The sequence below is a fragment of the Pseudomonas guariconensis genome, assembly GCF_024127895.1.
Taxonomy (GTDB): domain Bacteria; phylum Pseudomonadota; class Gammaproteobacteria; order Pseudomonadales; family Pseudomonadaceae; genus Aquipseudomonas; species Aquipseudomonas guariconensis_B.
Genome location: NZ_JAMYBK010000027.1, coordinates 1 through 55,281 on the forward strand (window position 1 = coordinate 1; position 55,281 = coordinate 55,281).

The window sequence follows — 55,281 nt, forward strand, 5'->3', positions numbered from 1 at the left end:
AAGCACCCACACGAATTGCTTGATTCGATTGTTAAAGAGCGTTTGGTCAAGAGCGTTTCGTCTCAACCGAGGCGCGCATTCTACGCTTTCCTCAGAGTCTGTCAAGCGTTTGTTTTGAAGTCTTTTTTCGAAGCTGCTTTCTTATCGAAAGCGTTCAACTTCAACTGCCACCTGACTCGCAGCAAGTGCATCGCTGCGGGAGGCGAATAATACGCGCTTTGAATTCAGAGTCAACACTCCCGTCGAAAAAAGTTTCGCATGCCCGAGGCAACCGCACGAAACGCTCCTCTATTCATATGAACAGTTGAATTTCGCCCTGGGCGCGGCTTCCCCGCCCAGGCTGGCCTATCCTGACTGAACCCTCCCCGGTGCTTGCCTGGCAAGGGGGCGCTGTTCAAGAAGGAGTCGCCCGCGCATGGACAGGATCGTCGACCTCCCCGCTCCGCGCCTGCAGGTCCGCCGTCTGATCGGCGGCTTTTCCCTACTGTTCGCCCTTGCCGCGCTGGTCACCTTGGGCGCCCTGTTCAACATCGCCGCTACCCTCGACCGACAGGAACGCCAACGCAGCACCTTTCACGCCACCCAGGCGCTGGAACAGCGCCTGCTCGCCTCCCGCCAGTTTCTCTCCAGCTATGCCGTCTGGGATGCCGCCTACCAGCACCTGGCCAACGAGGTCGACTGGCATTGGGCCTATGACGAGAAGAATGTCGGCGAATCGCTGTACAGCGCCAGCGGGTTCGAAGGTGTCTTCGTGGTCGACGACCGGCATACCCGCTACGCCCTGTTAAGAGGCGAGCCAACCGACCTCCCCGCCGAGACCTTCATCGATGCCCCGCTGGCACCGATCATCGCCCAGGCCCGCCAGGTAGCCGTCGACCGCGAACAGGTCACTCACTTCGTGCTGTTCGATGGCTGGCCCGCGGTGCTCAGCGCCGCTGCCGTGCGCCCGGACATGGAGGTCCTGAAGATCGATGTCGGCAAGGCGCCGGTGATGCTGTTCGTCGACCAGTTGACCGAGGCCAAGCTGGCCCACCTGGGCGAAGGCGCGGGGCTGGCCGACATGCGCCTGGAAAAGAACACGACCACGCACCGGGCCACGCCACGCATCGTCCTGGGCGACACCGGCTACCACCTGACCTGGACCACCCCGCTGCCAGGCCGGCAACTGCTCTGGGCGGTCCTGCCGCCGCTGCTGGGCGCCCTGCTGGTGCTCGGCCTGGTGATGCTCTACCTGTTCCGCCATGCCCTGCGCAGTTCCCGCGCCATCGACCAGAGCCTGCAGCGCCTGCGACACAGCAACCAGGCGCTGGAGGCCAGCGAGCAGCGCTTTCGTGCCGTTGCCGAGGCCACCTCCGACTGGATCTGGGAAACCGATCGCCACCAGCGCCTGACCTACCTGTCGCAGCGCTTCGCCAGCGTCACGGGCTATCGGCTCGAAGACTGGCTGGGGCAACCGCTGAACCAACTGCTGGCCTGCGATACCACGCCCCTGGCCTCCTGGCTCGACGCCCAGGCCGAAGCCGACCCACAGCAGATGGCCAACCTACGCTGCGCCTACCACGACCCCAACGGGCAGCACCGCTACTGCCGCATGTCCGCACGGCCGATCCTGGTCGACGGCAAGCTCGCCGGCTTTCGCGGAACCGCCAGCGACATCACCCATGAAGTCGCCGCCCACGCGCACATCCAGCACCTGTCGCTGCACGATGCGCTGACCGGCCTGGCCAACCGCAACAAGCTCACGCGCCATCTGGAACAGGCCCTGCAACGCGGCAGCGATGCACCGCCGCTGACCTTGCTGCTGCTGGACCTGGACAATTTCAAGCCGATCAACGACGCCCTCGGCCATGCCATCGGCGATGCGGTACTGCAGGAAGTGGCGTCGCGCCTGCGCGAGGCCACCCGCGAAGACGACCTGGTGGCGCGCCTGGGCGGCGACGAGTTCGCCCTGGTCGTCGAGGCCATGGACGACCGCAACGAGATCGATCGCCTCTGCACACACCTGATCGCCCTGTTGCGCCAGCCTATCGTCGTCAACGGACAGCGACTGCATGTCGGCGCCAGCCTCGGCATCGCCCAGACCGGCCCCCAGGTCTGCGATGCCGGCGAGCTGGTACGCTGCGCCGATATCGCCCTGTACCAGGCCAAGGCCGACGGCAAGAACACCTGGCGTTACTTCTGCGCGCAGATGAACCAGCAGATCCAGTACCGCCGGCAACTGGAGAACGACCTGCGCCAGGCCCTCGAGCAGGAGGCGTTCGTGCTCCATTACCAGCCCCGCTACCGCCTGCAGGACCTGCGGATCGTCTCGGTCGAAGCGCTGCTGCGCTGGCAGCATCCCCAGCAGGGCCTGCTCGGCCCCGATACCTTCATTCCCCTGGCCGAGCAGAGCGACCTGATCGTCGCCCTCGGCCGCTGGGTATTGCGCCAAGCCTGCCGCACCGCCCGCCACTGGCAAGCAGAGTTGCTGGTCTCGGTGAACCTGTCGCCGGCGCAATGCTCCCGCAGCGACGTGGTCGCCGAGGTACGCGAGATTCTCCTGGAGACCGATTTCCCCGCCCAGCGCCTGGAACTCGAGATCACCGAAAACGTCATGCTCGCCGACATCGAAGGTGCCCTCGGCACCCTGCTCGCCCTGAAGGAGCTGGGTGTTCACCTGAACATGGATGACTTCGGCACGGGCTACTCCTCGCTGGGTTGCCTGCGCAGCTATCCGTTCGACAGCATCAAGATCGACAAGCGTTTCATCGCCGGCCTGACCAACCCGAACAGCAACGACCAGGCCGTGGTCCAGGCGATCATCGACCTGGGCAAAGCCATGGGCCTGACGGTGACCGCCGAAGGGGTGGAAACCGAGCAGCAGCTCAGGATGCTGGCCGACAAAGGCTGCCATGAAGTCCAGGGCTACTACCTGAGCCGGCCGCTGGACCAGGCGAGCTTCGAGGCGCTGCTGCGCGAGGGTGATGCAGGGCGACTGCACAGCCGCCCCTGACAACTACGCAGGAGAGATGCTGCGCTCGGCAACGATTTCCGCCAGGTCGGTGCGCCGCAGGTAGATCCGCAGGGGCTCGCCGATGTTCAGGCGATCGTCCACATGCTGCGCCAGCAGCAGTGCCAGGCGCTCACGGCACAGGACCATGCGCCGGCCCGCCTCTGGCCGCCAGACGAATTCGCTGCAGGGGATGATGCTGTCGCCGGCGACGTCCAGGCCGAACGAATCCTCGGAGAAGCGCACGATGTGGGTGCCGCGCTTGCCATGGAAGCCGACGAAACCCTTGAGTCGATCGGCGGCGTTGCAGATGTCCTGTGATGTAATGGCCATGACGTACCTCGCAAGATGTTTGGAAGTGACGCACGCCAGGCACGAGCGGTCGCCTCTGGTGGGCAACGCGCAGGTGCCAGCCTAGCGCAAGTCCCGGACCGTTCGCCAAGGTTTTTCATCCGACGTCGCCTGTACCGCTAGACTGTAAGGCTCCAGCCCCCGTTTCCCACCCTGACACTGGATTGTCATGACCAACGCCGTCAGCGCCGACATCGCCACCATTGGCCGCATCAATGTCGTACCGGCCATCCTCCAGGTGATCTGCGAGACCACCGGCATGCGCTTTGCTGCCGTGGCGCGGGTCACCGAGGACAGCTGGACCGCCTGCGCCGTGCTCGACAACCTGGGCTTCGGCCTCAAGGCCGGTGACGAGCTCGATGTGGCCAGCACCCTGTGCCACGAGATCCGCAGCAGCCAGCAGACCATCGTGATCGACAAGGCCAGCGAGGACGAGCAGTACTGCCGTCACCACACGCCGCGCATCTACCGCTTCGAGAGCTATATCTCGGTGCCGGTGCTACGTGCCGACGGCCGCTTCTTCGGCACCCTCTGCGCCCTCGACCCCGAGCCTGCGCAGCTCAAGGGCAGCGCCATCCAGCCGATGATGGAGTCGTTCGCCCGCCTGCTGTCGATCCAGATCGAAAGCGAGGAAAACGCCCAGCGCACCGAGCGCGCCCTGCAGAAGGAACGCGCCATGGCGGAGGTACGCGAACAGTTCATCGCCGTGCTCGGCCACGACCTGCGCAACCCCTTGTTCGCCATCACCGCCGGCGCAGAACTGCTGGCCCAGCGCCTGCAGGACGACAAGAGTCGCGCCATCGCCCGTCATATCCTCACCAGTGGCCGTCGTGCCTCACAGTTGGTGCGCGATGTGCTGGACTTCGCCCGAGGCCGTCTCGGTGCCGGCATCCCCCTCAACCAGCAGCCCTGCCCAGACCTGCGCGAAGCCCTTGGCCATGTCGCCTCGGAGCTGCAACGGGTGCATCCGCAGCGACGCATCCTGCTGGACATCGCCGACATCGGCGGCCTGCGCTGCGACCGCGAACGGGTGGCCCAGTTGCTTTCCAACCTGATCGCCAACGCGCTCACCCACGGCGCCCCCGACGGGCCAGTCACGGTCAGCGCGGCCATCCGCGATGGCACCTTCGTGCTCAGCGTCCACAACCTCGGCGAACCCATCCCCGCGCAGACACTGGCCCAGCTGTTCCAGCCTTTTTCCCGGCCATTGTCCGACGCCCCCCAACAAGGCCTGGGCCTGGGCCTGTACATCGCCAACCAGATCGCCCTGGCCCATGGCGGGTACATGGACGTGGCCTCCAGCGCACAGGCCGGGACCCTGTTCAGCTTCCGCCTGCCGGTGGATCGACCTGAGACGCCAGCAGCGCCGCCAGCCAGTCCATGAACACCTGGACCCGGCGCGGCACATGGCGCTGCCGGGCATACAACAGGGAAACCGGCATCGCCTGGGCCTGCCAGGCCTCGAGCACCGACACCAGCGCGCCGCTGCGCAGGTGTTCGGCCACCCCGACCGCCGGCACCTGGATCAGGCCAAGGCCAGCCAGGCAGGCGGCGGAATAGGCTTCGGTGTTGTTGACCGTGACCACGCCGCCCATGGCCTGGAAGCGCAGTTCGCCATTGTGCTCGTACTCGAACCCCGGGCTGCGTGAGCCCAGGTTGCGCACGTAGTGGACCAGCCGGTGCCCTGCCAGGTCTTCGAGGCTGCGGGGCTCGCCGTGGCGGGCCAGGTAGGCAGGGCTGAGGCAGTTGCGCATGCTCAAGCGGCCCACAGGCCGCGCCACCACATCCAGGTCACTCAGGGCGCCGATGCGTAGCACGCAGTCGAAACCTTCGCGCAACAGGTCGACCTGGCGGTCGGTGCAACTGATCTCCACCTCCAGGTGTGGGTAGCGCGCGAGGAACTCCGGTAATGCCGGGACGATGACCCGACGGGCCATCATGGTCGGCAGGTCGATGCGCAGGCATCCGGCCAGCGCGGCATCGTCGCCCCGGAACAGGTGCTCGATCTCGTCCATGCCCGAGAGCAGGTCCTTGCTGCGCTCGTACAACAACACGCCATCCTGGGTCGCCTGCACCCGGCGGGTGGTACGGTTGAACAGGCGCGTGCCCAGCAGGTTCTCCAGCGCCCTGACCTGCTCCGACACCGTCGAGCGTGGCAACCCCAGGTGTTCGCCAGCCTGGGTGAAACTGGCCAGTTCACTGACCCTGACGAAGGTTCGCAAGAGTTCCAGCTTGTTCATGCATGGCCCCTATTGTCCGGTGAATACGAACAGTATTTCCGGATTCACAGGATTTAACAGCCCTGCCTCGATCAATAACCTGTTGCCATCGTCACCACCATCAACGAGGTAACCGACATGACCCGCAAGCTCGCTCTGATCACCGGCGCCAGCCGCGGCCTGGGCAGGAACGCCGCCGAGCACCTGGCCGCACGCGGCATCGACATCATCGGCACCTACCACAGCAAGGCCGACGAGGCCCGCGCCGTAGCCGAACGCCTGGAACAGGCCGGGGTGAAGGCCGCCATGCTGCAGCTGGATGTCAGCGACAGCGGCAGCTTCGTCGCCTTCGCCGAACGCCTGGGCGAAACCCTCCAGCAGCGGTTCGACCGCCCCGATTTCGACTTCCTGGTGAACAATGCCGGCATCGGCGTGAACGTGCCCTTCGCCGAAACCAGCGAGGCCCAGTTCGACCAGTTGCTGAACATCCAGCTCAAAGGGCCGTTCTTCCTGACCCAGCGCCTGTTGCCGCTGCTGGCCGACGGTGGCCGCATCGTCAACATCTCCAGCGGCCTGACCCGTTTCGCCCTGCCCGGCTATGCCGCCTACGCCGCCATGAAGGGGGCGATGGAGGTACTGACCCGCTACCAGGCCAAGGAACTGGGCGCGCACGGTATTCGCGTGAACATCCTGGCACCAGGCGCCATCGAGACCGATTTCGGTGGCGGCGTCGTACGCGACAACCAGCAGGTCAATGCTTTCATCGCCAGCAATACCGCGCTGGGGCGTGTCGGCCTGCCCGACGACATCGGCGCCGCCATAGCCCTGTTGCTGGAAGAAGGCAATGGCTGGATCACCGGCCAGCGCCTGGAGGTTTCCGGCGGCATGTTCCTTTAAAGGCTGGCCGGGCCACTCAGGAACTGCTGCAGGCTGGCCAGCGCCGGCAGTACCAGGGCCTGGCTGGTCAGGCACAGGCCGACCCGACGGCGCAGCGCCAGCCCCGGGCTTGGCTGCCAGTAGATGCCCGGGTGGCGTTCGACCAGCGATTGCGGCAACCAGGCCGCGCCCAAGCCGGCAGCGACCATGGCCAGGGCCTGCTGCAACGAAGCGGCCTGGCCCACCTGCTCGCCCTCGCCATACAGGCTCATCAGCCGTTGGTGCGAGGGGTGGTGCGGGCAGGTGATCCAGCGCCCGTCGGGCTGGCTGCCGATAGCCATCGTCAGGACGAAAGCTTCCTCCCACAGCGGCAGGAACAGCTCATCCTCGCAACGCAGCGCCTCGTCGGCCAGCCGCGCATCACCATCGCAGCCCTCCAGCAAGGTCAACTGCAAGCCATCGACGGCCTGGCTGGCCAGGCGCACGCAGGCTTCGACCTGTGCCGGCGCGATATCCGCCTCGATACCCAATGCCAACGACACCCGCTCCTGCCCCTGGCGGAAACGCAGGCGCAGCGCCTCGGCTTCAGCGACCATGCGGCACGCCTGCGGATACAGCTGGCGCGCCTGTTCGCTGACCTCGACCCCACGGGCCTGACGCAGGAACAGTTCGACGCCCAGGTCGTCCTCCAACTGGCGAATGGTCACCGACAAGGTCGGCTGGGCCACGCACAAGCGCTGCGCGGCGACGGTGATGTTGCGTTCTTCGAACACAGCGATGAACGCTTTGAGGTGACGGATATCCATAGACAGAACCGATGTCATCCAGAGAAATAAGCCGTTTTTCAGGGCCGAAAGGGTTATCTAGAATCCCGGCCATCGAAAACGATTATGCCTGGGAGGCAGTCATGAACAAACCGCTGATCATCGTCACGGGCGCCAGCTCCGGTATCGGCGCCGCTACCGCTCGCCTGTTCTCCGCCGCCGGCCACCCGCTGCTGCTGGTCGCTCGACGGCTGGAGCGTCTCGAAGCGCTGGGCCTGCCCGATTGCCTGTGCCGCGCCGTGGACATCCGCGACCGTGCGACACTGGCCGCCGCCGTGCAGGAAGCCGAAGCGCTGTATGGGCCGGCCGATGCGCTGGTGAACAATGCCGGGGTGATGCTGCTGGGGCAGATGCACGAACAGGATCCGCAGCAGTGGGAGCGCATGTTCGACATCAACGTCAAAGGGCTGCTCAACGGCGTGCATGCCCTGCTCGGCGGCATGGTCGAGCGGCGCCGCGGCACGCTGATCAATGTCAGCTCCGTGGCTGGGCGCAAGACCTTCCCCAACCACGTGGCCTACGTGGGCAGCAAGTTCGCCGTGCATGGGTTGTCGGAGAACCTGCGCGAGGAGCTGGCACCGCATAACGTGCGGGTGGTGACCATTGCGCCGGGTGCGGTGGAGACCGAGTTGCTCGGGCATACCACCGACGAGGGCATCAAGCGCGACTACGAGGCCTGGAAGGCCAATGACATGGGAGGCGTGGTGCTGGCGGCGGAGGATGTGGCCGGGGCCATCGTCTGGGCTTACCAGCAGCCACAGCAGGTATGCATTCGAGAGATCGTGCTGGCGGCTACGGCGCAGCAGCCCTGAACAGCCGGGCTTCAGTTGCATTTAGGATCGCTTCGCGCCCCATCGTCGGCAATATTGGCGCCGTCGCCTGCCGTATCCATGAGGCTCAACGCTCGGCCTGGTCCTCTTGCACCTGCACGCTCGCCGTCATCCCGGCACTGAGGCTCACGCCCTCGGGTATCCGGTCCAGGCGTATCCGCACCGGTATGCGCTGCGCCAGGCGTACCCAGTTGAAGGTCGGCTCGACCTCGGGCAACAACTGGCTGTCGGGGTTGCTGTTACGGTCGGTGATGCCGCGGCTGATGCTTTCCACATGCCCCTGGATCGATTCGCCCGCGCCCATCAGCCAGACCTTGACCGGGTCACCCTCGCGAATGCGCGGCAGCTTGGTCTCCTCGAAGTAGGCCTGGATATAGAAGGTCGAGTCGTCCACCAGCGCCATCACCGGCTGCCCGGTGGTGACATAGTTACCCTCGGCCAGGCGCAGGTTGGTGATGTGCCCGCTACGCGGCGCGCGTACTTCGCTGCGGGCCAGGTTGATCTTGGCCACCTGCAACTGCGCCTCGGCCTCGTGCAGCTCGCCCCGGGCGATCGCGGCGTTGATCTGGGCGTTCTCCCGCAGTTCGGCGCTGATCGCCCCCGGCCCCAACGCGGTACGCCGCGCCGCCTCGCGCTCACGCAGGCGCAACTGCTGGGCGCGGGTCTCGGCCACCGCGCTGGCCTGGTCGAACGCGGCCTGGAAGCGCTCGCGGTCGATGCTCATGAGCACCTCGCCCGCCTTGACCTGCTGGTTGTCGTGCACCGCGAGCCGGCGCACCCAGCCGGAAACGTCCGGTGCGATCACCACCACATCGGCGCGCACCCGCGCATCGCGGGTCCAGGGGGTGAGCATGTAGTACTGCCACAGGCGATAGCCGGCGAACACCGCGACCACCACCACACACAAGGTAACCAAGATACGTACCGCTGTACGCATGGATCGACTCCTTACAAAGGCCCCAGCAGATGCACCACCAGGGACAGGACACAAACGAACAACGCCGCATCGAACAACGCTTCGTGCCAGATCCAGCGCCCCAACGGCGTGGCCTGCACCACCAGGCGCAACAGGCCGGTCAAGACCAGCGCCATCAACACATAGACCAGGAACGGGCTGAGCAGCACGCCACCCAGCGCCCATTCACGCAACCCCATGGACGTCCTCCTGCCAGCGGCACCATTTGCCCCAGCTCCTGCGCAACTGCAGTACCGCCCCTTCGGCCAGGCGCAACGGGTCGCTCGGGGGCAGTCGGCGCAAGGCCTCGATGAACTGTTCACTGGCCGCGTCCAGGCGCTCGCCGCGCCCTGGCGCCGGCCCGCTGGCCAGCACCGCCGCCAATTGCTGCAGGTACTGGCGCTCGGCATCGCCCAGTGGCGCCTGGGCCACGGCCAGGCACATGCGCAGGTGCACCAGCTCATCGCCGATGTCCAGGCCGTGCAGGCCATCGTCCCAGCGCTTGCGCTCGGCTTCCGGCAACTCGCTGGCATGCCGCGCCAGCTGCATCAGGCGGTCGGCCATGCGCCCGCCGAACCAGCTGTCGGCGCCACGCAGGTCACGCCGGGTCAGGCGCACCAGGTCGCCCTGGGTCGCCGCCCGCAGGCGCCTGCCAAGCCAGGCCGGGTGGCGCAGCACCAGCAGGCGGAACGCCAAGACAGCGGCGCCCACCCCGATCAGCATGGCCTGGGCACTGTTGAGCATGGTCGCCACGTCGAAGTGCATGGCATTGAGCGGCGCCACCAGGACGATGAAATGCAAGCAATAGGACGTGGCGGTCGCGCCGATGCGCGGATGGGCCATGCCCAGGGCACCGAAGAACAGCGGAACCCCCATGCCCAGGCAGAGCATGGCGAAGCTGCTCCATTGCGGCAGGAGGATCTGCCCGACGAAGAAGGCCACGGGTACCGCCAGGAGGATCCCGCGCAGGAAGCTCAAGCCGATCTGCGCGCCGTTCTCGCGGCTGGCGAACAGGCTGCAGACCACGCAGGTCAGCACCAGCCCACCCGGTGCCGAAGGCCAGGCGGTGGCCAGCCAGAAACAGGCCATCACCAGAAACGCCACGGCGCTGCGCGTGCCGAACAGCAATGCCAGCGGCACGTCGCGGTGGGCGGCAAGCCCCTGGGCCACATCCTTCGGCGCCCTGCCCGCCTCCACGTCCTGCAACGCCTGGGTGGCGGCCATGGCAAAGTCCAACAGCAAGGTCAGGCGCGCCAGGCAATAGTGTTCGGCGGAGCTGATCCGTTCGTCGTGGGCCGCGTCCCAGACACGCTGGCGCAGCAGCAACAGGCTCGGTCGATCGGGCTTGGCCAATTGCTCGCGGGCTTCATCCAGCCAGGGAGCCATCCGCTGTGCCTGGTCTTCGTCGAGCTGACGCCACTGCCGACGCACCGAGCGCGAAATGCGCAGCAGCACCATCAGCTTCTGGCTGAGCCCACGGATGGCTCTGGCCCGTTGCCGGCCGCGATTGCCTTCGAACCAGGCATGCTCGCGCTGGGCATCGATGGCGACGATCCGTCCGAGGATCTCCAGCAGCCCCTTGCGCGCCTCGTCTTCGCCACCGAGCATGGCGCTGGAGGCTTGCAGGCCGTTCTGCCAGGCCTGGCGCGCCTGACCGCCGAGCTGTTGCTCCACCCGCATGGGCCAGAGCAAGGCGCTGGTGGCGGTGGCGCAGACGATGCCCAGGCAGATCTCGGTGCAGCGCGCCACCGCCTGGTCGAACACTTGCAAGGGATGGTCGATCGCCGGCAAGGCGATGATCGCCACGGTGTAGCCGGCCAGCACGAAGGCATAGGCCCAGGCGCTGCGCAGTTGGGTGGAGGCGGCCGTGCACAGCGCCAGCCATAGGGCCAGGGTGAGCAGGAAGAGCCAGGGCGCCTGGGCGAACAGGCCAATGAACAGCACCGACATGAAGGTCCCCACCAGGGTGCCGGCCAGGCGCGCCAGGCCCTTCTGCACCACCATGCCGGACAGCGGCTGGGCGACGATGAATGCCGTCATCAAGGCCCACGAAGGCTGCTCCAGGCCCCAACGCATGGCCAGCCACAACGCCAGGCCGCCACCGAGCAAGGTCTTGATGGCGAACTTGATGGCGAGGTCGCTGGGGGCGAACAGGGCCTTGAGGGTGATGGGCACGAATCGGACCTTGCGAGGGGATGGTGAATAGAAAGATAGACAACGGCGGGGAGGATAAAGCGGAAAGGGTGTAATTAGCTAGCTAATCATCTTTTTAATCGAAGAGGTTGCACCTGTCTCTAGCGGGGCCACAAAGCCCCCCAAAAGGTAGCTGAACTACCCTCGGAGCAGCCCAATGGGTCGACAAGAAATTCCAGGCAAAAAAATGGGCGACCGAAGTCGCCCCAAATGCCTTGCGTGCTCGTGAATCCAGGAGGATCAGCGCGGCTTGCGCTTGTTCGAGTCCTTCCAGATGAAAATGCCCAGACCGGCAAAGAACGCGAACATCAACCCGACCGTTACCACACCAGCGATAACCACATTGTCGAAGAACATGTCGGCCTCCCGTTTGCGCCTGCCGTTGTCCGATGGGTGCAAGGTAACGAATGCAGGGGGAGGGAAAATTGACCGGAGTCAATGGTGCCCGGGGCCGGGCACGCGAGGCGGGTGCAGGTTTGACCTGCGTCAAGTTTCAGCGCTTCTTCGGCTTGCCCTTGGGCTTTTTCTTCTTCGCCTTGCCCAACGGCATGGCCTGCTCGAACGCCTGGCGCACTTCGTTCAGGCGCTTCTCGTTGAGGTCATGGATGCGTTTGGCGCGCTCGGCGCCGAAGTCGATCAGGTTGTCTTGGCTCATGGGCAGGCTCGACTGACAGCAGAGACTTGCATGATGACCGCAGGCGGCGTCCCTGGCCAGTCAGACTTCGATGTCGACCAGCAGGCCCTGGCGCGGGCGATCGCCCAGCGGCGCCACCGGCACGGTGTTGTCGGCATTGAGTTCATCGCCAGGCACGGCGTCGTAGCGCTCGTCCTGCGCATGCCGGCGGCGCTGCTGCTGACGGCGTTGCTCTTCGCGCAGCAGCAAGGCTTGCTCCTGGGGATCGCGCTGGTGCCGCAGGTCGATGGTGCCATCGCTGGAGGCAGGCTGCGCCGGGACCACCGGCGCAATGTCCGGGGTCGGCTTGACCGGGTCCTGTTGCGAGGTCACCGGGGCGGCGCTGATTGGAATGATCGGCGGCAGCATGCAATTGTCTCCTGTGACCCTTGTATCGGCCGGCCATCAGCCACCTTGAACCTTCACGCACAGGATTGTGCGGGGCGTCACAACAGCGCCGAGGCCGCCAGAACGATCTCAGCCGGCAGCATCGTCCAGTTCGTCGTCGGTCGGCGGCCCGCCTTCGCTCCACGGCCGCTTGTAGACCTGCAGCCAGACCGCATCCATGTGCTCGCGCAACACGGGCGAGGCATTCTTCAACGAAGCGCTGTCGTGGCGCTCGCCGCCGATGGGCTCCTCGCCCGACGGAGTGACCAGCGACTGCCCGGTGATGGTATAGACCGCCTGGCCCTGGCGCATCTCGATGGCGATGTCGTGGGGATCGATGCCACCGCCGCAGAAGGCATGGCTGGCCACGGTCACCTCGGCGACACCGTCCTTGTCGAGGTCGCTGACGTCACTGACATCGGTATAGAAGTCCACATCCAGGTCCAGGCCCGGGCAGGTGGTTTCCTGCTCGCTCTGCCAACGCGGCGTGAACAGATCGCCATCGGCGCGGCCATACAAGGTGGCCTTGAGCACCACCTGGTCGACCTCCTGCTCGGCCTGCGCGTCGGTGGCCTGGCCATCGCTGCGGCTGAGCACCAGCAGACCCTCGCCATCGCGGTCGCGAAAGTGCACGCTCTTGATCGGCGTGCGCACGCCCAGCACTTCCAGTTGCTCGACCGGAATCGGCGGCAGGGTCTGGAAACCCTGCTGCTCGCAGGCGGCCAGCGACAGCAGGCCGCCCATGGCCAGGGAGGCATTCAACCAGCGGTGCTTGGCAGGCATGTCGGCGCGCAACCCTCCTCGGCAAGACGGTATTCGTCGATGAAGCAGCTAGACTCTTTGGTCTACCGGGCCTATCCGTTAACATAGCCGGCTTTTTCATCGCGGGAGTTCAGGCAGTATGGCGCAGCAGTATCAACCGGGGCAACGCTGGATCAGCGACAGCGAAGCCGAGCTCGGCCTGGGGACCATCCTGGCGCAGGATGGCCGCCTGCTGACCGTGCTCTACCCGGCCACTGGCGACACCCGCCAATATTCCCTGCGCAATGCGCCGCTGACCCGCGTACGCTTTTCGCCCGGTGACCAGATCACCCACTTCGACGGCTGGAAACTGACCGTGCGCGAGGTCGAGGACGCCGATGGCCTGCTGGTCTACCACGGCCTCGACAACCAGAACCAGCCGCGTGTCCTGCCGGAAACCCAGCTGTCCAACTTCATCCAGTTCCGCCTGGCCAGCGACCGTCTGTTCGCCGGCCAGATCGACCCGCTGCCGTGGTTTTCCCTGCGCTACAACACCCTGCAGCACACCAGCAAGCAGATGCTGTCGTCGCTGTGGGGCCTGGGCGGTTGCCGCGCCCAGCCCATCGCCCACCAGTTGCACATCGCCCGCGAGGTGGCCGACCGTATCGCCCCGCGTGTGCTGCTGGCCGACGAAGTGGGCCTGGGCAAGACCATCGAGGCAGGCCTGGTGATCCATCGCCAGTTGCTCTGCGGACGCGCCAGCCGCGTGCTCATCCTGGTCCCGGAGAACCTCCAGCATCAATGGCTGGTGGAAATGCGCCGGCGCTTCAACCTGCAGGTGGCACTGTTCGATGCCGAGCGCTTCATCGAGAGCGACGCCAGCAACCCGTTCGAAGATGCCCAGTTGGCGCTGGTGGCCCTGGAGTGGCTGGTCGACGACGAAAAGGCCCAGGATGCCCTGTTCGCCGCGGGCTGGGACCTGCTGGTGGTCGACGAGGCCCACCACCTGGTCTGGCACGAGGAGCAGGCCAGCCCCGAGTACACCCTGGTCGAGCAACTGGCCCAGGTCATCCCTGGCGTGCTGCTGCTGACCGCCACCCCCGAGCAACTGGGCCAGGACAGCCACTTCGCCCGCCTGCGCCTGCTCGACCCCAACCGATTCCACGACCTGGCCGCGTTCCGCGCCGAGAGCGAGCACTATCGCCCGGTGGCCGAAGCGGTACAGGAACTGCTCGATGAGGGCCGCCTGTCGCCCAAGGCCCACGCCACCATCGAAGGCTTCCTCGGTGCCGAAGGCGAAACCCTGCTGGCCGCGGTCAGCGCTGGCGACAGCCAGGCCAACGCACGCCTGATCCGCGAACTGCTCGACCGCCACGGCACCGGGCGGGTGCTGTTTCGCAACACCCGCGCGGCGATCCAGGGCTTCCCGGAACGCCAGTTGCACCCCTACCCGCTGGCCAACCCGGAGCAGTACCGCGACCTGCCCAACGGCGAGCACGCCGAGCTGTACCCGGAGGTGGCCTTCCAGGCCCAGGGCGAAACCAGCGACGACGAGCGCTGGTGGCGCTTCGACCCACGGGTCGACTGGCTGATCGATACCCTGAAGATGCTCAAGCGCACCAAGGTCCTGGTGATCTGCGCCCACGCCGAGACCGCCATGGACCTGGAGGACGCCCTGCGCGTGCGCTCCGGCATCCCGGCCACGGTGTTCCATGAAGGCATGAGCATCCTCGAGCGCGACCGTGCCGCGGCCTACTTCGCCGACGAGGAGTTCGGCGCCCAGGTACTGATCTGTTCGGAAATCGGCAGCGAGGGGCGCAACTTCCAGTTCGCCCATCACCTGGTGATGTTCGACCTGCCGGCCCACCCGGACCTGCTCGAACAGCGGATCGGCCGCCTCGACCGGATCGGCCAGAAACACACCATCGAACTGCACGTGCCCTACCTGCAGGACAGCCCCCAGGAACGCCTGTTCCAGTGGTACCACCTGGGCCTGAACGCCTTCCTCGCCACCTGCCCGACCGGCAATGCCCTGCAGCACCGTTTCGGCCCGCGCCTGCTGCCGATGCTCGAAGCCGGCGACGGCAGCGCCTGGGACAAGCTGGTGGCCGAGGCGCGCGCCGAGCGCGAGCGCCTGGAAGCCGAGCTGCACAGCGGCCGCGACCGCCTGCTGGAGCTCAACTCGGGCGGTGCCGGCGAAGGCCAGGCCCTGGTCGAGGCGATCCTCGAGCAGGATGACCAGTTCGCCCTGCCGATCTATATGGAAACCCTGTTCGACGCCTTCGGCATCGACAGCGAGGACCATTCGGAAAACGCCCTGATCCTCAAGCCGAGCGAGAAGATGCTCGACGCCAGCTTCCCGCTGGGCGACGAGGAAGGCGTGACCATCACCTACGACCGTGGCCAGGCCCTGTCCCGCGAGGACATGCAGTTCCTGACCTGGGAACACCCGATGGTCCAGGGCGGCATGGACCTGGTGCTGTCCGGCTCCATGGGCAACACCGCCGTGGCGCTGATCAAGAACAAGGCGCTCAAGCCCGGCACCGTGCTGCTCGAGCTGCTCTACGTCAGCGAAGTGGTTGCCCCGCGCCACCTGCAACTGGGCCGCTACCTGCCATCGGCAGCCTTGCGCTGCCTGCTCGATGCCAACGGCAACGACCTGGCGCCTCGCGTGGCCTTCGAGACCCTCAACGACCAGTTGGAGAGCGTGCCCAAGGCCAGCGCCAACAAGTTCGTCCAGGCCCAGCGTGACGTACTGGCCAAGCGCATTGCCGGTGGCGAAGCCAAGGTCATGCCCACGCACGAGGAGCGGGTGGCCGAAGCCCAGCGACGCCTCGCCGCCGAGGCCGACGAAGAGCTGGCCCGCCTGACGGCGCTCAAGGCGGTCAACCCAAGCGTGCGCGACAGCGAGATCGACGCCTTGCGCAAGCAGCGCGAGGATGGCCTGGCCATGCTGGAGAAGGCCGCCCTGCGCCTGGAGGCGATCCGCGTGCTGGTCGCGGGCTGATGCCTTAGTACATGCAACATGCTGGGGCCGCTTCGTGCCCATCGCTGGCAAGCTGGCGATGGGCACGAAGCAGCCCCATGGAATTTCCCACCGCCCTTAGATCTCCCCGCTATCACGCCAATATCCAAATGATTGAAATCAAAGTGCCATCAATCAGGAAGGCTTAATCACCCGTTCCTATACTGCTGCTCAACGGTCTCCGTGAAGACTTCCTGGAGACGCGCGAGAACTCGACGAAGAGGCAAGCAATGGAATGGCTGGGACTGCAATTGTTCGCCGAGCTGCCGACCAGCGGACAGATCGTTCTCGACTGCCGTCATGAACCTTTCATGGTCGTGCTCGCCTATGCGGTGGCCTGCGCGGCATGCTTCGCCACCCTCGACATGGCCGAACGCCAATGCCACAGCGAAGACGACGCTGCGCGCCGGCAATGGCGCATGCTCGGGGCCTGCTGCCTGGCCGGCGGTATCTGGGCCATGCACTTCATCAGCATGCTGGCGTTCCAGGCGCCCCTGGAGATCCACTACGACGTGCCCCTGACCGGGCTGTCGCTGCTGATCGCCCTGCTCGCCGCCTGGCTGGCGATGAACACCCTCGATCGCAGCGCGATGCGCCCGCGCCACTACCTGCAGGCCGCGCTGTTCATCGGGCTGGGCATCACCCTGATGCACTATGTCGGCATGGCCGCGCTGCAGGCCAGTGCCCAGCAGTATTACCAGGCCGGCCTGGTAGTGGCGTCCCTGGGCATCGCCATCGCCACCAGCCTGCTGGCCCTGTTGATGGCCCGCTACTTCAGCAATGGCGCCGGCACCCTGCACCTGGTGCTGAAGTACGGCGCCAGCCTGCTGATGGCCGCCGGCATCGTGGCCACCCATTTCACCGGCATGGCCGCGATGACCCTGGTGATCCCGGCCGACACCGCCCTGCGCCTGCCCTCGGTGGACAACAGCCTGCAACTGGGGCTGACCCTCGCCTCCATCACCTTGCTGATCTGTGGCGGCAGCATCAGCGCGGCGCTGTCGGACAAGAAGCTGCAAAGCAAGGAACGCGACCTGCGCCGGGTCAACGTGCTGCTCAGCCAGCTCGACCAGGCCCGGGTCTCGCTGCAGCAGGCCGCCCACTACGATGCCCTGACCAACCTGGTCAACCGCCGAGGCTTCAACCAGGTATTCGCCGAACGTCTGGTGGAACACAGTGCCAACGACGGCATGCTGGCCGTCATGTTCCTCGACATCGATCACTTCAAGCGGATCAACGACAGCCTCGGCCATGCCGCCGGCGACGAGTTGCTCAAGGTGATCGCCGACCACATCAAGGCCGCCACCCGCAACCAGGACCTGGTGGCGCGTTTCGGTGGCGACGAATTCTGCATCGTCACCAGCCTCAACAGCCGCGAGGAAGCACGCCACCTGGCCCAGCGCATCATGCAACGGATGAAAGAGCCAATCGACCTGGGCGGGCGGCGCATGGTCATGACCACCAGCATCGGCATCAGCATCTTCCCCGATGACGGCCGCACCGCCGAAGAACTGCTCAAGAACGCCGACCTGGCGCTGTACCAGTCCAAGGGCTGCGGGCGCAACAGCCTGAACTTCTTCGACAACGGCCTGAAGACCCGCGCCACCCTGGAGCTGCAACTGGAGGAAGAGCTGCGCCTGGCCCTGCTCGAAGAATGCGGCCTGTGCGTGCACTACCAGCCGATCTTCGACCTGCACAACGGCCAGGTGGCCAAGCTCGAAGCCCTGGTGCGCTGGCAGCATCCGCAACATGGGCTGCTCGCCCCCGACCGTTTCATCGGTATCGCCGAGACCAACGGCCTGATCGTCGACCTTGATCTATGGGTGCTGCGCCGCGCCTGCGAAGACCTGGCCCGGCTCAACCGCCACGGCTATGGCGCGCTCAAGGTCACGGTCAATTGCTCGGCAGTGACCCTGGGGCGCGAGGAGTTGGCCAGCGAGGTGGAGATGGCGCTGTTCCAGGCCGGCCTGACACCTCGCCAACTGGAACTGGAAGTCACCGAGAATGCCCTGATGGGCGATATCCAGCGCACCGTCAGCCTGCTCAAGCGTATCCGCGCCCAGGGCGTGGCCCTGTCGATCGACGACTTCGGTACCGGCTATTCATCGCTGGCCTACCTCAAGCGCCTGCCCTTGGACGTGCTGAAGATCGATCGCTCGTTCATCCAGGACGTGCCGGGTAGCCAGAAGGACCGCGAGATCGTCCAGGCGATCATCATCATGGCCCATACCCTGCACCTGCAGGTGGTCTGCGAAGGCGTCGAGACCGTGGAGCAGCACGAGTTCCTCGCCGCCCACGGCTGCGACTTCCTCCAGGGCTACCTGCTCAGCCGCCCGGTGCCACTGGCCGAGCTACGCCCGATCCTCGAACGGCTCGACCGCCAGGACAGCGACTTCAGCCCTTGTTGCGATACAGTTCTACCAGGGTCGCTGGATCTTTTTGCAGATAGCCCTGGCTACCGTGCAAGCGCATCAATTGCGCGGCGAGGCCACTGAGCGGCGTTGCCGAGCCCTGCTCGCGCGAGAACTTCACTGCAGTATCCAGGTCCTTGAGCAATGTGCGCACGTGCCACTTGATCGGCTCGAAACGGCTCTCGGCCATCTGTGGCGCGAGGATCTGCAACGGCTTGGAGTCGGCGAAACCGCCTGCCAGGGCCTCGGCGATCAGCCGCGCATCGACCCCGGACTGCTCGGCCAGGGCCACCACCTCGGCGATCACCAGGGCATTGCAGGCCACGATCATCTGGTTGCAGGCCTTGGTCACTTGGCCCGCACCGATGCCCCCCATGTGGGTCACCCGCTGGCCCAGGGTCAGCAGCACCGGGCGCGCCCGCACCAGGTCCTCGGCCTCGCCGCCGACCATGATCGCCAGGGTGCCGGCCTCGGCGCCGGGGGTGCCACCCGATACCGGCGCATCCAGCCAGGCCATGCCGCACAGTGCCGCCAGCTCGGCGGCCATCTCGCGGGTGGCGGTCGGCTCCAGGCTGGAGAAGTCCACCAGCAACTGGCCACTGCGCCCGCCCTGGGCCACGCCCTGCTCGCCGAACACCACCTCGCGCACCACCGCCGTATCGGCCAGGCACAGCAGCACCATGTCCGTGTCACGGCACAGCTCGGCGGGGCTGGCGGCCAGGCGCGCGCCGGCGGCAACCAGTTCAGCGCACTTCTGCGGGCTACGGTTCCAGACCGTCAGCGGGTAGCCCGCGGCCAGCAGGCGCCGGCACATCGGCAGGCCCATCAGGCCGATTCCGGCGAATCCCAGCGAAGGCAATGCAGTACTCATGAGCAACTCCAGGCAGATGATTAAAGAAGCAGGGCAATCGGGCGATGCACTGCGAAGGCGACAAGACAACTCACGGGATATAAGGCAAACCCCTATCGCCTACGTGAAAGGCGCACTGATACAGTCGCGAAATTTCCCAATGATGGCTATATGACATACCTGTCGACGGCCCACCACCCAAGGCGAATGGCGCACTATGACCTCTACCAACACTTCTGCCAATGCGCTGCCCGAGTCGTCCATCCCCTCTTCCTCGCCGGCCGCGCTATCCCCGCGGGACCTGCAGCCCACGCGCCTGCTGCCGACGCAACAATACCTCTACTACACCGAGCAGGACATCCAGCGCATCCTCGACAACCTCGACGGCCTGCGCGACCTGGTGTTCCCGCAGAACCTGCACGTCGAGGACGAAAGCCAGCTACGCCTCGAACAGCAGTTCCCCTCGGTGTGCCTGATCGGCCTGGGCCGCTGCGGCTCGAACATCGCCCTGGACGTGGCAGAACTGGTCTACAACGCCCGCACCTTCTTCCTCAACGAGTTCAACAACGAGGAGCGCAACAAGGGCGAGGCCGGCTACAGCCCGGCACGCTGGATCCGCCAGAACCTGCGCCTGGTGCAGAACAAGGTGGCGAAGCCGGTATTCCTGGTCGAGCCGCTGGTGATGCTGGGCGACCTGGACAAGGACATCGCCGGGCGCATCCGCTTCTCGCGCAAGGGCGAGCGCGGGGGCTTCCTGCGCGACTACAGCAAGATGAAGATCATGGACCTGTCCGAGGTCCACGCCGGCGGTGCCGGCAATGCGCCGATCCTCGGCCAGTACCTGGCCAAGATCATCCTCAACAAGGACACCCAGCGCTTCTCCAGCAGCGACTGGAAGCTGATCCACTCGTACCTGATCGACTCCTGCGGTATCAAGGCCAACCAGTCGCGCCTGTATTTCTACATCTTCAGCGCCGGTGGCGGCACTGGCTCGGGCATGGCCTCGGAGTTCGGCCTGGCCCAGCAGTACTCGTACATGAACAAAACCTTCGACACCAAGCCGGCCGACGAGAATGACGGCAAGAGCGGGCATTCGTTCGTCTTCGAGCCGATCTTCACCAGCGGCATCTGCGTACTGCCGAACGTTTCCGACCATCGCAGCGAGATGTCCGAAGCCCTGCACATCAACGCCGGGCGCTTGCTGTGCAAGTACCTCTCGGAAGAGTGGGACTTCTCGTACAACTTCGACAACGAAGACAGCAGCGAAGCCAGCGTCATGGGCCGCATCCGCCCGTGGAACGCGATGATGCTGATTTCCAACGACATCATGCGCTACGCCGAGGAGAACGACGACGGCACGATCCAGAACATCGACGTCAACGCCATGGAGAAGCACGCCAACCAGTACATCTCCCAGCAGATCTTCAACATCCTCACGGCCCAGGCGGTGACCACCGACTACGACCAGAACTACTTCCGCCGTGCCGGCATCGATATCGGCGAGACCATTCGCCTGGATGCCAATGACCTGTTCATGAGCCTGGCCGGCCCGGTGGCCATCGCCTATGCCGAATCGGTGGTGCCGGAGCAGCCTGTGCCCGGTTCGGACAAGTTCAAGGTGTTCGAGAAGGAAAACCCGCGACTGGACATCGACGACCTGTTCCTGCGCTCCATCGACCTGCCGCACTTCAACAAGCAGACCCAGGCCATCGAAGGCATCAGCCTGCTGCCGATCGAGTCACGCCGCTACCGCGCGGCCCTGGAGCAGTACCAGGCTTCGGGCTACGACGCGGCGGCGCTGCATGACCTGCACTTTTTCAAGAACTGCTCGTCGGTGGTGTCGATCGTTTCGCTGCCCAAGGACTACAAGCTGTCGTACATGGACCTGAACCGGCTCAAGACGCACCTCAACAGCCTGTTCCCCAACACCACCCTCAAGCGCTACGCCCTGGTGATCGGCGCCTCGGCCAACCTCTCGCTGACCACCCTGATCGCCAAGAGCCCGTGCCTGTCGGACGACTTCCTGACCTTGATCGTGGCCTTCATCAAGCGCTGCTTCGCCCGCAACCCGTATCGCTTCGACGACACCCTGGACAACGCCATCCTCGAGTTCATCACCAGCGAGCAGTTCGACGAGGCACGCATCGACGAGTTGCTCAACGAGTTCGAGAACCCGGCGAAGATCCTCGACACCAACTGGTATGCGATCAAGCCGATGTACGAGAAGAAGTACCGCGAACTGATCAATGACAAGAGCCGCTTCGTCTCGATCAACGACATCCGCCTGTCGCGCGACTGCGTGAAGAAGGCGGTGAAGTACCTGCGCGAGATCTTCCGCCACCGGATCGGCAAGACGCGAGTGATCTCGCTGAACAACCATACCGGGCGGGTCGACTACTGACGGCACGGGGCCGCTTCGCGCCCCATCGCCGGCAAGCCGGCTCCCACAGGTATTGTGCTGATCCCAAAAGCAGCGCAATACCCTGCAAATCACATCATTTGCAATCGACTCACCCTGTGGGAGCCGGCTTGCCGGCGATGGGCGCGAAGCAGCCCCTATTACGCATACCGTAAACTGTTACCGCGCAGCCGAATCACTCACCCGACTGTTACCAACATCCACCCCACCTGAACGTCGATACGCACCAGCACGGAAGACCTGTGCGTTTTCACGCACCAAAAAAGCGCAGCCTCACTGCGCTTTCTTCTCTTGCATCACCACGAATGGCGAAACCACCACCGCCCAGATCTGCGGATCGCGGTTCTGCAGGTCTAGCGCCTGCTGCGCAGTGACCGGGGCGACAGTGCCATCGTTACGCCACTTGGCGAAGATCTCGCTGCGATTCTCGGCCATCGCCTCGGCAACGGCGATCAGGTCCAAGCTCGGGTCGACCCAAATCAGGTCACCCTTGGCCCAGAAACGCTCCAGTGCCTTCCACTCGATGATTGCCGTCTCGCCGAGCAATTTGGCATAGAGGGTGCTTGCTTGATCAGTCATGGGTTCCTACCAGCAGAAAAACGGCCAATGAAAAGGCCGGCATTTTTGCAGAAAAACCCGGTTTCAAATATGTAATTTGGTCGATTGGCCCCGAACTTGTGGGGTGGGGCCAGGGATGCAGGCAAAGTAATGGCGCTTTTCTGTATCTTTATGTCGACCAGGCGACACCCCGGGAAACAGACGCTTTTCGCCCGCTTTTCAAGCGCTTGGACAGCGCTCTACACTGTACCGGTACAGTTCCGGGACACGTTCCGGGGGAAGGTGGGCTTGCGACATGGCGTGGCCATGCCGGCGTTCCCGCCCGATCTGTAGCCCTGGCCGCCAGGACTATAAGAATTACAACAGAATGAGTGGAGCACTATGATCAAGATTTCCAAGCTGTTCGCCGCAATGGTCCTGGCTGGGGTCGCCAGCCATTCGGTTGCCGCCGACACCATCAAGATCGGCATCGCCGGTCCCAAGACCGGTCCGGTCACCCAGTACGGCGACATGCAGTTCATCGGCGCCAAACAAGCCATCAAGGACATCAACGCCAAGGGCGGCGTCGACGGCAAGATGCTCGAGGCCAAGGAATACGACGACGCGTGCGACCCGAAACAGGCCGTCGCGGTCGCCAACAAGGTGGTCAACGATGGCGTCAAGTTCGTGGTCGGCCACCTGTGCTCCAGCTCCACCCAGCCTGCGTCCGACATCTACGAAGACGAAGGCGTGATCATGATCACCCCAGCCGCCACCAGCCCGGAAATCACCGCCCGTGGCTACAAGCTGGTGTTCCGCACCATCGGCCTGGACAGCGCCCAGGGCCCGGCCGCCGGCAACTACATCGCCGACCACGTCAAGCCGAAGGTCGTCGCGGTCCTGCACGACAAGCAGCAGTACGGCGAAGGCATCGCCACCGCGGTCAAGCAGACCCTCGAAGGCAAGGGCGTCAAGGTCGCCGTCTTCGAAGGCCTGAACGCCGGTGACAAGGACTTCTCCTCGATCATCCAGAAGCTCAAGCAGAACAACGTCGACTTCGTCTACTACGGCGGCTACCACCCAGAGCTGGGCCTGATCCTGCGCCAGTCGAAGGAAAAAGGCCTGAACGCCAAGTTCATGGGCCCGGAAGGCGTGGGCAACGACTCCATCTCGCAGATCGCCCAGAGCGCCTCCGAAGGCCTGCTGGTGACTCTGCCCAAGTCCTTCGACGCGGATCCTGCGAACAAGGCGATCGTCGACGCCATCAAGGGTGACGGCAAGGATCCGAGCGGTCCGTTCGTGTTCCCGGCCTACTCCGCCGTCCAGGTGATCGCCGATGGCATCAAGGCCGCCGGCACCAGCGACGACGCCGAGAAAGTCGCCGAGGAAATCCACAAGGGCACCTTCCACACCCCGACCGGCGACCTGTCGTTCGACGAGAAAGGCGACCTGAAGGACTTCAAGTTCGTGGTCTACGAATGGCACTTCGGCAAGCCGAAGACCGAAGTCTCCCCTCAGTAACAGCGTGACTAGCTAACTGGAAGCCCACTGTGTGAGCAGTGGGCTTTGTTTTACGAGGTTCATGGGCCCGATTCCCGCGATCCGGGAGGGGGTTCACCTGAAAATCTTAAAACCGTCACCCGCGGTTCCCTGGCCGTGCCCGCCCTCGTTGCCAACGCCTACGAGGCGAGCCGGGTTCATCACCCGCCAGCGAAATGCTAATCAGGTTTTTAGGAGCGCTGTAAATGCCTGAGATCTACCATTTCTTCCAACAACTGGTTAATGGATTGACCATCGGCAGCACCTACGCCTTGATCGCCATCGGCTACACGATGGTGTACGGCATCATCGGCATGATCAACTTCGCCCATGGCGAGGTGTACATGATCGGTTCCTACGTGGCCTTCATCGCCCTGGCGGGCCTGGCCATGATGGGCATCGACTCGCTGCCGCTGCTGATGGCCGTGGCGTTCATCGCCACCATGGTCGTGACCAGTGCCTATGGCTATAGCATCGAACGGGTCGCCTACCGGCCGTTGCGCAACAGCAACCGCCTGATCCCGCTGATCTCCGCCATCGGCATGTCGATCTTCCTGCAGAACACCGTCCTGCTGTCGCAGGACTCCAAGGACAAGTCCATCCCCAACCTGATCCCGGGCTCCTTCTCCTTCGGGCCGGGCGGCGCGCAAGAGGTGCTGGTGTCCTACATGCAGATCCTGGTCTTCGTGGTCACCCTCGTGGCCATGACCTGCCTGACCCTGTTCATCTCCCGTTCCCGTCTGGGTCGCGCCTGCCGCGCCTGCGCCGAGGACCTCAAGATGGCCAACCTGCTGGGCATCAACACCAACAACATCATCGCCTTGACCTTCGTCATCGGTGCCGCCCTGGCGGCGGTGGCGGCCGTACTGCTGAGCATGCAGTACGGGGTGATCAACCCCAACGCCGGCTTCCTGGTGGGCCTGAAGGCCTTCACCGCGGCGGTACTGGGCGGCATCGGCAGCATCCCGGGCGCCATGCTCGGCGGGCTGGTGCTGGGCGTGGCGGAAGCCTTCGGCGCCGACATCTTCGGCGACCAGTACAAGGACGTGGTGGCGTTCGGCCTGTTGGTTCTCGTCTTGCTGTTCCGGCCGACCGGCATCCTGGGCCGTCCGGAGGTTGAAAAAGTATGAACAGACATCTCAAACAGGCGCTGTTCAGCGCCGCCCTGGTCTGGGCCGTGGCCTTCCCGGTGCTGGGCCTGAAACTCAGCATCGACGGCATCCGGCTGGTGGTCCACAGCCAGGGCCCGTTCACCCTCACGGTCATCACCGTCTGCTCGGTACTGATGTTCCTGCGCGTGCTGTTCGACAAGCAATGGAACTCGATGATGCGCGGGCGCTCCGAGCGCAAGCTGATCCCGCCAGCCGTCAGCAACTACCTGACCCTGCCCAAGACCCAGCGCTGGGTGATCCTGGGCCTGATCGTGGTGGCGCTGGTCTGGCCGTTCTTCGGCTCGCGTGGCGCGGTCGACATCGCCACCCTGATCCTGATCTACGTGTTGCTGGGCCTGGGCCTGAACATCGTGGTGGGCCTTGCCGGCCTGCTCGACCTGGGCTACGTCGGCTTCTACGCCGTCGGCGCCTACAGCTACGCCCTGCTGTCGCACTACTACGGCCTGAGCTTCTGGGTGTGCCTGCCGATCGCCGGCCTGATGGCGGCCATCTTCGGCTTCCTGCTGGGCTTCCCGGTGCTGCGCCTGCGCGGTGACTACCTGGCGATCGTGACCCTGGGCTTCGGCGAGATCATCCGCCTGTTCCTGCGCAACCTCACCAGCCTCACGGGCGGCCCCAACGGCATCAGCAACATCGACAAGCCGACCTTCTTCGGCCTGACCTTCGAACGCCGCGCCGCCGAGGGGATGCAGACCTTCCACGAGTTCTTCGGCCTGCCGTACAACTCGATCAACAAGGTCATCTTCCTCTACCTGGTAGCCCTGCTGCTGGCGTTGCTGGCGCTGTTCGTCATCAACCGCCTGCTGCGCATGCCGATCGGCCGCGCCTGGGAAGCCCTGCGCGAGGACGAGATCGCCTGCCGTGCCCTGGGCCTGAACCCGACCGTGATCAAGCTGTCGGCCTTCACCCTGGGTGCCTGCTTCGCCGGTTTCGCCGGCAGCTTCTTCGCCGCTCGCCAAGGGCTGGTGACACCGGAGTCGTTCACCTTCATCGAGTCGGCGATCATCCTCGCCATCGTCGTCCTCGGCGGCATGGGTTCGCAGTTGGGCGTGATACTCGCGGCCATCGTGATGATCCTGTTGCCGGAGCTGATGCGTGAGTTCAGCGAGTACCGCATGCTGATGTTCGGCGCGATGATGGTGTTGATGATGATCTGGCGTCCGCAAGGCCTGCTGCCTATGCAACGTCCACACATGGAGCTGCGTCGATGAGCCGCGAAATTCTGCAAGTCAGCGGCCTGAGCATGCGCTTCGGCGGCTTGTTGGCGGTCAATGGCGTGGGCCTGACCGTCAAGGAAAAACAGGTGGTGGCGCTGATCGGCCCGAACGGCGCCGGCAAGACCACCGTGTTCAACTGCCTGACCGGCTTCTACAAGCCCACTGGCGGCACCATCCTGCTCGATGGCCAGCCGATCCAGGGCCTGGCCGGCCACCAGATCGCCCGCAAGGGCGTGGTGCGGACCTTCCAGAACGTACGCCTGTTCAAGGAAATGACCGCGCTGGAAAACCTGCTGATCGCCCAGCACCGGCACCTGAACACCAACTTCTTCGCCGGCCTGCTCAAGACCCCGAGCTTCCGCCGCAGCGAGAAGGAGGCCATGGAACGGGCCCAGTACTGGCTGGAGAAGGTCAACCTGACCGCCTTCGCCAACCGTACCGCCGGTACCCTGGCCTACGGCCAGCAGCGTCGCCTGGAGATCGCCCGCTGCATGATGACCCAGCCCCGGATCATCATGCTCGACGAGCCGGCCGCTGGCCTCAACCCCCGGGAAACCGAGGACCTCAAGGCCCTGATCAGCTACCTTCGCGAGTCGCACAACGTGACGGTGCTGCTGATCGAGCACGACATGAAGCTGGTGATGAGCATTTCCGACCACATCGTGGTGATCAACCAGGGCACGCCCCTGGCCGACGGCACGCCGGAGGAGATCCGCGGCAACCCTGATGTGATCAAGGCCTACCTGGGGGAGGCGTAAATGCTGAAGTTCGAGAACGTTTCCACCTTCTACGGCAAGATCCAGGCGCTGCACAGCGTCAACGTGGAGATCAACCAGGGCGAGATCGTCACCCTGATCGGCGCCAACGGCGCCGGCAAGTCGACCCTGCTGATGACCCTCTGCGGCTCGCCCCAGGCACACAGCGGCAGCATCACGTACCTGGGCGAGGAGCTGGTCGGCCAGCCTTCCTCGCACATCATGCGCAAGAGCATCGCCGTGGTCCCGGAGGGCCGCCGCGTGTTCGCCCGCCTGACCGTGGAGGAGAACCTGGCCATGGGCGGCTTCTTCACCAGCAAGGGCGACTACCAGGAGCAGTTGGACAGGGTCCTGCAACTGTTCCCGCGCCTGAAGGAGCGCTATGTGCAGCGTGGCGGCACCATGTCCGGCGGCGAGCAGCAGATGCTGGCCATCGGCCGGGCGCTGATGAGCAAGCCCAAGCTGCTGCTGCTCGACGAGCCGTCGCTGGGCCTGGCGCCGATCATCATCCAGCAGATCTTCGACATCATCGAGCAGTTGCGCCGCGATGGCGTGACCGTGTTCCTGGTGGAGCAGAACGCCAACCAGGCGTTGAAGATCGCCGACCGCGCCTACGTGCTGGAGAACGGCCACGTGGTCATGCAGGGCACCGGCGAGGCGTTGCTCAGCGACCCGAAGGTGCGCGACGCCTACCTGGGCGGTTGATCGTCATGGTGTGGAAAAGGGCCTTCGGGCCAACGCCTGTCAGTTAAGCGGCGCTTTGTCATATTTGGGGCTGCCTCGCAGCCCATCGCCGGCAAGCCGGCTTCCCACAGGGACCGCGTCGACCACACATGATGCGGTTTGCACGGGCCATGTGGGAGCTTGCCGGCGAAGGGGCGCGAAGCGGCCCCAAATGGCAATTGGGGCTTCGCCCGGCCCACCAGACCGCTGCCAACAGAGCGGAACACATGAAACCTTGTGATCGCCCCCCAGGCTGAGTAACGTGGCCACTTCTTTTGCTGGATCGCCCGGAGCCTGCCCCATGCGCGTCACCCCTTCCCTGCTGCTCGTCACCCTGCTCCCCCTGTTTGCAGGCTGCCAGGCGCTGGCGAACAAGCCAACCGACCCGAACATCGGCACCACGCGCATGCAGGGCGAACTGAGTGCCGAAGGTGGCAAGCTGCTGTTCAAGCCCTGCAGCGAAAGCCGCCACTTCGAGGTCAACGATGTAGGTGCCACCGGCCTGCTGCAGGAAGCCGCCAACCTCGCCGAGGATGCTGGCGACACGCTGTTCGCCGACGTGCGCGGCCGCCTTGCCGGCAGCAAGCAGGCCGACAGCGATGGCCGCCTCGACGTGACGCGCCTGTACCGTCTCGAGCCTTCCGCCAATGCCTGCGGCGATCCCAACTTCAAGCAACTGACCCTGCGCGCCGACGGCCATGAACCAGGCTGGGCGATCAAGGCCAGCGGCAAGGGTATGGTCCTGGAACGGCTCGGCCAGGATCCGCTGCCACTGCCCTACCTGGAAGAACAGATGCCCAACGGCGGCCTGAGCCTGTCCAGCGAAGCCAATGGGCAACACATCGAGCTCTGGGTCGCTCCGCAGCGTTGCGTCGACATCGCCACCGGCGCGATACGCCACCTGCGCGCCGAACTGCGCATCGACGGCCAGACCCTGCAAGGCTGCGGCTACTACGGCGGCGCCCGCGACAACTGATCGCCCGGATGCGTTTATCCTGCCAGTCAAGGTGGCGAACAGCTTATACTTGGCGGTTTGTGTAAAGCCGCCGGCCACCCCATGGCCGGGATACTGGATCCTGCCATGCTACGAATCACCGAACTGAAGCTGCCCCTGGACCATTCCGACGAGGCCCTGCGCGAGGCCATCGTCCAGCGCCTGGGCATCCTCGACGAGCAGTTGCTCAGCTTCACCCTGTTCAAGCGCAGCTACGACGCCCGCAAGAAGAACAGCGAGATGCTGTTCATCTACACCATCGACCTGGAAGCGAGCAACGAGGCGCAACTGCTGCACACGTTCGCCGATGACCGCAACATCAGCGTCGCCCCCGACATCAGCTACACATTCGTCGGCCAGGCTCCGGCCAACCAGGTGGAGCGCCCGATCGTGGTCGGCTTCGGCCCCTGTGGCATCTTCGCCGGCCTGTTGCTGGCACAGATGGGCTTTCGACCGATCATCCTAGAGCGCGGCAAGGAAGTGCGCCAGCGCACCAAGGACACCTGGGGCCTGTGGCGCAAGAGCGTGCTCAACCCCGAGTCCAACGTGCAGTTCGGCGAAGGCGGCGCCGGGACCTTCTCCGATGGCAAACTCTACAGCCAGATCAAGGACCCGCTGCACCATGGCCGCAAGGTCTTGGAAGAGTTCGTCAAGGCCGGCGCCCCGGACGAGATCCTCTACATCAGCAAGCCGCACATCGGTACCTTCCGCCTGACCGGCATGGTCGAGAACATGCGCCAGGAAATCATCGCCCTGGGCGGCGAAGTGCGTTTCCAGGAAAAGGTCACCGACCTGCTCATCGACGATGGCCAGCTCAACGGCGTGGTGCTGGAGAGCGGCGAGCAGTTGCATTCGCGCCATGTGGTCCTGGCCCTGGGGCACAGCGCTCGCGACACCTTCCGCATGCTGCACGGCAAGGGCATCTACATGGAAGCCAAGCCGTTTTCCATCGGTTTTCGCATCGAGCACCCACAATCGCTGATCGACAAGGCGCGCCTGGGCAAGTATGCCGGGCACCCGAAACTCGGCGCCGCCGACTACAAGCTGGTGCATCACGCCAGCAACGGCCGCTCGGTCTACAGCTTCTGCATGTGCCCAGGCGGCACCGTGGTCGCCGCCACCAGCGAGCCGGGCCGGGTGGTCACCAATGGCATGAGCCAGTATTCGCGTAACGAGCGCAACGCCAACTCCGGCATCGTCGTCGGCATCGACCCCGAACGCGACTACCCGGGCGGCCCGCTGGCCGGTATCGAGCTGCAGGAGCGCCTGGAAGCCCATGCCTACGTGCTGGGCGGCAGCAACTACCAGGCACCGGCGCAACTGGTCGGCGACTTCGTCGCCGGGCGGCCCTCCACCGAGCTGGGCAGTGTCGAGCCGTCCTACAAACCGGGGGTGACCCTCGGCGACCTGGCACCCAGCCTGCCCGATTTCGCCATCGAGGCCATCCGTGAGGCACTGCCGGCCTTCGATCGCCAGATCAAAGGCTACAACCTGCACGATGCGGTGCTGACCGGCATCGAGACGCGCACCTCCTCGCCCCTGCGCATCACCCGCGACGCCAGCTACCAGAGCCTCAACCTCAAGGGCCTGTTCCCGGCTGGCGAAGGCGCAGGTTACGCCGGCGGCATTCTCTCGGCCGGGGTCGATGGCATTCGCGTCGCCGAGGCGGTGGCGCGGGACATCCTGGGGCTGGATGCCTGACAGCGCCTTGCAGGCAAGAAAAAACCCCGACCGGCCTCGCCGTGTCGGGGTTTGTTTTTAGTGCAACTTCAGTGAGTGACGCGGCTGGTACCGTCAACGGTCATGATGCGTACCCGCTCGCCGACGCGGAAGATCTCGTTCTGCTGCACTTCCTGCACATAGGCGCGCATGCTGCCGTCGTCCTCGCGCACAGTGATCTCGACACCCTGGGTGCGGGTCAGGCCTTCCTCGGCGGCAGAACCGGCCAGGCCACCGGCAACGGCACCGATCACCGCAGCCACGATGCTGCCACGGCCACCCCCCACGGCGCTGCCGGCCACGCCACCGACGATCGCGCCCGCGCCACCGCCGATCGGGGTCTTGGTACCTTCGATCTTCACCGGGCGCAGGGATTCGATAGTGCCCATGCGCACGGTCTGCACGCGACGGGCCTCATCCCGGGAATAGCTGTCGCCCGTCAGGTTCGAGGCACAACCGCCGAGCAGCAGCGACATGGTGGTGAAGCTCGCCACCAGCAAAACGGATTTACGCATGGGATAACTCTCCATAGGTCATGTGTCCATTAGACGCCGTGGATTGACGACTGTCACGGCGCAAAGGTTATAAAATTGTTTTCATTCAGCTCAGGTACAGCCTGCGCCGGCTGTGTTGCGGCTAAACATTCTGACCAAGGATAGCCATGGATTACTTCATCGTCGTGGTCGCGACCGTCGCGGGCCTGTACTTCCATTGGTGGCTGTACGTGCGCATGCGACGCTGGATGGACCGTGACCTGGCGCTGTCGCTGGCCGGCAACGACGAAGCCAAGCGCACCTACATGCTGCAACGCCTCGAGCAGGCGCGGGCGCAGAAGATCAAGCGAAAGGAACTGGCGGCCTGGCTGGAACGCGAAGCCGCCGCCTATCCGGGTTAGGGAGCCAGGCGCTCACGCAGCCACTGGCCATCCACCAGGCGATAGTTCAGGCGATCGTGCAGGCGGCTCGCGCGCCCCTGCCAGAACTCGACGCGCTCGGGCAGCAAGCGATAGCCCCCCCAGTGCTCGGGGCAATGCGGCTGGGTATCGGAAAAACGCGCCTCGGTAGCCTTGACCAGGTTCTCCAACGCCTCGCGGCTGGCAATCACCCGGCTCTGCGGCGACGCCCATGCCCCCAGGCGGCTGCCCAGCGGGCGTACCTGGTAGTAGTCGTCGGACTCCTTGGCCGTGACCTTCTCCACCCGCCCTTCGATACGCACCTGGCGTTCCAATGCCGGCCAGAAGAACGTCATGGCGGCAAAGGGGTTGGCCAGCAGTTGCTGGCCCTTGGCGCTGTCGTAGTTGGTGAAGAAGGTGAAACCGCGCTCATCGAGCCCCTTGAGCAGCAGCACCCGGCAATGCGGCCGGCCTTCGCCGTCGACAGTGGCCAGGGTCATGGCGTTGGCCTCCACCGGTGGCTGCTCGGTCTTCACCGCATCGGCGAACCACTGGTGGAACAGGGCGAACGGCTCACCCGGGGCCTGAGCTTCGGCCAGGCCATCACGGGTGTAGTCGCGGCGCATATCGGCCAGGGATTGGGTCATGACTGCGTTTCCTTAAGACGATCAGTTGCCTTTCTTCGCAGGGCTGTTGGCGGCTACTTTCTTGTTGGTCGAGGCCTTCTTCGCGGTGGTCTTGGCCGCAGGCTTCTTCGCCACGGTCTTGGCCGGGGCCTTCACCGCAGGTTTGCTGGCGGCGGCCTTGGCTGCCGGCGCCTTGGCGTCCTGGACTGCAACCATGGAGGCTGCGACCGGTGCCGGGGCGGCCTGCTGGTACTTGGCCAGCAGCGCCACCATGGTGTTCTGCGGAGTCAGCAGCATTTCCACCCGACGGTTCAGCTTCCGGCCCTCGACACTGTCGTTGGCCGCACGCGGCATGTCCGAACCCATGCCCTTGAGCATCAGGCGATCACGCTCCAGGCCGCTGAGACGGAAGATCGCCGACACCGACGCGGCACGTTCCAGGCTGAGCTTCTGGTTCGCCGCGGCGGCACCGCTGCTGTCGGCGTGGCCCAGAATCAGCACGGCGCTCTTCGTATCGGCCTCGGCCAGCTTGGCCACGCGGGTGATCGGGCCCAGGGTCATCGGCAGCAGCATGTTCGGGCGATCCGGGTTGTAGGAGCCATCCACCGGGATGGTCACCGCCAGCACATCGTCGCGGCGCTCCAGCTCGAACTTGCTGCCCTTGATCGCCTCGCGCACCTTGGGCTCGTACTCGTCCAGCCAGGCCTGGGTGGCCTTCTCGTCGATCTTCGGCACCGCCGGGCCCTTGGCCTGCTGTTCTGCGCCGCCGAAGGGCCACCACCAGCGGCTGCCGCTCTCGGACTTGGCCTCGGCCTTGGCCACCTTCTCGGTCACAGCCTCCTTCACTTCCTGCTCGGCCACTTTGTCCGAGCCGAATGGCCACCAGCTGTGGCTCGTGTCGTTCGAGGCAGTCTGCGGGTGCTGGGCGCAACCGGTAGCGGCCAGGCACAGGGCAAGTGCTAAGGTTTTATGTGAAGACATCAGCGATACACCATGAAATTGAAAGAGATTTTGCCCGCGCACACCAGGCGTTGGCATTGAGGATAGTCAAAGGATCCGGGCAATACCCGCACAACCCGATCAAAGGCACGTGCCAAGGGCGCGCACCAGTTTCTGTGCCCTGGGGTCCATGAGCACATAGGGGCCAAGGGTATTGGTGACGAAACCGAAGGCGACATCGTGCTCGGGATCGGCGAAGCCGACCGAGCCACCGGCGCCGGGATGGCCGAAGGCTTTCGCGCCCAGGCCAAAGGTGGCGTTGGCCACGTCGGGCTGGTCGAGCATGCAGCCCAGGCCGAAGCGGGTCTGGGTCAGCAGGGTACGGTCCTGGCCGAGGCTGTGTTCACGGGTCAGCTCGTCGAGCAGCTCCGACTCCAACAGGCTGCCGTCGAGCAGGCCGGCATAGAAGCCCGCCAGGCTGCGGGCGTTGCCGTGGCCGTTGGCCGCCGGCTGCTGCATGCGCCGCCATTCGGGCTTGTTGGTGCTGGTGAGGATCGCCGGTGGGTTGGTGAAGGCGCGGGTCGACAGTGCCTCCGGCTCACGCAGTGTCACCTGCAGCAGCCGCTGGGCCGCGGCGTCGCCGGGGTTGCCCTTGCCACGGGCGATGTGCGCCACGCGGTGGAACTCCTCGTCCGCCAGGCCCACATGAAAATCCAGGCCCAGCGGCCGTGCGGTGCGGGCGACGATCGACTCACCCGGGCCACGCCCATCGGCGCGGCGAATCAGCTCGCCGACCAGCCAGCCGTAGGTGATGGCAGCGTAGCCGTGCTCGCTGCCTGGCACCCACCAGGGCGCCTCGGCGGCCAGGGCATCGATCATGGCCTGCCAATCGTACAGGGCCTCGGCCGGCAGCAGCTCGCGGATGGCTGGCAGGCCGGCGCGGTGGCTGAGCAGTTGACGCAAGGTCACGCCGTCCTTGCCGGCCTGGGCGAACTCCGGCCAGTAGCGCGCCACCGGGGTATCCAGGGCCAGCTTGCCCTCGCCCACCAATTGCAACGCGGTGACGGCGGTGAAGGTCTTGGTGCAGGAGAACAGGTTGGCGATGGTGTCGCTGTGCCAGGCTTCCTGGCCATCCCTGTCGGCGCTACCGGCCCACAGGTCGACGACCGTTTCGCCACCGACCTGGATGCACAGCGCCGCACCACGCTCCTGGGGATCTTCGAACAACGCGGCGAAGGCATCGCGCACCGCCTCGAACTTCAGCTCATAGTGACCCTGGATCTGCACCCGCCTGTTCTCCGTCGACTCGTCTTACAAAAGGATGCATTGTTTCAGTAGTTGACGGATTTGCAAACAACCTGTGGCTGGGTGGTCGCCTGTGCTGTCGGGATTCGAGGCTTGCGCTGCCTGTACCGCCGCGAATGGGCCGGTACGGGCAACGAAAAATCAGGGCGCCGGCTTTTCCAGGATCCTGCCCAGCTCGTCCATCAACTGCAGATTGCTCCTGCGTACCGCCTTGACGAAGCCTGGGTACGGCACGTCGGTAATGGCCACCAGCCCCAGATGGCCGTTCTCGCCATCGAGCAGTCGCCCGCTGGCCGGCTGGTCCAGGTACTGGAACCAGTGCGCGCCGACGATCATCGGCTGGGCCAGCGCCGCCTTGAGGAAATTGCCATAGGCAGGCCCCCGGTCCTCTTCGCGGGCGACCTCCAGCGGCCCCGGCCAGAACGGCCCACGGTCGCGGGAGCCGAACTGGAATTCCGAGACCAGCACCGGCTTGTCCAGCTCGGCCAGCTGGGCGAAGTCGTAGCCGTCCTCGGGCTTGAGGGTATAGAAATTGAAGCTCAGGACATCGCAGAACTCGGCGCAGGCCTTGACCGCCTCCGGGGTGCTCACGGCATAGCGTCCCCCCAGCAGCAGGTGGTTCGGGGCATGCCACTGCAGCGAGTCGGCGATGGTCTTGAAGTAGGTCTCGGCGAACACCAGCTGGAAATGCTGGTAGTCGCGCTCGATCTCCGGGTGCTCGGGGCTGGGCAGCGGCGCCTCGAAGCCGGGGTCCTCCAGCAGTTCCCAGCCCTGCAGGTCGATACCCCAGGCCTTGGACAGCCCCTCCTCGTTGCGGTACTTGTCGCGCAACTGCTTGAGGAAGGCGCGCTTGGCCGGCACGTCGGTGGTCAGGCGCAGGGTGCCGTAGGCCAGGCCATAGCGGGCCTTGGGGTCGTCCCCGGGCGCGGCCCAGGCCAGCTCGTTGTCGGCGAAATAGCCGATCAGCCAAGGGTCGTTGCGATGATCGCGGGCGGCGATGGCCACCGCACGTTCAGTGGCCATGGCGAAGCGTGGATCGAACGGGTCGGGCATGCGTCCCCACCAATCCATGCCCGTGCTGATGCTGGCGTAATCGCCGACGATCGACAGCGGCAAGGTATAGGGCACCCGCTTGGCCTGCCCCAAGGCCGGGTCGCTCCAGTTGCCCAGGGTATTGAATCCCCAGGCCAGCAGACGGTCGAGGGCATGGGCCTGCCAACGCGGTGCATCCACCGCCGGCGCTGGGCAAACCTCGGCCGTCTGCCCCTCGAGTACCTCCGGGCAAGGCTCGCCATAGGTACGCTGCAGGTTGGCGGCATAGAAATCGAACCAGCGCCCCTGCTTGAAGTTGCGCCCTTGCGACGACGGATTGCCGTCGTCGTTGTTGCCTTCGCCATAGAACGCCGCCAGGGGCTCGCCCTCGCCCGGCAAGGCCTGGAACTGGGTCTGGCGGCCGGCCACGTAGGTGCGCCCGCCGTCGCTGGCCACGGCATTGACGCCAAGGGAGTAGAACGGGTGGCCTTCCGGCGTCACCAGGAACCAACGACCATCACGCTTCTCGGTACGAAAGAAGCCCTTGGCCTCGAACACCGGCCCCGCCAACAGGCCGCCGTAGATGTCCAGGCGCTGCTTGCCACGCTCGGCGAGCCAGCCTTGCAGTTGCTGCCGTTCGCGGCGCTCGGCGGCCTTGAGCTGCTGGTCGTTGATGATCTTCTCTGGCCAGCGCCCTCGGGTGGACTGGCCATAGGCGTCGATCAGCCCTTCGTAGGCCGCCTTGAATGCCAGGTCATCGTCCTGGATGCCGACCTTCTCGATCAACAGGCTCTGCGCTACCCGGGGGTTGGGGATACTGAGGCTGACGGAAACGACCTGCCCCAGGTCGACCTCCCCCTCACTGCTGGCCAGCAGCAGGCGCTGGCCCTCATGGACCCAGGGCATCGGAGGGCCGGCGCGCATGCCCTGGCTCAGCGGCGAACGGGCCTTGAGTGGCACCATCACGGTCTGCGCGGGCCCTGCGGGCAGGTCGACACGGCTGGTCAGGGTACGGCCGTCGCTGCTCTGCACCGTCACGTCCACGGTCAGGGCCCAATCCATGGCGCTCTGCAGGCGCAGCGTCAGGGCCTGGCCGGCAGACCAGTCCCAGGCGCCGCTCTGCGGGCTCAAGCGCAAGGTCGGCCGCGCCACCGGGTTGAACACCACGCGCCGCAGTACCTCGCCCTCGGCTGTCTGCTCCGCGTTGTACTGCGGCAGGTCGGCATCGGTGGTGGTCACGGTGACCACGGAGGCCGGGCGCACGAAGCTGAACAACGTCTGCTGCCCGGCCAGCAGCGGCGAGCTGAACAGCAGGGCGAACACGGCAGGCAGGGTACGGCGGATCATGGGGCGGTCGTTCTCCTCTCGATGGGTGACGACAGAGGTGGACGGAGGACCGGCGCATCATGCTCCGGCCGTCAGGAAATCTCCCGCCGGAACGGCGGCAGGGCGTTGAGGATAGCCTTGCCATAGCGCTGGGTGACCAGGCGCCGATCCAGCAAGGTGATGACGCCACGGTCCTGCTCGGTACGCAGCAGGCGACCGCAAGCCTGGATCAGGCGCAGCGAGGCATCGGGCACGGCGATCTCCATGAATGGATTGCCGCCGCGGGCCTCGATCCATTCGGCCAGCGCCGCCTCGACCGGGTCGTCCGGTACGGCGAAGGGAATCTTGGCGATCACCACGTGCTCGCAGTAGGCGCCGGGCAGGTCGACCCCCTCGGCGAAGCTGGCCAGGCCGAACAGCACGCTGTGCTGGCCATCGTCGACCCGCGCCTTGTGCTTGTTGAGGGTTTCCTGCTTGGACAGGTTGCCCTGGATCAGCACCAACTTGCGCCAGTCGCGGTCCAGGCCGTCGAACACATCCTGCATCTGCTTGCGCGAGGAGAACAGCACCAGCGCGCCACGGGCGTCCTCGAGCATGTCGGGCAACGCGCGGATGATCGCCGCGGTGTGCCCGGGTACATCGCGCGGATCGGCGCCCAGGTCCGGAACCCGCAGCAGGCCGGCATCGCCATGGTGGAACGGGCTGGGCACCACGCAGGTGACCGCGTCGCGGGGCAGGCCCGAACGCATGCGGAAGCGGTCGAACTTGCCCAGGGCGGTCAGGGTGGCCGAGGTCACCAAGGCGCCATGGGCGACGTTCCACAGGCTGCGGCGCAGCATCTCGGCAGCGAGGATGGGGCTTGCGTTGACCTCGATGTCGAACAGCGCGCCGCTCTCGGCCAGGGTCAGCCAACGCGCCATCGGCGGGCTGTCCTGCGGGTCTTCGGCGGTGAAGGCGGTCCACAGTTCCCAGTTGCCCTGGGCGCGGGTCACCAGGCTGCCGAACAGGGGGTACCACTCCTCGGCCTGGTGGCTGGCGATACCGATGTTGGTCTCGCCGTCCATGCCTTCCTTGAGCAAGTCGGCCAGGCGGGTGAACAGGTCGTTGAGGCGGGCGAAGCCTTTCTTCAGCTCGATGCCCACCTCGCGGATCTGCTCCGGCACCACGCCGCCCTCGAAGCGGTAGCGTGGCCGCTCGCGGCCTTCCATGTCCTCGCCGGGGCGGAAGTCGGCCACCTGCTCGCACAGCGTGAACATGAACTGCTGCTGGGTACGGATCTCCCGCGCCAGCTCCGGCACCTGCTCGATCAACTTGCCCAGGTCGCCTGGCAAGGGGTGCTGGGCCAGCAGCTTGGTGAGGTTCTTGGCGGTCTGCTCCAGCCAGTCGGCGGTGGAGCGCAGGCGCGAATAGTGGGCGAAATGGCCGATGGCCTTGTCCGGCAGGTGATGGCCTTCGTCGAACACATAGATGGTGTCGCGCGGGTCGGGCAGCACGGCGCCGCCGCCCAGGGCCAGGTCGGCCAGGACCATGTCGTGGTTGGTGACGATCACGTCGACCTTGCCCATGCCCTCGCGGGCCTTGTAGAACACGCACTGCTGGAAGTTCGGGCAGTGGCGGCCGGTGCACTGGCTGTGGTCGGTGGTCAGCCGCGCCCAGTCCTGGTCCTCCAGGGCCTCGGGCCAACTGTCGCGGTCACCGTCCCAGCGGTTGCCGGCGAGCTTCTCGATCATGCTGTTGAACAGCTTCTGGCTCTTCTCGTCGACCTCGATGCGAAAGCCCTCCTCCTCGAACAGCTGGGCGGTGGCCGACTGGGCATGGCCCTCCTGCAGCAGCACGTCGAGCTTGGACAGGCACAGGTAGCGGCCGCGCCCCTTGGCCAGGGCGAAGCTGAAGTTCAGGCCGCTGCTGCGCATCAGGTCGGGCAGGTCCTTGAAGACGATCTGCTCCTGCAGGGCGACGGTCGCGGTGGCGATCACCAGGCGCTTGCCGGCGGCCTTGGCGGCGGGGATCGCGGCCAGGCTGTAGGCGACCGTCTTGCCGGTACCGGTACCGGCCTCCACCGCCACCACGGCGGGCTCGCCGGCGCGGCGGCCTTCGTCGTCGCAGGCGATGTCGCCGAGGACCTTGGCCACTTCGGCGATCATCAGGCGCTGGCCGTAGCGTGGGCGCAGGCTCTTGGCTTCGAGAAAACGCGTGTAGGCGCCCTGGATGGTGGCTTTGAGTTCGTTGCTGATCATGATCTGGGGGCGCCCGCAGGGCTGGATATATTTTCAGTGTTTCGCATGGGCCGGCTATCATACCCCGCTATTGCCCTTTATGCCGCATGGAGATCCGGATGCTCGCCTTTGCCCTGCCCTACACCCTGCATGTCCTGGCCGCCCTGGTTTGGGTCGGCGGCATGTTCTTCGCCTGGCTGGTGCTGCGCCCGGCAACGGTCGCGGCCCTGGAGGGGCCGGCACGGTTGCGGCTGTGGGTGGAAGTTTTCCGACGGTTCTTCAGATGGGTCTGGCTGGCGGTAGCGATCCTGGCGATCAGCGGCATCGGCATGTTGCAGATGCGCTTCGCCGGCTTCGAGACGGCACCGCGCTACATCCAGGTGATGATCGGCGGGGGGATCGCCATGTTCGCGCTGTTCCTGCGGATCCAGGCGCTGCTGCTGCCGGAGCTGCGCGCGGCGGTGCAGGCCGAGGATTGGGCGGCAGGTGCCGGGGTGCTGGGGCGGATACGACGGATGGTGGGGATCAACCTGCTGCTGGGGCTGCTGGTGGTGGCGGTGGCCAGTTCGCGGCTGCTGGTTTGAGCCACCTCGGCAGCCTCGATCTACGCCTTGCGCGGCACCTCCAGCGGCTTGGGAATGGACATGACGTGAAAGATGCCGGTCAGCAGGATCTGCAGGCGGTCGAACCAGCGATGGCTGCGCCCGCGCAGGCTGCCATTGAAGAACAGCACCTCCAGGAAATGCAGCCCCAGCAGGGCGATGCCCGCGGCATTGATCAACAGGTTGAATGGCAGCGGCTGGGGTATGAACAGGTTCACCAGCACCACCCACCAGAACACCACCGTCAAGGCCTTGCCCAGACCCAGGATGAATTTCATGTTCCCTCCCTGCTAGTCAGTCGAGGTGCAGTTCCACCCGGCGGTTGTGCGCGCGGCCTTCGTCGGTGCCGTTTTCGGCCACCGGTTCGCTTTCGCCACGCCCTTGGCTGGTCACCTTGTTCGGCGCCCCCCCCTGGCTGATGAGAAATTCAGCGACGCTGCTGGCGCGACGCTCGGACAGCCCCTGGTTGTAGCCATCGGTGCCGACACTGTCGGTGTGGCCGATGACCCTGATGCTGGCCACACGGGGGTCATTGAGCGAGGGTAGCAAGGCCAGCAGGCGTTCCCTGGCACCCGCCGTCAACTCGGCCGAGTCGAAGGCGAACAACACCTGCCCCTGGTCGTCGAGGGTGATCACCTCGGGGACTGGCGCCTCGGCCTTGGGCGTGGAGGGTGGGTATTGCGGCAATGGGCAGCCCATGTGGTCGACCGCGGTACCGGCCGGGGTATCGGGGCAACGGTCACGACGGTCGAAGACGCCATCGCCATCTTCGTCGCCATCCTGGGCGTAGCAGATCAAGCCACCGGCGATGGCGCCAGCGACGCCGGCACCGGCGGCCCAACTGGAACTCTCGATGGCGCCCAGGCCACCGCCGACCAACCCGCCGAGCAGGCTGCACAGGGGCCAGTTCCGTTGATTGAGGGGCGCACTACCATCGCTGTGGGTGGCACAACCGGTAAGCAGGCTGGAGGCCACCAGCAGTGGCAGTGCCGCCTTCGACAAAACACTCATGATGAATGCTCCTGTGTCACCGGCCCGAACCGGTCATTCAGGAGTAAAGACGCGCCCGCGCCACTTCTCAAGGCGCGGGCGCCTGCCGTCAACGCTCGATCTTGATCTCGGTGCGACGGTTCATGGCACGGCCATCGGCGGTGGCGTTGTCCGCGACCGGCTGGGTTTCGCCTGCGCCCACCACCGAGACGAAGCTGCTGCGTGGCACGCCGCTGTCGACCAGGTAGTCGGTGACCGAGTGGGCACGGCGCTCGGACAGTTTCTGGTTGTAGCTGTCGGAGCCGACGCTGTCGGTATGCCCGGTGACGCTCAGGCGGGCGCTCGGCGCTTCCTGCTTCAGGCGAGTGGCGATGGTGTCTAGCCGGGTCTTGTCGGCGGCGGTCAGGCGCGCGGAGTCGAATTCGAAGTGCACGTCACGGATGACGATGACTTCCTCTTTCTCCACCACCACCTCTTCCACCACGGCGACCGGCTCCGGCGGGCAGCCATTGGCATCGACCTGCACGCCACGCGGCGTGCCAGGGCACTTATCGCGGCTGTCCGGCACGCCATCGCCATCTTCGTCGCCATCGCCATGGGCCCAGCAGTAGCCCGCCGCCAGGCCACCGCCGAGCAGCGCGCCCCATCCGGCCCAGCTGGAGCTCTCGATGGCGCCGAGGGCCGCGCCGCTCACACCCCCGACGGCAGCACACTTCGGCCAGTCGGTTTTTTGCAAACCTGCACAACCAGTTAACACACTGGTGAGCAGAACCAGGGGTATCGCTGTGCGTACTATGCTCATTTCGTTGCTTCTCCTAGGGGGAATCGGCATAAGACCGATCCTTGGGAGTAAAGACCGCGCATTACCTCTCTGCCAGCAATAAGCCACGACGCGGCCGCTCGCCCCTTTGCCCGCGCGCGCCGGCCCGTTAGTCTTGAGCGACCTGAACGAGGATTGGCAATGACCGACGGTTTTTCCCAACGCACGCCGCAGCAGGCGCTGGCCGCCCTGCTCGAGCGCTTCACGCCCCAGCGCCTGCTGCTGGTCGGCAGCCGTTTTCCGGCCCTGGACGCCTTCGCCGAGGCCCACCCCGGCACTTGCATCGAGGTCGCCGCGCCAGGCCCGCTGCCGGCCCCGCTGGCTGCCCAGCGCTTCGACCTGGCGGTGCTGGTCGACTGCCTCGAACACCTGCCCCGGCGCGCCGGCCTGGAACTGCTGGGTGGCATCCGCAATCTCAATGCCAGCAGGGTCGCGGTGCTGGCAGACCTGGCCGCCTGTGGCTGGCAGGACACCGACTTCTTCGCCCTGGCCCTGTCGGCCAGCGAGAAGTTTCGCCGCGACGAGCAGGTGCTGAGCCTGTTCACCTATGATCTACATGACTACAAGCAGGTCCCCGACTGGCTCAACGCCAAGTTCTGGGCCAACCCTGAAAACTTCGGCAAGTACTGGTGGTGACCCGATGAGTGTCTCGGTCTGCCCGTGTGGCAGTGGCAACCTGCTCGACGCCTGCTGCGGGCATTACCATGCCGGCACCCCGGCCCCGGATGCCCAGGCGCTGATGCGCTCGCGCTACAGCGCCTATGTGCTGGGCCTGGTCGACTACCTGGTGGCCACCACCCTGCCGGCCCAGCAGGCCGGCCTGGACTGCGCCGCCATGGCCGCCTGGAGTGCCAGCAGCACCTGGCTGGGCCTGGAGGTGGAGAGCGCCGAGGTGCTCGGTGGTCAGCCTGAACATGCCTTCGTCACCTTCACCGCGCGCTGGCACGACCAGGAAGGCGACCACCAGCACCGCGAGCGGTCGGCCTTCGTCCAGCACGACGGGCGCTGGTACTTCATCGACCCGACCGTGGGGCTGAAGGCCGGACGCAACGACCCCTGCCCCTGCGCCAGCGGGCAGAAGTTCAAGAAGTGCTGCGCCAGTTACATCGGTAGCTGAGCATGATCGCCCTGGCCCGCCTGCTCGTCTTCAGCTTCGTGCTGACGCTGCTGGCAGGTTGCGCCGGCTGGGGCGGCAGCGACTGGCGCCAGCCCGAGGTGCACCTGGTCAAGGTCGAGACGGTCAAGGCCCGGCTGCACCAGCAGGAATTCGTCCTGCACCTGCGCGTCGACAACCCCAACGACAGCCGCCTGTTCATCCGCAACCTGGCCTACTCGGTGCGGCTCAACGACCTGCTGCTGGTCGAGGACCAGACCAGCCTCTGGCGCAGCGTCGGCGGCCATGCCCGGCGGACCTTCAAGATCACCGCACGGACCAACCTGTGGCGGCAGCTCAAGCCCCTGGCCAAGCTGCTGCGCAGCGAGCAGCCATTGCACTACCGGCTGCAGGGCGAACTGAATACCGGCTTGCTCATTCGCCGGGACCTGCACTTGTCGCGCAGTGGTGAGATAATCCCCGGCGATCTTCAACCGGAGTAACCCTGCAATGACCCAGCAACCCCATGTCCATGGCCCCGACTGCAACCACGGTCACGACCACCACCACGATCATGGCCATGTGCACGGCCCGCACTGCAACCACGGCCACCAGGAGCCGGTCCGCAATGCCCTGAAGGATGTCGGGCGCAACGATCCTTGCCCGTGTGGCAGCCAGAAGAAATTCAAGAAGTGCCACGGGGCTTGAGGCTCTCTTGAGCGGCGAGCTGCAAGTTGCAAGCGACAAGAAAGCGTGGGCCGTGCACTCTGCTGCTTTTTCTTCCAGCTTGTAGCTTGCAGCTTGCCGCTTTCCCCGGCAATTTAGCGCCTTTCGAACCCCCGCCACGCCCCGCAGGAGCCTTGTCATGGCCGCCCCCGTTCTTCCGCCCTTCCGTCCCCACTTCGGCGGCACCGCCGTGCTGCTTGGCCTGCTCGGCCTTGGTGGCTGTCAGTTGGGTGGCTACCAGGACAGCGTGCCGCCGAGCAGTGGCGTACAACCGCTCAAGGGCCTGGCGCAGAACGTCTCGGTGCGGCGCAACGCCATGGGCGCGCCGCTGATCGAAAGCAGCAACTTCCACGACGCGCTGTTCAGCCTCGGCTATGTGCATGCCGGCGACCGCATCGGCCAGATGCTCGCCATGCGCCTGCTGGCCCAGGGCCGCCTGGCCGAGCTGGCGGGGCCAGAGGCACTGGACATCGACCGGCTGATGCGCGCCGCCAATCTCAAGCAGGGCGCCGGCCAGCTGTATGCCGACGCCTCGCCGCGCCTGCAACGCTTCTTCGAGGTCTATGCCCGCGGCGTCAATGCCTACCTGTTCCGCTACCGCGACAAGCTGCCGGCCGACATCGCCCGCAGCGGCTACCGCCCGGAATACTGGAAACCCGAAGACTCGGCGCTGATCTTCAGCCTCTATGCCTTCAGCCAGTCGGTGAACCTGCAGGAAGAACTGGCCGCCCTGACCCTGGCCCAGCAGGCCGGCAGCGACAAGCTGGCCTGGCTGCTGCCCGGCGCCCCGGACGAACCGCTGGCCGAAGCCGAGATCGACAAGCTCAAGGGCCTGGACCTCACCCGCCAACTGCCGGGCCTGGCATCGTTGGCGGCGGCCGGGCAGACGCTCGCCGACCTCGGCCTGCTTGGCAGCCCCGGATCGGCCAACCTGGCCCTGGGGCCTCAGCGCAGCCGCAGCGGCAAGAGCCTGCTGGCCAGCGACAGCCAGGCCACCTGGGCCCTGAGCCCAGTGCAGATCCACACCACCAAGTACCAGGTCGCCGGCCTGTCGCTGCCTGGCCTGCCCATCGTACTGACCGGTTACAACGGCAAGCTGGCCTGGAGCGGTAGCGCGGTGATGGCCGACAACCAGGACCTGTACCTGGAGCAACTGCGCCGCCAGGGCAGCCAGTTGAACTACCTGGCCGACGGCAAGTGGCTACCCGCCCGGGCGCGCAACGAGACCTTCTTCGTCCGCGGCCAGCGCCCCCAGCGCGAGGTGATGTACGAGACCCGCCACGGTACCCTGCTCGGCCAGCCGGGCAATGCTGGCCTGGGCCTGGCGCTGCACCTGCCCCTCGCCAAGGGCGACCGCAGCCTCGACGCGCTGTTCGACCTGACCCGTGCCCAGACGGTGGAGCGCGCCTTCGACAGCACCCGCGAAGTCGGCGCCGTGGCCCTCAACTTTGTCTTCGCCGAGCCACAACACATCGGCTGGCAGGTCAGCGGCCGCTATCCCAACCGTCGCGAAGGCCAAGGCCTGCTGCCCTCCCCAGGCTGGGACGGGCGCTACGACTGGGACGGTTTTGCCGACCCGATGCTCCACCCCTACGACCAGGACCCGCCCGCAGGCTGGATCGGCCATGCCAATCAGCGCAGCCTGCCACGCGGCTACGGCATGCAGTTGTCCAACACCTGGTACTACCCCGAGCGCGCCGAGCGCCTGGCCCAGCTGGCCGAGAACGGCCGCCACGACAGCCGCAGCCTGGCGGCGCTGCAGAACGACCAGGTCAGCCTGCTGGCCGACAAGCTCAAGCAGATGTTCGAGGCCCCCGGCATGGCCCAGCCGCTCGAACAGGCCATCGCTGCCCTGCCCGCCGACCAGCGCGAAAAGGCCCGCGATACCCTGGCCCGGCTCAAGGCGTTCGACGGCCGCCTGAGCCCGGTGTCGGCAGATGCCGCGCTGTACGAGCTGTTCCTCCAAGAAGTGGCCCGGCAGACCTTCCTCGACGATCTCGGCCCGGAGTCCAGCCCGGCGTGGCAGGCTTTCGTCAGCAACGCCCGGCTTTCCTACTCGGCCCAGGCCGATCACTTGCTGGGCCGCGAGGACAGCCCGTTCTGGGACGATCGCGCCACCCCACAGAAGGAAGACAAGCCCGGCATACTCGCGCGCAGCCTGGCGGCGGCGGTGGATGCCGGCATCGCCCAATTGGGGGCCGATCGCCGTACCTGGCAATGGGGCAAGCTGCATCAGTACCGCTGGCCGGCGCCGGCCTACCATGGCCTGGGCGATGCCATCCGTCGCTCGCCACAGGCCGCCGGTGGCGACTTCAGCACCCTGGCGCTCACCCCTTATGCCTGGGGCAGCAGCTTCGACACCCAACTGCCGGCCTCGGCACGCATGATCGTCGACTTCGGCCAGGCTGAACCGCTGCAGGTGCTGACCAGCAGCGGCCAGTCCGGCAACCCGGCCAGCCGGCACCACACCGACGGGCTGGATGCCTGGTTCCAGGGGCGTTTCATGAGCCTGCCGCTGCAGCCACAGCACTTCGCCCGCGCCTATGGCACCCAGCGCCTGACCCTGGTGCCCGGCCGTTGACCGGGGCCGCTTCGCCCCCCATCGCCGGCAAGCCCCACTGGATCCGAGTCGACCATACATGATGCGGTTTGCCGGCGAATGGGCCGGATGAACCGGCAACGCCAGTCCCAGCACCACGCCCGCGAGGAGTAGGCGCAAGGCCCGAAGTTATGCTTCTATCCTTCTAGCCAAGCCCATGCCGCAGACCATTGTCGTCACCAGTCAGGACCACCATGCACCATTCGACCCACGACCTGCTGTCTCCCGTCCCGGGTATCGCCCGCCAGCTCCACAGCTTCCACTTCGGCCCGCGCGGTGGCGGCAAGGTATACATCCAGGCCTCGCTACACGCCGATGAACTGCCCGGCATGCTGGTGGCCTGGCACCTGAAGCGGCGCCTGGCCGAACTGGAACAGCAAGGGCGCCTGCAGCAGGAAATCATCCTGGTGCCGGTGGCCAATCCGGTGGGCCTGGAGCAGGTGTTGCTGGACGCCCCCCTGGGACGCTTCGAACTGCAGAGCGGCGAGAACTTCAACCGCAACTTCGTCGACCTTTCGGACAGCATCGGCGACCAGATCGAAGGCCACCTGACCCAGGACCCGGCGCACAACCTGGCGCTGATCCGCGAGTACCTGCGCCGTGGCCTGGATGCCCACCCGGCACGCACGCCGCTGCAATCCCAGCGCCTGACCCTGCAACGCCTGGCCTGCGACGCCGACATGGTGCTGGACCTGCACTGCGACTTCGAAGCGGTCGAACACCTGTACACCACGCCAGAGGCCTGGCCACAGGTCGAGCCCCTGGCGCGCTACCTCGGCGCCCAGGCCAGCCTGCTGGCCACCGACTCCGGCGGCCAGTCGTTCGACGAATGCTTCAGCCTGGTCTGGTGGCAGCTGCAACAGCGCTTTGGCAAACGCTTCCCGATCCCTTTGGGCAGCTTCTCGGTGACCATCGAATTGCGCGGCCAGGCGGATGTGAACCACACGCTGGCGAGCCAGGACTGCCAGGCGATACTGGATTTCCTGACCCATGCCGGGGTGATCGAAGGGCAGGCGGCACCGCTACCGCCCCTGGCTCACCCGGCCACGCCGTTGGCGGCCGTGGAGCCGGTCACGGCGCCACTGGGCGGGCTGCTGGTGTTCCATGCCAGCCCAGGCCAGTACCTGCAGGCCGGGCAACTGGTCGCCGAGGTCATCGACCCGCTCAGCGACCGGGTGACGGCCGTGCACAATACCCAGCCCGGCCTGCTCTATGCCCGTAGCGTACGGCGCATGGCCACGGCGGGGATGGTCATCGCCCACGTCGCGGGGCAACAGCTCTGCCGCAGCGGCTACCTGCTGGCCAACTGAGCCTCGCCCAGGCAGCCGTGGCCGTCAGGCCACGGGGGACGGTGGCGGCTCGTCGGGCAGGGTCGGTTCACCCGGCTCCATGGGTGGGGCTTCGCCGGGTTCCGGCGGTTGCGGTGTATCGGGATCGGGCTGGTGGGGTACGCCACCGGCCTGTACCGGCGTAGGGGGATGCGCAAGCAGCGACCATGCCAGCAACCCGATCTGGTTGGGCTGGAGGACGGCCAGCTTCGCGCTGATGGCGGGATGGAGTTTCATCGGCAGCTCCTGGCGAGAGCCGGCGCACGTCATGCGCGCCGGGGGCGGTTCTACCATTGGAGTGCCGGGCGCGCGCGGAATTCCACGCGCTCGTCGGCTCAGGTGCGCGGCAGGGTGACGCCGCGTTGGCCCTGGTACTTGCCGCCACGGTCCTTGTAGGACACTTCGCACTCTTCATCGGACTCGAGGAAGAGCATCTGCGCCACGCCCTCGTTGGCATAGATCTTCGCCGGCAGGGTCGTGGTGTTGGAGAACTCCAGGGTCACATGGCCCTCCCACTCCGGCTCCAGCGGGGTGACGTTGACGATGATGCCGCAGCGCGCATAGGTGCTCTTGCCCAGGCAGATGGTCAGCACGTTGCGCGGGATGCGGAAGTACTCGACGGTACGGGCCAGGGCGAAGGAGTTCGGCGGGATGATGCAGACGTCGCTCTTGACGTCGACGAAGCTGCCGGCATCGAAGTTCTTCGGGTCGACGGTGGCCGAGTTGATGTTGGTGAATACCTTGAATTCGTCGGCGCAACGTACATCGTAGCCGTAGCTGGAGACGCCGAAGGAGATCACCCGGCTGTCCTCGCCGCCGCGCACCTGGCGCTCGACGAACGGCTCGATCATGCCGTGTTCCTGCGCCATGCGGCGAATCCACTTGTCCGATTTGATGCTCATGGCGGGGGTGTCCTGAGAGTGCAAGGTGAAAAACGAGACGCGCATCTTACCGGTCCCGGCGCCTGGGTTAAAGTTCCACGCCCTATCCCGCGTCGGACGGGGCTTGTACAGGCCACTGATCCGAATTTCACCAAAGCGCTTCTTGGCCATTGGCAGGTCGCGGAAAGTGGGTTAAGGTGACGCCACTGTGCTGCACGTGACACCGAGAATCTCTGTTTGATGCACGATTCCCATCGGCCCATCGCTGAATTTTCCGCTCTCTTTGCACTCAGTCCCGGCCAGGGCGTTTCCTGTGCCGCAACCAACTTTGTCCAAGGAGACAGACCATGTCCAACCGCCAATCCGGTACCGTCAAGTGGTTCAACGATGAGAAGGGCTACGGCTTCATCACCCCTCAGTCGGGTGACGACCTGTTCGTACACTTCAAGGCCATCCAGGCTGACGGCTTCAAAACCCTGAAAGAAGGCCAAGCTGTTACTTTCGTCGCTACCCGCGGCCAGAAAGGCATGCAGGCTGAAGAAGTTCGCATCGAAGGCTAATCCTTCTTTACGCGCTTCAAAAAAACCCGCCAATTGGCGGGTTTTTTTGTGCCTGCAATCTGTAGCGATGGGCCGCAAAGCGGCCCCAATGGCAGCAGAACCGGCACCGGGGCGCTCCCACGAAGGCGTCAATCCTCGCTGATGGTGATGCTCGGCATCGCCGGCGCCGCCGCTTCCTGCAGCACGATCCGCGCTCCCACCTGGCGGGCGAGCTCCTGGTAGACCATGGCGATCTGGCTCTGCGGCTCGGCGATGGCGGTAGGCTTGCCGCTGTCGGCCTGCTCGCGGATCAGCATCGACAACGGCAGCGAGGCCAGCAGGTCGACGCCGTACTGCGCCGCCAGCTTCTCGCCGCCCCCTTCGCCGAACAGGTGCTCGGCATGGCCGCAATTGGAGCAGATGTGCACGGCCATGTTCTCCACCACGCCCAGCACCGGGATGTTGACCTTGCGGAACATCTCCACGCCCTTCTTGGCATCCAGCAAAGCCAGGTCCTGCGGCGTGGTGACGATCACCGAGCCGGCCACCGGCACCTTCTGCGCCAGGGTCAGCTGGATATCGCCGGTGCCCGGCGGCATGTCGATGACCAAGTAGTCCAGGTCATCCCAGGCGGTCTGGGTCACCAGTTGCAGCAGGGCGCCGGACACCATCGGGCCACGCCAGACCATCGGTGTGTTGTCGTCGGTGAGGAAGGCCATGGACATGACTTCCACCCCATGGGCCTGGATCGGCACGAACCACTTCTGCTCGCGCACCTGCGGGCGCGTACCTTCGGGGATGCCGAACATCACCCCCTGGCTCGGGCCATAGATGTCGGCATCGAGAATACCCACCCGGGCACCTTCGCGGGCCAGGGCCAGGGCCAGGTTGGCGGCGGTGGTCGACTTGCCCACCCCACCCTTGCCCGAGGCCACGGCGATGATGTTCTTCACGTTGGCCATCGCCGGTACCTGGGCCTGGGCCTTGTGCGCGGCGATCACGCAGTCGATCGACACCTGCGCGGCACTGACCCCCTCGAGGTTCTCGATGGCCGTGCCCAGCACCTGCGCCCAACCGTTCTTGAACAACCCGGCGGCATAGCCCAACTGCAGTTGCACCTTGACCTGCCCGCCCTGGATATCGATGGTGCGCACGCAGCCGGCGCTGACCGGATCCTGGTTCAGGTAGGGGTCGGTGTACTGGCGAAGCACGCCTTCGACGGCGGCACGTGTGACGGCACTCATGGAGACTCCCATTGGCAATTCGAATGTGGAACAGGCACCTATGCTAACCCGTCAGTCGTCAACAGATGCGTCCTTGGGGTGAAATATATTCGTCGGCGCTTTATAGTGGCCGATCATCCTTGTTCTTCACCCGTAGCCGATTAAGTAGCCGAGCCACCATGTCCGAGCCACGTCAGATTCTCGTCACCAGCGCCCTGCCCTATGCCAATGGTTCCATCCACCTTGGCCATATGCTCGAGTACATCCAGACGGACATGTGGGTTCGCTTCCAGAAGCTGCGTGGCAACCAGTGCATCTATGTCTGCGCCGACGACGCCCACGGCTCGGCCATCATGCTGCGCGCCGAGAAGGAAGGCATCACCCCTGAACAGCTGATCGCCAATGTCCAGGCCGAGCACAGCGGCGACTTCGCCGACTTCCTGGTCGACTTCGACAATTTCCATTCGACCCACTCCGAGGAAAACCGCGAGCTGTCGAGCCTGATCTATACCCGCCTGCGCGATGCCGGGCACATCGCCACCCGCTCGGTGACCCAGTATTTCGACCCCGAGAAAGGCATGTTCCTGGCCGACCGCTTCATCAAGGGCACCTGCCCCAAGTGCGCGGCCGAGGACCAGTACGGCGACAACTGCGAGAAATGCGGCGCCACCTACGCGCCCACCGAGCTGAAGAACCCCAAGTCGGCGATCTCCGGCGCCACCCCGGAGCTGCGTGACTCCCAGCACTTCTTCTTCAAGCTGCCGGACTTCCAGGCCATGCTGCAGCAGTGGACCCGCAGCGGCACCCTGCAGGAAGCAGTATCGAACAAGCTCGCCGAGTGGCTGGACTCCGGGCTGCAGGAATGGGACATCTCCCGCGATGCGCCGTACTTCGGCTTCGAGATCCCCGATGAGCCGGGCAAGTACTTCTACGTCTGGCTGGATGCGCCGATCGGCTACATGGCCAGCTTCAAGAACCTCTGCGCGCGCCGCCCGGAGCTGGACTTCGATGCGTTCTGGAAAGAAGACTCCACGGCCGAGCTGTACCACTTCATCGGCAAGGACATCGTCAACTTCCATGCCCTGTTCTGGCCGGCCATGCTCGAAGGCTCGGGCTTGCGCAAGCCGACCGGCATCAACGTGCACGGCTATCTGACCGTCAACGGCGCCAAGATGTCCAAGTCGCGCGGCACCTTCATCAAGGCGCGCACCTACCTGGACCACCTGGCCCCGGAATACCTGCGCTACTACTATGCCTCCAAGCTGGGCCGCGGCGTCGACGACCTCGACCTGAACCTGGACGACTTCGTGCAGAAGGTCAATTCCGACCTGGTCGGCAAGGTGGTCAACATCGCCAGCCGCTGCGCAGGCTTCATCCACAAGGGCAACGACGGCGTACTGGTTGCCGGTGACGCCGCGCCCGAGTTGAGCGAGGCGTTCCTCAATGCCGCCCCCTCGATCGCCGAGGCCTACGAAGGCCGTGACTTCGCCCGCGCCATGCGCGAGATCATGGCCCTGGCCGACCGCGCCAACGCCTGGATCGCCGACAAGGCGCCCTGGGCCCTGGCCAAGCAGGAAGGCAAGCAGGACGAGGTCCAGGCCATCTGTGCCCAGGGCATCAACCTGTTCCGCCACCTGGTGATCTTCCTCAAGCCGGTGCTGCCGGTGCTGGCTGCCGATGCCGAAGCCTTCCTCAACGTCGCCCCGCTGACCTGGAACGATCACCTGTCGCGCCTGGAAAACCACAAGCTCAACCCGTTCAAGGCGCTGATGAGCCGCATCGAGCCAGCCAAGGTCGAAGCCATGGTCGCCGCCAGCAAGGAAGACCTGGCCGCCACCCAACCGGCAGCTCCGGCCGGCAATGGCGAACTGGCCAAGGATCCGCTGTCGGCCGAGATCGAGTTCGACACCTTCGCCGCGGTCGACCTGCGCGTGGCACTGATCGTCAAGGCCGAGGCCGTGGAAGGTGCCGACAAGCTGCTGCGCCTGACCCTGGACATCGGTGACGAGCGCCGCAACGTGTTCTCCGGCATCAAGTCGGCCTACCCCGACCCTGCCAAGCTGGAGGGTCGCCTGACCATGATGGTGGCCAACCTCAAGCCACGGAAGATGCGTTTCGGCGTCTCCGAAGGCATGGTCATGGCGGCCGGCCCTGGCGGCGAGGAAATCTACCTGCTCAGCCCCGACAGCGGCGCCAAGCCGGGCCAGCGCATCAAGTAGGCAGCACGGCCCCGGTGGGGCCTGGCTTGCCGGCTCCCACAAGAAAAGCGCCGCCCCCGGGGCTTGTGCAATACCTGGGAGCCGGCTTGCCGGCGATGGGGCGCGAAGCGGCCCCAGGACTGCAAGGCACCGCTTGACCAGCACAGGGCCCCGCCCCACAGGCCCTCTGCTACCTCAATAAGCTATGTTTAATGACGGCAGCTCCCAGCCATCGGCATCCCCATGAGCGACTACATCCTGGTCCTGGTCAGCGCTGCGCTGGTCACTCACCTGATCCTGCACAGGGAGCCCGTCTCTCGCCTGCGGATCCATGCGCTCGGCCTGTCCGGCGCACTGGTGATCGCCTTGGGGCTGACTTGCGGGCAGCTGCTGCAGGCCCTGGTGCTGGTGCCGCTGGGCTTGCAGGCGTTGCAGTTGTTCCTGTTCCTGCCCCTGCTCGCCCTACTGGCCTGGGGTGTGCCACGCCTGCTGGCACGCCTGCGGCCTGATTGGCCGCTGGAGCACATGCCCACCCAGTTGGCGGCCACTGTCGTGCTGCTAGGCTTGCTGTTGCAGGCCTCCCACGACCCGCAACGATGGCTGGCGACCCTGGCCTGGGGCCTGGCCGGCGGGCTGGGCTTCTGGCTCGCCCTGGCGCTGTTCGACGACCTGCGCCAGCGCAGCGATCATATCGACATGCCCGTCGCCCTGCGCGGGTTGCCCATCGAGTTGCTCGGCGCCGGGGTGATGGCCATGGCCTTCTCCGGTTTCAACGGATTATTCACACAATGAGCCTGATTCAACGCATCGACGCCCTGCTCCCGCAAACCCAGTGCGGCAAGTGCGGCCATGCCGGTTGCCGCCCCTACGCCGAGGGGCTGGCCGCTGGCGAGGCGATCAACAAATGCCCGCCGGGCGGCGACGAAACCATCGCCGCACTGGCACGACTGCTGGATGTACCGGTGATCGCGCTCGACCCGACCCGTGGCAGCGCCCCATCCCAGGTGGCCTATATCCGCGAAGCCGAATGCATCGGCTGCACCAAGTGCATCCAGGCCTGCCCAGTGGATGCCATCGTCGGCGCCGCCAAACTGATGCACACGGTGATCGCCAGCGAGTGCACCGGCTGCGACCTGTGCCTGGCCCCCTGCCCGGTCGACTGCATCGACCTGGTCGCCGTACCGGACAATGTGGTGCCCATCGTCAGTGGCCTGGCACGTACCGCCGAGCAATTGAGCGCACGCACCCAGCGACGCGACCATGCCCGTCATCGCCATGAACAACGCAATGCCAGGTTGCGACGCGAAGAAGCACGCCGGCAGGCGCAGCAGCTGGCGCGCCAGCGAGGCGCGGCCGTCTCGACGCCCGACAGCGCCGCCCCCCAAGACCCGATCAAGGCGGCCATCGAGCGGGTCAAGGCGCAGAAGGCCGCCAATGCCGATGCCACGCTGAAGCAGGCGAAGATCGCCGCGGCCATGAGCCGCGCGCAGTTGAGCAAAGCCCGCAGCGCCTTCGGCGCTACCCCCAACGACGCACAACGCGCCCAACTGCACGCCTTGGAAGCGGCCGCCGAACAGGCCCAGCAACGCCTCGATGCTCTGCTGGCCGGGCCAGGCCATGTCAGCGCCTGACCCACGCCTGCGCTCGGCCATGGGCCTGGTGCTGCTGGCCTGCGTGCCGGGCCTGCTGAGCCTGTTCTGGCTCCAGGGCTGGGGGGTGTTGTTCAACCTGTTGCTGTGTGCCGGCACCGCCCTGGCTTGTGAAGCCCTGCTGCTGGCCATGCGCGGCCAGCCCCCGGCACCGGCACTGGCCGATGGCAGTGCCCTGGTCAGCGCCGTGCTGCTGGCCGTCGCCCTTCCCCCCCATGCGCCCTGGTGGTTGCCGGTCATCGCCGCGACCGTGGCCATCGGCATCGGCAAGCAGGCCTTTGGTGGCGTCGGCCGCAACCTGTTCAATCCGGCGATGGTCGGCTATGCCTTCGTTCTCCTGAGCTTTCCCTTGCAGATGACCCAGTGGCCGGGCCAGGCGAGCGGGTTCCTGGACAGCCTGCAACTGGCCTTCACCGGCCACGGGCAGATCGATGCCTGGGCCCAGCCCACGGTGCTCGACGGCCTGCGCCATAATCGCAGCCTGACCGTCGAGGAACTGTTCGCCCAGCATCCGGGATTCGGCAGCATCGGTGGGCGCGACAGCGAGTGGGTCAACCTGGCGTTCCTGCTTGGCGGGCTGTTCCTGCTGCAGCGCAAGGTCATCAGTTGGCATGCGCCAGCCGGGTTGCTGGCGGGCCTGTTCCTGTTCAGCCTGCTGTGCTGGAACGGTTCGGGCTCCGACTCCAACGGCTCGCCGCTGCTGCACCTGTTCTCCGGTTCGACCATGCTGGCCGCCTTCTTCATCGCCACCGAACCGGTGTCGGGCCCCAAGGCCCCCCTGGCTCGGCTGTTGTTCGGGCTCGGCGCCGGCGTGCTCATCTACCTGATCCGCACCTGGGGCAACTACCCCGACGGTACGGCATTCGCCATCCTCCTGATGAACCTTGCCGTGCCCGCCCTGGAGCGCCAGGCCGCACGCCGCCAGCAGGCCACCCCATGACGCCGGCGCTGCGCAATGCCGTGCTGCTGGCACTGATCGCCGGCCTGGCCGTGGCGGTGACATTGGCCTGGCGCCAGTGGACCCAGGCCCCGATCGCCGAAGCCGAACAGCAACTGCACGCCCGGCGCTGGCTGGCGGCACTTCCCCAGGACAGCTACGACAACCAGCCCCTGCAAGCGCCCCTGCCCCTGGCCGCTACGCGCCTGCCCCACAGCCAGCTGCTGGCCGGCTACCGCGCGACACGAGCCGGCAAACCCAGCGCTATCCTGCTGCGCAGCCAGACCCAGGGATATGGCGGGCCGATCCTGCTGATGATCGCCATCGATCCGGACGGGCGCCTGCTGGGGATACAGGTGCTGGAACAACAGGAGAGCCCAGGCCTGGGCGCCCGCCTGGCCGATCCCCAGGCGCATTGGCTGGAGCAGTTCTCGGGCCGTACGCGCGCAGGCAGCTGGGCACTGAAACGCGACCCGGGCGAGTTCGACCAGTTGGCAGGCGCCACCGTCACCTCGCGCGCAGTGATCGCGGCGCTGCAGGATGCCCTGCGCTACTTTGACGAACACCGTGCCTCCTTGCTGGGGGAAGACGCCCATGAATAGGTTCTGGTTGCCGGGCATCAGCCTCGTGCCGCTGCTCGGCGCAACTTCGACACTGGCACAAGCCATCACGATAGGCCTGAGCACCCTGGTGCTGATGGTGCTGCACCAGGGCGTGATGGCCCCGCTGCGCGCGTCACTTACCGGGGCCGCGCGCCTGCTGGCGAGCCTGCTGCTGCTGGCGGCCCTGGCGAGCTGCCTGCAACTGGGGCTGCGGGCCTGGGCCCTGCCGCTTGCCTTGACGCTCGGTCATTACCCGGCCCTGCTCAGCGTGCAGTGCCTGGCAGCGGACTGTCTGCTCCCCGACGCATCACGCTGGCGCTACCTGGCGATCCATCTCGCCGGCCTGCTGGCCCTGTACG

General features: G+C 65.7%; 53 protein-coding genes and 1 pseudogene (1 of these 54 only partly in view). 30 read left to right on the forward strand and 24 right to left on the reverse strand.

The window, feature by feature from the left end:
• Both NJF35_RS21005 and NJF35_RS21010 read left to right on the forward strand, forming a co-directional pair.
• Window positions 1-210 (forward strand): hypothetical protein (locus NJF35_RS21005; protein ID WP_253091441.1); only part of this gene is annotated, 210 nt, incomplete at its 5' end.
• 205 nt (window positions 211-415) lie between these two features.
• The gene (locus tag NJF35_RS21010) at window positions 416-2,992 is read left to right on the forward strand and encodes an EAL domain-containing protein (protein ID WP_253091442.1); all 2,577 of its coding nucleotides are present in this window, start codon (window positions 416-418) and stop codon (window positions 2,990-2,992) included.
• Between the two features lie 3 nt (window positions 2,993-2,995).
• Here NJF35_RS21010 and NJF35_RS21015 read toward each other — a convergent pair whose 3' ends face one another.
• Window positions 2,996-3,322, reverse strand: a complete 327-nt coding sequence (locus NJF35_RS21015; RefSeq protein WP_225788183.1) for a DUF2025 family protein — start codon at window positions 3,320-3,322, stop codon at window positions 2,996-2,998.
• Window positions 3,323-3,509: 187 nt separating this feature from the next.
• Between NJF35_RS21015 and NJF35_RS21020 the strand changes: the two genes are divergently transcribed.
• The gene (locus NJF35_RS21020; RefSeq protein WP_225788182.1) at window positions 3,510-4,724 is read left to right on the forward strand and encodes a GAF domain-containing sensor histidine kinase; all 1,215 of its coding nucleotides are present in this window, start codon (window positions 3,510-3,512) and stop codon (window positions 4,722-4,724) included.
• Here NJF35_RS21020 and NJF35_RS21025 read toward each other — a convergent pair.
• Complete coding sequence (locus NJF35_RS21025) at window positions 4,663-5,580, reverse strand: LysR family transcriptional regulator (RefSeq protein WP_225788181.1); 918 nt, start codon at window positions 5,578-5,580, stop codon at window positions 4,663-4,665. The genes NJF35_RS21020 and NJF35_RS21025 overlap by 62 nt on opposite strands.
• A 117-nt stretch (window positions 5,581-5,697) precedes the next feature.
• Between NJF35_RS21025 and NJF35_RS21030 the strand changes: the two genes are divergently transcribed.
• A complete protein-coding gene (locus NJF35_RS21030) occupies window positions 5,698-6,456 on the forward strand; it encodes an SDR family NAD(P)-dependent oxidoreductase (protein ID WP_225788180.1) in 759 nt (252 codons plus the stop codon).
• Here NJF35_RS21030 and NJF35_RS21035 read toward each other — a convergent pair.
• Window positions 6,453-7,241: a LysR family transcriptional regulator gene (locus NJF35_RS21035; RefSeq protein WP_253091443.1), complete on the reverse strand. Its 789-nt coding sequence runs from the start codon at window positions 7,239-7,241 to the stop codon at window positions 6,453-6,455. The genes NJF35_RS21030 and NJF35_RS21035 overlap by 4 nt on opposite strands.
• 101 nt (window positions 7,242-7,342) lie before the next feature.
• Between NJF35_RS21035 and NJF35_RS21040 the strand changes: the two genes are divergently transcribed.
• The gene (locus NJF35_RS21040) at window positions 7,343-8,071 is read left to right on the forward strand and encodes an SDR family oxidoreductase (RefSeq protein ID WP_225788178.1); all 729 of its coding nucleotides are present in this window, start codon (window positions 7,343-7,345) and stop codon (window positions 8,069-8,071) included.
• Between the two features lie 85 nt (window positions 8,072-8,156).
• Here NJF35_RS21040 and NJF35_RS21045 read toward each other — a convergent pair whose 3' ends face one another.
• The 7 genes from NJF35_RS21045 to NJF35_RS21070 form a co-directional block, all read right to left on the reverse strand.
• Window positions 8,157-9,026, reverse strand: a complete 870-nt coding sequence (locus tag NJF35_RS21045) for an HlyD family secretion protein (protein ID WP_253081648.1) — start codon at window positions 9,024-9,026, stop codon at window positions 8,157-8,159.
• Window positions 9,027-9,037: 11 nt separating this feature from the next.
• Entirely contained in the window at window positions 9,038-9,244 is a 207-nt protein-coding gene (locus NJF35_RS21050; RefSeq protein WP_225788176.1) for a DUF1656 domain-containing protein, read from the reverse strand.
• Window positions 9,231-11,219 (reverse strand): FUSC family protein, encoded by a 1,989-nt coding sequence (locus NJF35_RS21055; protein WP_225788175.1) that lies wholly within the window; start codon window positions 11,217-11,219, stop codon window positions 9,231-9,233. The genes NJF35_RS21050 and NJF35_RS21055 overlap by 14 nt, the downstream gene beginning before the upstream one ends.
• 258 nt (window positions 11,220-11,477) lie before the next feature.
• Window positions 11,478-11,594 carry a cytochrome c oxidase subunit CcoM gene (gene ccoM / locus NJF35_RS24745; RefSeq protein ID WP_008097462.1) on the reverse strand — a complete coding sequence of 39 codons (117 nt, stop codon included), beginning with the start codon at window positions 11,592-11,594 and terminating at the stop codon, window positions 11,478-11,480.
• A gap of 136 nt (window positions 11,595-11,730) precedes the next feature.
• The gene (locus NJF35_RS21060; protein ID WP_225788174.1) at window positions 11,731-11,892 is read right to left on the reverse strand and encodes a hypothetical protein; all 162 of its coding nucleotides are present in this window, start codon (window positions 11,890-11,892) and stop codon (window positions 11,731-11,733) included.
• Window positions 11,893-11,952: 60 nt separating this feature from the next.
• Window positions 11,953-12,279: an aspartate-semialdehyde dehydrogenase gene (locus tag NJF35_RS21065; protein ID WP_253081646.1), complete on the reverse strand. Its 327-nt coding sequence runs from the start codon at window positions 12,277-12,279 to the stop codon at window positions 11,953-11,955.
• 108 nt (window positions 12,280-12,387) lie between these two features.
• Window positions 12,388-13,080, reverse strand: coding sequence for a M949_RS01915 family surface polysaccharide biosynthesis protein (locus NJF35_RS21070; RefSeq protein ID WP_253081645.1), 693 nt, complete (start codon window positions 13,078-13,080; stop codon window positions 12,388-12,390).
• Between the two features lie 118 nt (window positions 13,081-13,198).
• Here NJF35_RS21070 and rapA point away from each other — a divergent pair, with 118 nt between their 5' ends.
• Together rapA and NJF35_RS21080 are read left to right on the forward strand one after the other, a co-directional pair.
• On the forward strand, window positions 13,199-16,045 hold the full coding sequence (gene rapA / locus NJF35_RS21075; protein ID WP_225788171.1) for an RNA polymerase-associated protein RapA: 2,847 nt from the start codon (window positions 13,199-13,201) through the stop codon (window positions 16,043-16,045).
• Between the two features lie 248 nt (window positions 16,046-16,293).
• Complete coding sequence (locus NJF35_RS21080) at window positions 16,294-18,558, forward strand: putative bifunctional diguanylate cyclase/phosphodiesterase (protein WP_253091444.1); 2,265 nt, start codon at window positions 16,294-16,296, stop codon at window positions 18,556-18,558.
• Here the strand turns inward: NJF35_RS21080 and NJF35_RS21085 are convergent.
• The gene (locus NJF35_RS21085) at window positions 18,458-19,345 is read right to left on the reverse strand and encodes an NAD(P)-dependent oxidoreductase (RefSeq protein ID WP_253091445.1); all 888 of its coding nucleotides are present in this window, start codon (window positions 19,343-19,345) and stop codon (window positions 18,458-18,460) included. The two genes, NJF35_RS21080 and NJF35_RS21085, sit on opposite strands and share 101 nt — an antisense overlap.
• Before the next feature lie 196 nt (window positions 19,346-19,541).
• Here NJF35_RS21085 and NJF35_RS21090 point away from each other — a divergent pair, with 196 nt between their 5' ends.
• Window positions 19,542-21,725: a hypothetical protein gene (locus tag NJF35_RS21090; RefSeq protein WP_225788168.1), complete on the forward strand. Its 2,184-nt coding sequence runs from the start codon at window positions 19,542-19,544 to the stop codon at window positions 21,723-21,725.
• Window positions 21,726-22,016: 291 nt separating this feature from the next.
• Here NJF35_RS21090 and NJF35_RS21095 read toward each other — a convergent pair whose 3' ends face one another.
• Window positions 22,017-22,322, reverse strand: a complete 306-nt coding sequence (locus NJF35_RS21095) for a DUF2288 domain-containing protein (RefSeq protein ID WP_225788167.1) — start codon at window positions 22,320-22,322, stop codon at window positions 22,017-22,019.
• A gap of 360 nt (window positions 22,323-22,682) precedes the next feature.
• Between NJF35_RS21095 and NJF35_RS21100 the strand changes: the two genes are divergently transcribed.
• The 7 genes from NJF35_RS21100 to NJF35_RS21130 all read left to right on the forward strand — a co-directional run bounded on the left by NJF35_RS21100 (window position 22,683) and on the right by NJF35_RS21130 (window position 30,381).
• Window positions 22,683-23,801 carry a branched-chain amino acid ABC transporter substrate-binding protein gene (locus NJF35_RS21100; RefSeq protein ID WP_225788166.1) on the forward strand — a complete coding sequence of 373 codons (1,119 nt, stop codon included), beginning with the start codon at window positions 22,683-22,685 and terminating at the stop codon, window positions 23,799-23,801.
• A gap of 224 nt (window positions 23,802-24,025) precedes the next feature.
• Window positions 24,026-24,949 (forward strand): high-affinity branched-chain amino acid ABC transporter permease LivH, encoded by a 924-nt coding sequence (gene livH, locus NJF35_RS21105; RefSeq protein WP_225788165.1) that lies wholly within the window; start codon window positions 24,026-24,028, stop codon window positions 24,947-24,949.
• Window positions 24,946-26,202: a high-affinity branched-chain amino acid ABC transporter permease LivM gene (locus tag NJF35_RS21110; protein ID WP_225788164.1), complete on the forward strand. Its 1,257-nt coding sequence runs from the start codon at window positions 24,946-24,948 to the stop codon at window positions 26,200-26,202. Before livH ends, NJF35_RS21110 begins: the two co-directional genes overlap by 4 nt.
• Window positions 26,199-26,966: a high-affinity branched-chain amino acid ABC transporter ATP-binding protein LivG gene (gene livG, locus NJF35_RS21115; RefSeq protein ID WP_225788163.1), complete on the forward strand. Its 768-nt coding sequence runs from the start codon at window positions 26,199-26,201 to the stop codon at window positions 26,964-26,966. The genes NJF35_RS21110 and livG overlap by 4 nt, the downstream gene beginning before the upstream one ends.
• On the forward strand, window positions 26,967-27,668 hold the full coding sequence (locus NJF35_RS21120) for an ABC transporter ATP-binding protein (RefSeq protein ID WP_225788162.1): 702 nt from the start codon (window positions 26,967-26,969) through the stop codon (window positions 27,666-27,668).
• Between the two features lie 319 nt (window positions 27,669-27,987).
• Complete coding sequence (locus NJF35_RS21125) at window positions 27,988-28,662, forward strand: COG3650 family protein (RefSeq protein ID WP_253081554.1); 675 nt, start codon at window positions 27,988-27,990, stop codon at window positions 28,660-28,662.
• Between the two features lie 105 nt (window positions 28,663-28,767).
• Complete coding sequence (locus tag NJF35_RS21130) at window positions 28,768-30,381, forward strand: NAD(P)/FAD-dependent oxidoreductase (RefSeq protein ID WP_225788160.1); 1,614 nt, start codon at window positions 28,768-28,770, stop codon at window positions 30,379-30,381.
• A 68-nt stretch (window positions 30,382-30,449) separates the two neighbouring features.
• On the opposite strand, the gene NJF35_RS24920 is transcribed toward NJF35_RS21130, so the two are convergent.
• Window positions 30,450-30,914 carry a glycine zipper 2TM domain-containing protein gene (locus NJF35_RS24920; RefSeq protein ID WP_225788159.1) on the reverse strand — a complete coding sequence of 155 codons (465 nt, stop codon included), beginning with the start codon at window positions 30,912-30,914 and terminating at the stop codon, window positions 30,450-30,452.
• 146 nt (window positions 30,915-31,060) lie between these two features.
• Here NJF35_RS24920 and NJF35_RS21140 point away from each other — a divergent pair, with 146 nt between their 5' ends.
• On the forward strand, window positions 31,061-31,294 hold the full coding sequence (locus tag NJF35_RS21140; protein ID WP_225788158.1) for a hypothetical protein: 234 nt from the start codon (window positions 31,061-31,063) through the stop codon (window positions 31,292-31,294).
• Here the strand turns inward: NJF35_RS21140 and pdxH are convergent.
• The 5 genes from pdxH to dinG form a co-directional block, all read right to left on the reverse strand.
• Window positions 31,291-31,938, reverse strand: coding sequence for a pyridoxamine 5'-phosphate oxidase (gene pdxH, locus NJF35_RS21145; RefSeq protein ID WP_225788157.1), 648 nt, complete (start codon window positions 31,936-31,938; stop codon window positions 31,291-31,293). The two genes, NJF35_RS21140 and pdxH, sit on opposite strands and share 4 nt — an antisense overlap.
• A gap of 21 nt (window positions 31,939-31,959) precedes the next feature.
• Window positions 31,960-32,898, reverse strand: a complete 939-nt coding sequence (locus NJF35_RS21150) for an OmpA family protein (RefSeq protein ID WP_225788156.1) — start codon at window positions 32,896-32,898, stop codon at window positions 31,960-31,962.
• Window positions 32,899-32,997: 99 nt separating this feature from the next.
• Complete coding sequence (locus NJF35_RS21155; RefSeq protein WP_253081553.1) at window positions 32,998-34,143, reverse strand: serine hydrolase domain-containing protein; 1,146 nt, start codon at window positions 34,141-34,143, stop codon at window positions 32,998-33,000.
• Window positions 34,144-34,302: 159 nt separating this feature from the next.
• Window positions 34,303-36,540 (reverse strand): beta-galactosidase, encoded by a 2,238-nt coding sequence (locus NJF35_RS21160; RefSeq protein ID WP_225788154.1) that lies wholly within the window; start codon window positions 36,538-36,540, stop codon window positions 34,303-34,305.
• A gap of 71 nt (window positions 36,541-36,611) precedes the next feature.
• The gene (gene dinG / locus NJF35_RS21165; RefSeq protein ID WP_225788153.1) at window positions 36,612-38,756 is read right to left on the reverse strand and encodes an ATP-dependent DNA helicase DinG; all 2,145 of its coding nucleotides are present in this window, start codon (window positions 38,754-38,756) and stop codon (window positions 36,612-36,614) included.
• Between the two features lie 98 nt (window positions 38,757-38,854).
• Here dinG and NJF35_RS21170 point away from each other — a divergent pair, with 98 nt between their 5' ends.
• Window positions 38,855-39,319, forward strand: a complete 465-nt coding sequence (locus tag NJF35_RS21170) for a CopD family protein (protein WP_253091446.1) — start codon at window positions 38,855-38,857, stop codon at window positions 39,317-39,319.
• A gap of 20 nt (window positions 39,320-39,339) precedes the next feature.
• Here the strand turns inward: NJF35_RS21170 and NJF35_RS21175 are convergent, their stop codons facing one another.
• From NJF35_RS21175 to NJF35_RS21185, 3 genes are all read right to left on the reverse strand, one after another.
• Entirely contained in the window at window positions 39,340-39,615 is a 276-nt protein-coding gene (locus NJF35_RS21175) for a DUF1145 domain-containing protein (protein WP_225788151.1), read from the reverse strand.
• Window positions 39,616-39,631: 16 nt separating this feature from the next.
• The gene (locus NJF35_RS21180; RefSeq protein WP_253091447.1) at window positions 39,632-40,348 is read right to left on the reverse strand and encodes an OmpA family protein; all 717 of its coding nucleotides are present in this window, start codon (window positions 40,346-40,348) and stop codon (window positions 39,632-39,634) included.
• Window positions 40,349-40,436: 88 nt separating this feature from the next.
• Window positions 40,437-41,129: an OmpA family protein gene (locus NJF35_RS21185; protein ID WP_225788149.1), complete on the reverse strand. Its 693-nt coding sequence runs from the start codon at window positions 41,127-41,129 to the stop codon at window positions 40,437-40,439.
• A gap of 159 nt (window positions 41,130-41,288) precedes the next feature.
• Here NJF35_RS21185 and NJF35_RS21190 point away from each other — a divergent pair, with 159 nt between their 5' ends.
• The 6 genes from NJF35_RS21190 to NJF35_RS21215 all read left to right on the forward strand — a co-directional run bounded on the left by NJF35_RS21190 (window position 41,289) and on the right by NJF35_RS21215 (window position 46,875).
• Complete coding sequence (locus NJF35_RS21190; RefSeq protein ID WP_225788148.1) at window positions 41,289-41,783, forward strand: DUF6231 family protein; 495 nt, start codon at window positions 41,289-41,291, stop codon at window positions 41,781-41,783.
• 4 nt (window positions 41,784-41,787) lie between these two features.
• Window positions 41,788-42,264, forward strand: coding sequence for a YchJ family protein (locus NJF35_RS21195; protein WP_225788147.1), 477 nt, complete (start codon window positions 41,788-41,790; stop codon window positions 42,262-42,264).
• A gap of 2 nt (window positions 42,265-42,266) precedes the next feature.
• On the forward strand, window positions 42,267-42,743 hold the full coding sequence (locus tag NJF35_RS21200) for an LEA type 2 family protein (protein WP_253081551.1): 477 nt from the start codon (window positions 42,267-42,269) through the stop codon (window positions 42,741-42,743).
• Between the two features lie 7 nt (window positions 42,744-42,750).
• Window positions 42,751-42,948 (forward strand): SEC-C metal-binding domain-containing protein, encoded by a 198-nt coding sequence (locus NJF35_RS21205; RefSeq protein ID WP_225788145.1) that lies wholly within the window; start codon window positions 42,751-42,753, stop codon window positions 42,946-42,948.
• 157 nt (window positions 42,949-43,105) lie between these two features.
• Window positions 43,106-45,547, forward strand: a complete 2,442-nt coding sequence (locus NJF35_RS21210) for a penicillin acylase family protein (protein WP_253081550.1) — start codon at window positions 43,106-43,108, stop codon at window positions 45,545-45,547.
• Window positions 45,548-45,759: 212 nt separating this feature from the next.
• The gene (locus NJF35_RS21215) at window positions 45,760-46,875 is read left to right on the forward strand and encodes a succinylglutamate desuccinylase/aspartoacylase family protein (protein ID WP_225788143.1); all 1,116 of its coding nucleotides are present in this window, start codon (window positions 45,760-45,762) and stop codon (window positions 46,873-46,875) included.
• A 24-nt stretch (window positions 46,876-46,899) separates the two neighbouring features.
• On the opposite strand, the gene NJF35_RS21220 is transcribed toward NJF35_RS21215, so the two are convergent.
• On the reverse strand, window positions 46,900-47,130 hold the full coding sequence (locus NJF35_RS21220) for a hypothetical protein (protein WP_225788142.1): 231 nt from the start codon (window positions 47,128-47,130) through the stop codon (window positions 46,900-46,902).
• A 98-nt stretch (window positions 47,131-47,228) separates the two neighbouring features.
• Window positions 47,229-47,795, reverse strand: a complete 567-nt coding sequence (gene dcd, locus NJF35_RS21225) for a dCTP deaminase (RefSeq protein ID WP_043213075.1) — start codon at window positions 47,793-47,795, stop codon at window positions 47,229-47,231.
• 326 nt (window positions 47,796-48,121) lie between these two features.
• Here dcd and NJF35_RS21230 point away from each other — a divergent pair, with 326 nt between their 5' ends.
• The gene (locus tag NJF35_RS21230) at window positions 48,122-48,334 is read left to right on the forward strand and encodes a cold-shock protein (RefSeq protein ID WP_043213073.1); all 213 of its coding nucleotides are present in this window, start codon (window positions 48,122-48,124) and stop codon (window positions 48,332-48,334) included.
• Window positions 48,335-48,462: 128 nt separating this feature from the next.
• Here the strand turns inward: NJF35_RS21230 and apbC are convergent, their stop codons facing one another.
• Window positions 48,463-49,557: an iron-sulfur cluster carrier protein ApbC gene (gene apbC / locus NJF35_RS21235; RefSeq protein WP_253081548.1), complete on the reverse strand. Its 1,095-nt coding sequence runs from the start codon at window positions 49,555-49,557 to the stop codon at window positions 48,463-48,465.
• A gap of 158 nt (window positions 49,558-49,715) precedes the next feature.
• Between apbC and metG the strand changes: the two genes are divergently transcribed.
• The 6 genes and pseudogenes from metG to NJF35_RS21265 all read left to right on the forward strand — a co-directional run.
• Window positions 49,716-51,755: a methionine--tRNA ligase gene (gene metG / locus NJF35_RS21240; RefSeq protein ID WP_225788140.1), complete on the forward strand. Its 2,040-nt coding sequence runs from the start codon at window positions 49,716-49,718 to the stop codon at window positions 51,753-51,755.
• Between the two features lie 222 nt (window positions 51,756-51,977).
• Window positions 51,978-52,526, forward strand: a complete 549-nt coding sequence (locus tag NJF35_RS21245) for an Rnf-Nqr domain containing protein (protein WP_225788139.1) — start codon at window positions 51,978-51,980, stop codon at window positions 52,524-52,526.
• Window positions 52,523-53,335 (forward strand): annotated as a pseudogene (locus NJF35_RS21250) (RnfABCDGE type electron transport complex subunit B); the annotation flags it as partial. The gene NJF35_RS21245 and the pseudogene NJF35_RS21250, both read left to right, overlap by 4 nt.
• Window positions 53,336-53,351: 16 nt before the next feature.
• The gene (locus NJF35_RS21255) at window positions 53,352-54,323 is read left to right on the forward strand and encodes an RnfABCDGE type electron transport complex subunit D (protein WP_225788138.1); all 972 of its coding nucleotides are present in this window, start codon (window positions 53,352-53,354) and stop codon (window positions 54,321-54,323) included.
• On the forward strand, window positions 54,320-54,922 hold the full coding sequence (locus NJF35_RS21260; RefSeq protein ID WP_253091448.1) for an RnfABCDGE type electron transport complex subunit G: 603 nt from the start codon (window positions 54,320-54,322) through the stop codon (window positions 54,920-54,922). Before NJF35_RS21255 ends, NJF35_RS21260 begins: the two co-directional genes overlap by 4 nt.
• Window positions 54,915-55,281, forward strand: partial view of an Rnf-Nqr domain containing protein gene (locus NJF35_RS21265; RefSeq protein WP_253091449.1) — the 5' portion only. The gene runs 158 nt beyond the window's last position; only the first 367 of its 525 coding nucleotides appear in the window; the start codon lies at window positions 54,915-54,917; its stop codon lies beyond the right edge, outside the window. The genes NJF35_RS21260 and NJF35_RS21265 overlap by 8 nt, the downstream gene beginning before the upstream one ends.

Excerpts from the sequence above, each read along its gene's own strand:
- NJF35_RS21010 (WP_253091442.1), top strand. The coding sequence starts at position 416 with ATGGACAGGATCGTCGACCTCCCCGCTCCGCGCCTGCAGGTCCGCCGT.
- NJF35_RS21015 (WP_225788183.1), bottom strand. The coding sequence starts at position 3,322 with ATGGCCATTACATCACAGGACATCTGCAACGCCGCCGATCGACTCAAG.
- NJF35_RS21020 (WP_225788182.1), top strand. The coding sequence starts at position 3,510 with ATGACCAACGCCGTCAGCGCCGACATCGCCACCATTGGCCGCATCAAT.
- NJF35_RS21025 (WP_225788181.1), bottom strand. The coding sequence starts at position 5,580 with ATGAACAAGCTGGAACTCTTGCGAACCTTCGTCAGGGTCAGTGAACTG.
- NJF35_RS21030 (WP_225788180.1), top strand. The coding sequence starts at position 5,698 with ATGACCCGCAAGCTCGCTCTGATCACCGGCGCCAGCCGCGGCCTGGGC.
- NJF35_RS21035 (WP_253091443.1), bottom strand. The coding sequence starts at position 7,241 with ATGGATATCCGTCACCTCAAAGCGTTCATCGCTGTGTTCGAAGAACGC.
- NJF35_RS21040 (WP_225788178.1), top strand. The coding sequence starts at position 7,343 with ATGAACAAACCGCTGATCATCGTCACGGGCGCCAGCTCCGGTATCGGC.
- NJF35_RS21045 (WP_253081648.1), bottom strand. The coding sequence starts at position 9,026 with ATGCGTACAGCGGTACGTATCTTGGTTACCTTGTGTGTGGTGGTGGTC.
- NJF35_RS21050 (WP_225788176.1), bottom strand. The coding sequence starts at position 9,244 with ATGGGGTTGCGTGAATGGGCGCTGGGTGGCGTGCTGCTCAGCCCGTTC.
- ccoM (WP_008097462.1), bottom strand. The coding sequence starts at position 11,594 with ATGTTCTTCGACAATGTGGTTATCGCTGGTGTGGTAACGGTCGGGTTG.
- NJF35_RS21060 (WP_225788174.1), bottom strand. The coding sequence starts at position 11,892 with ATGAGCCAAGACAACCTGATCGACTTCGGCGCCGAGCGCGCCAAACGC.
- NJF35_RS21065 (WP_253081646.1), bottom strand. The coding sequence starts at position 12,279 with ATGCTGCCGCCGATCATTCCAATCAGCGCCGCCCCGGTGACCTCGCAA.
- NJF35_RS21070 (WP_253081645.1), bottom strand. The coding sequence starts at position 13,080 with ATGCCTGCCAAGCACCGCTGGTTGAATGCCTCCCTGGCCATGGGCGGC.
- rapA (WP_225788171.1), top strand. The coding sequence starts at position 13,199 with ATGGCGCAGCAGTATCAACCGGGGCAACGCTGGATCAGCGACAGCGAA.
- NJF35_RS21080 (WP_253091444.1), top strand. The coding sequence starts at position 16,294 with ATGGAATGGCTGGGACTGCAATTGTTCGCCGAGCTGCCGACCAGCGGA.
- NJF35_RS21085 (WP_253091445.1), bottom strand. The coding sequence starts at position 19,345 with ATGAGTACTGCATTGCCTTCGCTGGGATTCGCCGGAATCGGCCTGATG.
- NJF35_RS21090 (WP_225788168.1), top strand. The coding sequence starts at position 19,542 with ATGACCTCTACCAACACTTCTGCCAATGCGCTGCCCGAGTCGTCCATC.
- NJF35_RS21095 (WP_225788167.1), bottom strand. The coding sequence starts at position 22,322 with ATGACTGATCAAGCAAGCACCCTCTATGCCAAATTGCTCGGCGAGACG.
- NJF35_RS21100 (WP_225788166.1), top strand. The coding sequence starts at position 22,683 with ATGATCAAGATTTCCAAGCTGTTCGCCGCAATGGTCCTGGCTGGGGTC.
- livH (WP_225788165.1), top strand. The coding sequence starts at position 24,026 with ATGCCTGAGATCTACCATTTCTTCCAACAACTGGTTAATGGATTGACC.
- NJF35_RS21110 (WP_225788164.1), top strand. The coding sequence starts at position 24,946 with ATGAACAGACATCTCAAACAGGCGCTGTTCAGCGCCGCCCTGGTCTGG.
- livG (WP_225788163.1), top strand. The coding sequence starts at position 26,199 with ATGAGCCGCGAAATTCTGCAAGTCAGCGGCCTGAGCATGCGCTTCGGC.
- NJF35_RS21120 (WP_225788162.1), top strand. The coding sequence starts at position 26,967 with ATGCTGAAGTTCGAGAACGTTTCCACCTTCTACGGCAAGATCCAGGCG.
- NJF35_RS21125 (WP_253081554.1), top strand. The coding sequence starts at position 27,988 with ATGCGCGTCACCCCTTCCCTGCTGCTCGTCACCCTGCTCCCCCTGTTT.
- NJF35_RS21130 (WP_225788160.1), top strand. The coding sequence starts at position 28,768 with ATGCTACGAATCACCGAACTGAAGCTGCCCCTGGACCATTCCGACGAG.
- NJF35_RS24920 (WP_225788159.1), bottom strand. The coding sequence starts at position 30,914 with ATGCGTAAATCCGTTTTGCTGGTGGCGAGCTTCACCACCATGTCGCTG.
- NJF35_RS21140 (WP_225788158.1), top strand. The coding sequence starts at position 31,061 with ATGGATTACTTCATCGTCGTGGTCGCGACCGTCGCGGGCCTGTACTTC.
- pdxH (WP_225788157.1), bottom strand. The coding sequence starts at position 31,938 with ATGACCCAATCCCTGGCCGATATGCGCCGCGACTACACCCGTGATGGC.
- NJF35_RS21150 (WP_225788156.1), bottom strand. The coding sequence starts at position 32,898 with ATGTCTTCACATAAAACCTTAGCACTTGCCCTGTGCCTGGCCGCTACC.
- NJF35_RS21160 (WP_225788154.1), bottom strand. The coding sequence starts at position 36,540 with ATGATCCGCCGTACCCTGCCTGCCGTGTTCGCCCTGCTGTTCAGCTCG.
- dinG (WP_225788153.1), bottom strand. The coding sequence starts at position 38,756 with ATGATCAGCAACGAACTCAAAGCCACCATCCAGGGCGCCTACACGCGT.
- NJF35_RS21170 (WP_253091446.1), top strand. The coding sequence starts at position 38,855 with ATGCTCGCCTTTGCCCTGCCCTACACCCTGCATGTCCTGGCCGCCCTG.
- NJF35_RS21175 (WP_225788151.1), bottom strand. The coding sequence starts at position 39,615 with ATGAAATTCATCCTGGGTCTGGGCAAGGCCTTGACGGTGGTGTTCTGG.
- NJF35_RS21180 (WP_253091447.1), bottom strand. The coding sequence starts at position 40,348 with ATGAGTGTTTTGTCGAAGGCGGCACTGCCACTGCTGGTGGCCTCCAGC.
- NJF35_RS21185 (WP_225788149.1), bottom strand. The coding sequence starts at position 41,129 with ATGAGCATAGTACGCACAGCGATACCCCTGGTTCTGCTCACCAGTGTG.
- NJF35_RS21190 (WP_225788148.1), top strand. The coding sequence starts at position 41,289 with ATGACCGACGGTTTTTCCCAACGCACGCCGCAGCAGGCGCTGGCCGCC.
- NJF35_RS21195 (WP_225788147.1), top strand. The coding sequence starts at position 41,788 with ATGAGTGTCTCGGTCTGCCCGTGTGGCAGTGGCAACCTGCTCGACGCC.
- NJF35_RS21200 (WP_253081551.1), top strand. The coding sequence starts at position 42,267 with ATGATCGCCCTGGCCCGCCTGCTCGTCTTCAGCTTCGTGCTGACGCTG.
- NJF35_RS21205 (WP_225788145.1), top strand. The coding sequence starts at position 42,751 with ATGACCCAGCAACCCCATGTCCATGGCCCCGACTGCAACCACGGTCAC.
- NJF35_RS21210 (WP_253081550.1), top strand. The coding sequence starts at position 43,106 with ATGGCCGCCCCCGTTCTTCCGCCCTTCCGTCCCCACTTCGGCGGCACC.
- NJF35_RS21215 (WP_225788143.1), top strand. The coding sequence starts at position 45,760 with ATGCACCATTCGACCCACGACCTGCTGTCTCCCGTCCCGGGTATCGCC.
- NJF35_RS21220 (WP_225788142.1), bottom strand. The coding sequence starts at position 47,130 with ATGAAACTCCATCCCGCCATCAGCGCGAAGCTGGCCGTCCTCCAGCCC.
- dcd (WP_043213075.1), bottom strand. The coding sequence starts at position 47,795 with ATGAGCATCAAATCGGACAAGTGGATTCGCCGCATGGCGCAGGAACAC.
- NJF35_RS21230 (WP_043213073.1), top strand. The coding sequence starts at position 48,122 with ATGTCCAACCGCCAATCCGGTACCGTCAAGTGGTTCAACGATGAGAAG.
- apbC (WP_253081548.1), bottom strand. The coding sequence starts at position 49,557 with ATGAGTGCCGTCACACGTGCCGCCGTCGAAGGCGTGCTTCGCCAGTAC.
- metG (WP_225788140.1), top strand. The coding sequence starts at position 49,716 with ATGTCCGAGCCACGTCAGATTCTCGTCACCAGCGCCCTGCCCTATGCC.
- NJF35_RS21245 (WP_225788139.1), top strand. The coding sequence starts at position 51,978 with ATGAGCGACTACATCCTGGTCCTGGTCAGCGCTGCGCTGGTCACTCAC.
- NJF35_RS21255 (WP_225788138.1), top strand. The coding sequence starts at position 53,352 with ATGTCAGCGCCTGACCCACGCCTGCGCTCGGCCATGGGCCTGGTGCTG.
- NJF35_RS21260 (WP_253091448.1), top strand. The coding sequence starts at position 54,320 with ATGACGCCGGCGCTGCGCAATGCCGTGCTGCTGGCACTGATCGCCGGC.